This window comes from Lysobacter alkalisoli (genome assembly GCF_006547045.1).
In the GTDB taxonomy this organism is placed as follows: domain Bacteria; phylum Pseudomonadota; class Gammaproteobacteria; order Xanthomonadales; family Xanthomonadaceae; genus Marilutibacter; species Marilutibacter alkalisoli.
This window is the reverse complement of the sequence record NZ_CP041242.1, coordinates 1-56,124: the sequence shown is the minus strand read 5'-3', so window position 1 is coordinate 56,124 and position 56,124 is coordinate 1. Positions and strand designations below refer to the sequence as shown.

The 56,124-nt window shown below is 65.9% G+C and carries 54 protein-coding genes; 25 read left to right on the top strand and 29 right to left on the bottom strand.

From position 1 onward, the window contains the following. Positions 1 to 46 precede the first annotated feature (46 nt). The 4 genes from FKV23_RS00275 (at position 47) to FKV23_RS00260 (ending at position 4,618) form a co-directional block, all read left to right on the top strand. Positions 47 to 661, top strand: a complete 615-nt coding sequence (locus FKV23_RS00275; RefSeq protein WP_141622066.1) for a hypothetical protein — start codon at positions 47 to 49, stop codon at positions 659 to 661. 3 nt (positions 662 to 664) lie between these two features. Continuing rightward, a complete protein-coding gene (locus tag FKV23_RS00270; RefSeq protein ID WP_141622065.1) occupies positions 665 to 2,365 on the top strand; it encodes a M28 family metallopeptidase in 1,701 nt (566 codons plus the stop codon). 67 nt (positions 2,366 to 2,432) lie between these two features. After that, positions 2,433 to 3,449, top strand: coding sequence for a TIGR00266 family protein (locus FKV23_RS00265; protein ID WP_141622064.1), 1,017 nt, complete (start codon positions 2,433 to 2,435; stop codon positions 3,447 to 3,449). A gap of 134 nt (positions 3,450 to 3,583) precedes the next feature. After that, positions 3,584 to 4,618, top strand: coding sequence for a patatin-like phospholipase family protein (locus FKV23_RS00260; RefSeq protein ID WP_244244045.1), 1,035 nt, complete (start codon positions 3,584 to 3,586; stop codon positions 4,616 to 4,618). A gap of 8 nt (positions 4,619 to 4,626) precedes the next feature. Here FKV23_RS00260 and FKV23_RS00255 read toward each other — a convergent pair whose 3' ends face one another. From FKV23_RS00255 to FKV23_RS00240, 4 genes are all read right to left on the bottom strand, one after another. Next, positions 4,627 to 4,965, bottom strand: coding sequence for a hypothetical protein (locus tag FKV23_RS00255; RefSeq protein ID WP_141622062.1), 339 nt, complete (start codon positions 4,963 to 4,965; stop codon positions 4,627 to 4,629). A 111-nt stretch (positions 4,966 to 5,076) separates the two neighbouring features. Beyond that, positions 5,077 to 6,333, bottom strand: coding sequence for a S8 family peptidase (locus FKV23_RS00250; RefSeq protein WP_141622061.1), 1,257 nt, complete (start codon positions 6,331 to 6,333; stop codon positions 5,077 to 5,079). A gap of 50 nt (positions 6,334 to 6,383) precedes the next feature. Further along, positions 6,384 to 6,962: a hypothetical protein gene (locus FKV23_RS00245; RefSeq protein WP_141622060.1), complete on the bottom strand. Its 579-nt coding sequence runs from the start codon at positions 6,960 to 6,962 to the stop codon at positions 6,384 to 6,386. A gap of 354 nt (positions 6,963 to 7,316) precedes the next feature. Next, the gene (locus tag FKV23_RS00240) at positions 7,317 to 7,802 is read right to left on the bottom strand and encodes an Lrp/AsnC family transcriptional regulator (protein ID WP_141622059.1); all 486 of its coding nucleotides are present in this window, start codon (positions 7,800 to 7,802) and stop codon (positions 7,317 to 7,319) included. Between the two features lie 140 nt (positions 7,803 to 7,942). Between FKV23_RS00240 and phhA the strand changes: the two genes are divergently transcribed. From phhA to FKV23_RS00225, 3 genes are all read left to right on the top strand, one after another. Further along, positions 7,943 to 8,833 carry a phenylalanine 4-monooxygenase gene (gene phhA / locus FKV23_RS00235; RefSeq protein ID WP_141622058.1) on the top strand — a complete coding sequence of 297 codons (891 nt, stop codon included), beginning with the start codon at positions 7,943 to 7,945 and terminating at the stop codon, positions 8,831 to 8,833. A gap of 80 nt (positions 8,834 to 8,913) precedes the next feature. Continuing rightward, complete coding sequence (locus FKV23_RS00230) at positions 8,914 to 9,171, top strand: hypothetical protein (RefSeq protein ID WP_141622057.1); 258 nt, start codon at positions 8,914 to 8,916, stop codon at positions 9,169 to 9,171. 17 nt (positions 9,172 to 9,188) lie between these two features. Further along, on the top strand, positions 9,189 to 10,211 hold the full coding sequence (locus tag FKV23_RS00225; protein WP_208543203.1) for a hypothetical protein: 1,023 nt from the start codon (positions 9,189 to 9,191) through the stop codon (positions 10,209 to 10,211). Positions 10,212 to 10,315: 104 nt separating this feature from the next. On the opposite strand, the gene FKV23_RS00220 is transcribed toward FKV23_RS00225, so the two are convergent. From FKV23_RS00220 to FKV23_RS00205, 4 genes are all read right to left on the bottom strand, one after another. Beyond that, positions 10,316 to 11,761 (bottom strand): WD40 repeat domain-containing protein, encoded by a 1,446-nt coding sequence (locus FKV23_RS00220; RefSeq protein ID WP_141622056.1) that lies wholly within the window; start codon positions 11,759 to 11,761, stop codon positions 10,316 to 10,318. A gap of 152 nt (positions 11,762 to 11,913) precedes the next feature. After that, positions 11,914 to 12,375: a hypothetical protein gene (locus tag FKV23_RS00215; protein WP_141622055.1), complete on the bottom strand. Its 462-nt coding sequence runs from the start codon at positions 12,373 to 12,375 to the stop codon at positions 11,914 to 11,916. 227 nt (positions 12,376 to 12,602) lie between these two features. Beyond that, positions 12,603 to 13,052 (bottom strand): hypothetical protein, encoded by a 450-nt coding sequence (locus tag FKV23_RS00210; protein ID WP_141622054.1) that lies wholly within the window; start codon positions 13,050 to 13,052, stop codon positions 12,603 to 12,605. 135 nt (positions 13,053 to 13,187) lie between these two features. Further along, positions 13,188 to 14,144: a helix-turn-helix domain-containing protein gene (locus FKV23_RS00205; protein WP_167284838.1), complete on the bottom strand. Its 957-nt coding sequence runs from the start codon at positions 14,142 to 14,144 to the stop codon at positions 13,188 to 13,190. A 152-nt stretch (positions 14,145 to 14,296) separates the two neighbouring features. Between FKV23_RS00205 and FKV23_RS00200 the strand changes: the two genes are divergently transcribed. From FKV23_RS00200 to FKV23_RS00150, 10 genes are all read left to right on the top strand, one after another. Continuing rightward, positions 14,297 to 16,546 (top strand): TonB-dependent receptor, encoded by a 2,250-nt coding sequence (locus FKV23_RS00200; protein ID WP_141622052.1) that lies wholly within the window; start codon positions 14,297 to 14,299, stop codon positions 16,544 to 16,546. Positions 16,547 to 16,564: 18 nt separating this feature from the next. Continuing rightward, a complete protein-coding gene (locus tag FKV23_RS00195) occupies positions 16,565 to 17,440 on the top strand; it encodes an alpha/beta fold hydrolase (protein ID WP_141622051.1) in 876 nt (291 codons plus the stop codon). Between the two features lie 84 nt (positions 17,441 to 17,524). Next, positions 17,525 to 18,370: an extracellular medium-chain-length polyhydroxyalkanoate depolymerase gene (locus FKV23_RS00190; RefSeq protein WP_208543202.1), complete on the top strand. Its 846-nt coding sequence runs from the start codon at positions 17,525 to 17,527 to the stop codon at positions 18,368 to 18,370. Between the two features lie 106 nt (positions 18,371 to 18,476). Further along, positions 18,477 to 19,385 (top strand): sialidase family protein, encoded by a 909-nt coding sequence (locus tag FKV23_RS00185; RefSeq protein WP_141622050.1) that lies wholly within the window; start codon positions 18,477 to 18,479, stop codon positions 19,383 to 19,385. Between the two features lie 512 nt (positions 19,386 to 19,897). Next, positions 19,898 to 20,809 carry a WD40/YVTN/BNR-like repeat-containing protein gene (locus FKV23_RS00175; RefSeq protein ID WP_141622049.1) on the top strand — a complete coding sequence of 304 codons (912 nt, stop codon included), beginning with the start codon at positions 19,898 to 19,900 and terminating at the stop codon, positions 20,807 to 20,809. 126 nt (positions 20,810 to 20,935) lie between these two features. Further along, the gene (locus FKV23_RS00170; RefSeq protein WP_208543201.1) at positions 20,936 to 21,862 is read left to right on the top strand and encodes a hypothetical protein; all 927 of its coding nucleotides are present in this window, start codon (positions 20,936 to 20,938) and stop codon (positions 21,860 to 21,862) included. Between the two features lie 129 nt (positions 21,863 to 21,991). After that, positions 21,992 to 22,891, top strand: a complete 900-nt coding sequence (locus FKV23_RS00165; protein WP_141622048.1) for a beta propeller repeat protein — start codon at positions 21,992 to 21,994, stop codon at positions 22,889 to 22,891. A 232-nt stretch (positions 22,892 to 23,123) separates the two neighbouring features. After that, positions 23,124 to 23,531: a TonB C-terminal domain-containing protein gene (locus FKV23_RS00160; protein WP_141622047.1), complete on the top strand. Its 408-nt coding sequence runs from the start codon at positions 23,124 to 23,126 to the stop codon at positions 23,529 to 23,531. Positions 23,532 to 23,683: 152 nt separating this feature from the next. Next, the gene (locus FKV23_RS00155; RefSeq protein ID WP_141622046.1) at positions 23,684 to 24,580 is read left to right on the top strand and encodes a hypothetical protein; all 897 of its coding nucleotides are present in this window, start codon (positions 23,684 to 23,686) and stop codon (positions 24,578 to 24,580) included. A gap of 706 nt (positions 24,581 to 25,286) precedes the next feature. Beyond that, positions 25,287 to 26,885, top strand: a complete 1,599-nt coding sequence (locus tag FKV23_RS00150) for a DUF389 domain-containing protein (protein ID WP_141622045.1) — start codon at positions 25,287 to 25,289, stop codon at positions 26,883 to 26,885. Here FKV23_RS00150 and FKV23_RS00145 read toward each other — a convergent pair. Continuing rightward, positions 26,877 to 27,596: a DUF2306 domain-containing protein gene (locus FKV23_RS00145; RefSeq protein WP_167284835.1), complete on the bottom strand. Its 720-nt coding sequence runs from the start codon at positions 27,594 to 27,596 to the stop codon at positions 26,877 to 26,879. The genes FKV23_RS00150 and FKV23_RS00145 overlap by 9 nt on opposite strands. A 99-nt stretch (positions 27,597 to 27,695) precedes the next feature. Between FKV23_RS00145 and FKV23_RS00140 the strand changes: the two genes are divergently transcribed. Further along, positions 27,696 to 28,871, top strand: coding sequence for a sensor histidine kinase (locus FKV23_RS00140; RefSeq protein ID WP_407067633.1), 1,176 nt, complete (start codon positions 27,696 to 27,698; stop codon positions 28,869 to 28,871). Positions 28,872 to 28,875: 4 nt separating this feature from the next. Continuing rightward, a complete protein-coding gene (locus tag FKV23_RS00135; RefSeq protein WP_141622042.1) occupies positions 28,876 to 29,520 on the top strand; it encodes a response regulator transcription factor in 645 nt (214 codons plus the stop codon). 29 nt (positions 29,521 to 29,549) lie between these two features. Here the strand turns inward: FKV23_RS00135 and FKV23_RS00130 are convergent, their stop codons facing one another. From FKV23_RS00130 to FKV23_RS00110, 5 genes are all read right to left on the bottom strand, one after another. After that, complete coding sequence (locus FKV23_RS00130) at positions 29,550 to 30,635, bottom strand: serine hydrolase domain-containing protein (RefSeq protein ID WP_141622041.1); 1,086 nt, start codon at positions 30,633 to 30,635, stop codon at positions 29,550 to 29,552. Between the two features lie 31 nt (positions 30,636 to 30,666). Beyond that, the gene (locus tag FKV23_RS00125) at positions 30,667 to 31,137 is read right to left on the bottom strand and encodes a hypothetical protein (RefSeq protein WP_141622040.1); all 471 of its coding nucleotides are present in this window, start codon (positions 31,135 to 31,137) and stop codon (positions 30,667 to 30,669) included. Positions 31,138 to 31,212: 75 nt separating this feature from the next. Continuing rightward, positions 31,213 to 31,974 (bottom strand): LytR/AlgR family response regulator transcription factor, encoded by a 762-nt coding sequence (locus FKV23_RS00120; protein WP_141624947.1) that lies wholly within the window; start codon positions 31,972 to 31,974, stop codon positions 31,213 to 31,215. A gap of 10 nt (positions 31,975 to 31,984) precedes the next feature. Further along, the gene (locus FKV23_RS00115; RefSeq protein WP_141622039.1) at positions 31,985 to 33,280 is read right to left on the bottom strand and encodes a histidine kinase; all 1,296 of its coding nucleotides are present in this window, start codon (positions 33,278 to 33,280) and stop codon (positions 31,985 to 31,987) included. Positions 33,281 to 33,457: 177 nt separating this feature from the next. After that, positions 33,458 to 34,159, bottom strand: coding sequence for a helix-turn-helix transcriptional regulator (locus FKV23_RS00110; RefSeq protein ID WP_141622038.1), 702 nt, complete (start codon positions 34,157 to 34,159; stop codon positions 33,458 to 33,460). 515 nt (positions 34,160 to 34,674) lie between these two features. Here FKV23_RS00110 and FKV23_RS00105 point away from each other — a divergent pair. From FKV23_RS00105 to FKV23_RS00095, 3 genes are all read left to right on the top strand, one after another. After that, positions 34,675 to 34,989, top strand: coding sequence for a hypothetical protein (locus tag FKV23_RS00105; protein WP_141622037.1), 315 nt, complete (start codon positions 34,675 to 34,677; stop codon positions 34,987 to 34,989). Positions 34,990 to 35,100: 111 nt separating this feature from the next. Beyond that, complete coding sequence (locus FKV23_RS00100) at positions 35,101 to 36,129, top strand: class 1 fructose-bisphosphatase (protein ID WP_141622036.1); 1,029 nt, start codon at positions 35,101 to 35,103, stop codon at positions 36,127 to 36,129. 80 nt (positions 36,130 to 36,209) lie between these two features. Continuing rightward, positions 36,210 to 36,932: a 2OG-Fe(II) oxygenase gene (locus FKV23_RS00095; RefSeq protein WP_141622035.1), complete on the top strand. Its 723-nt coding sequence runs from the start codon at positions 36,210 to 36,212 to the stop codon at positions 36,930 to 36,932. A gap of 16 nt (positions 36,933 to 36,948) precedes the next feature. Here the strand turns inward: FKV23_RS00095 and FKV23_RS00090 are convergent, their stop codons facing one another. The 3 genes from FKV23_RS00090 to FKV23_RS00080 form a co-directional block, all read right to left on the bottom strand. Then, positions 36,949 to 37,389, bottom strand: coding sequence for a response regulator (locus tag FKV23_RS00090; protein ID WP_141622034.1), 441 nt, complete (start codon positions 37,387 to 37,389; stop codon positions 36,949 to 36,951). After that, a complete protein-coding gene (locus FKV23_RS00085) occupies positions 37,389 to 38,594 on the bottom strand; it encodes a sensor histidine kinase (RefSeq protein ID WP_167284833.1) in 1,206 nt (401 codons plus the stop codon). The genes FKV23_RS00090 and FKV23_RS00085 overlap by 1 nt, the downstream gene beginning before the upstream one ends. 63 nt (positions 38,595 to 38,657) lie before the next feature. Next, positions 38,658 to 39,758, bottom strand: coding sequence for a PA0069 family radical SAM protein (locus FKV23_RS00080; RefSeq protein WP_141622032.1), 1,101 nt, complete (start codon positions 39,756 to 39,758; stop codon positions 38,658 to 38,660). A gap of 73 nt (positions 39,759 to 39,831) precedes the next feature. On the opposite strand from FKV23_RS00080, the gene cls reads away from it, so the two are divergent. The 3 genes from cls (at position 39,832) to FKV23_RS00065 (ending at position 42,563) form a co-directional block, all read left to right on the top strand. Further along, positions 39,832 to 41,268 carry a cardiolipin synthase gene (cls, locus tag FKV23_RS00075; RefSeq protein WP_141622031.1) on the top strand — a complete coding sequence of 479 codons (1,437 nt, stop codon included), beginning with the start codon at positions 39,832 to 39,834 and terminating at the stop codon, positions 41,266 to 41,268. Positions 41,269 to 41,410: 142 nt separating this feature from the next. Continuing rightward, a complete protein-coding gene (locus FKV23_RS00070) occupies positions 41,411 to 41,671 on the top strand; it encodes a hypothetical protein (RefSeq protein WP_141624946.1) in 261 nt (86 codons plus the stop codon). A 124-nt stretch (positions 41,672 to 41,795) separates the two neighbouring features. After that, entirely contained in the window at positions 41,796 to 42,563 is a 768-nt protein-coding gene (locus FKV23_RS00065; protein WP_141622030.1) for a pyridoxine 5'-phosphate synthase, read from the top strand. 58 nt (positions 42,564 to 42,621) lie between these two features. Here FKV23_RS00065 and FKV23_RS00060 read toward each other — a convergent pair whose 3' ends face one another. From FKV23_RS00060 to dnaA, 12 genes are all read right to left on the bottom strand, one after another. Beyond that, positions 42,622 to 43,056: a biopolymer transporter ExbD gene (locus tag FKV23_RS00060; protein ID WP_141622029.1), complete on the bottom strand. Its 435-nt coding sequence runs from the start codon at positions 43,054 to 43,056 to the stop codon at positions 42,622 to 42,624. Positions 43,057 to 43,205: 149 nt separating this feature from the next. Continuing rightward, positions 43,206 to 43,616 carry an ExbD/TolR family protein gene (locus tag FKV23_RS00055; RefSeq protein ID WP_141622028.1) on the bottom strand — a complete coding sequence of 137 codons (411 nt, stop codon included), beginning with the start codon at positions 43,614 to 43,616 and terminating at the stop codon, positions 43,206 to 43,208. 12 nt (positions 43,617 to 43,628) lie between these two features. After that, positions 43,629 to 44,045, bottom strand: a complete 417-nt coding sequence (locus FKV23_RS00050; RefSeq protein ID WP_141622027.1) for an ExbD/TolR family protein — start codon at positions 44,043 to 44,045, stop codon at positions 43,629 to 43,631. A gap of 39 nt (positions 44,046 to 44,084) precedes the next feature. Further along, positions 44,085 to 44,837, bottom strand: coding sequence for a MotA/TolQ/ExbB proton channel family protein (locus FKV23_RS00045; protein ID WP_141622026.1), 753 nt, complete (start codon positions 44,835 to 44,837; stop codon positions 44,085 to 44,087). Positions 44,838 to 44,964: 127 nt separating this feature from the next. Next, the gene (locus FKV23_RS00040) at positions 44,965 to 45,639 is read right to left on the bottom strand and encodes an energy transducer TonB (protein WP_141622025.1); all 675 of its coding nucleotides are present in this window, start codon (positions 45,637 to 45,639) and stop codon (positions 44,965 to 44,967) included. A 155-nt stretch (positions 45,640 to 45,794) separates the two neighbouring features. Beyond that, complete coding sequence (locus tag FKV23_RS00035) at positions 45,795 to 46,970, bottom strand: tetratricopeptide repeat protein (RefSeq protein WP_141622024.1); 1,176 nt, start codon at positions 46,968 to 46,970, stop codon at positions 45,795 to 45,797. A gap of 189 nt (positions 46,971 to 47,159) precedes the next feature. Then, positions 47,160 to 47,981, bottom strand: coding sequence for a M48 family metallopeptidase (locus tag FKV23_RS00030; protein ID WP_141624945.1), 822 nt, complete (start codon positions 47,979 to 47,981; stop codon positions 47,160 to 47,162). Positions 47,982 to 48,105: 124 nt separating this feature from the next. Further along, a complete protein-coding gene (locus tag FKV23_RS00025) occupies positions 48,106 to 48,924 on the bottom strand; it encodes a CPBP family intramembrane glutamic endopeptidase (protein WP_141622023.1) in 819 nt (272 codons plus the stop codon). A gap of 19 nt (positions 48,925 to 48,943) precedes the next feature. Continuing rightward, entirely contained in the window at positions 48,944 to 51,445 is a 2,502-nt protein-coding gene (gene gyrB / locus FKV23_RS00020) for a DNA topoisomerase (ATP-hydrolyzing) subunit B (protein WP_141622022.1), read from the bottom strand. A gap of 145 nt (positions 51,446 to 51,590) precedes the next feature. Next, a complete protein-coding gene (gene recF, locus FKV23_RS00015; protein ID WP_141622021.1) occupies positions 51,591 to 52,721 on the bottom strand; it encodes a DNA replication/repair protein RecF in 1,131 nt (376 codons plus the stop codon). 554 nt (positions 52,722 to 53,275) lie between these two features. Further along, positions 53,276 to 54,376 carry a DNA polymerase III subunit beta gene (gene dnaN, locus FKV23_RS00010; RefSeq protein ID WP_141622020.1) on the bottom strand — a complete coding sequence of 367 codons (1,101 nt, stop codon included), beginning with the start codon at positions 54,374 to 54,376 and terminating at the stop codon, positions 53,276 to 53,278. Positions 54,377 to 54,656: 280 nt separating this feature from the next. Further along, positions 54,657 to 55,985 carry a chromosomal replication initiator protein DnaA gene (gene dnaA, locus FKV23_RS00005; RefSeq protein ID WP_141622019.1) on the bottom strand — a complete coding sequence of 443 codons (1,329 nt, stop codon included), beginning with the start codon at positions 55,983 to 55,985 and terminating at the stop codon, positions 54,657 to 54,659. Positions 55,986 to 56,124: the final 139 nt, after the last annotated feature.

Below are 56,124 nucleotides of genomic sequence, written 5' to 3'. Positions count from 1 at the left end.
CGGTCCATCGTCTTGCGTATAACGTCCCAATCACAGGGGGAAACCAATGAACCAGCAATCCAACGACGCCGCGCTCAGTGATGCCAACGTATACGCGCCGCCCGTCGCCGATGTGGCCGACCCGGTATCGGATGTCCGCAGCGACGAGTTCTACGTGGTCGGCCGGACCAAGTTCTTTCTGTTGTACTTCCTGACCCTGGGCCTGTATCAGCTGTACTGGTTCTACAGTCACTGGGCCAGTTTTCGACGGTCGCGTGGCATTTCGTTATGGCCGGTGCCACGTGCGATCTTCGCGATTTTCTTCACCCATTCGCTGACCGAAAAGATCGATGATCGCCTGAAGAAGGCAGGCTCGCGACTGGCATGGTCCCGTGGGGTCCTTGCCACCCTGCTCGTCGTACTGATGATCGCGAGCAACATCCTGGACCGGCTGTCATGGAAGGAAATCGGCTCACCGGCGACCGACTACCTGTCGCTGCTGGTCATGATTCCGATCAGCCTGGTGATGTGGCGCATCCAGGAAGCCGCCAATCACGCCTGTAGCGATCCGACCGGTGCATCGAACCAGCGCATCACCTGGGCCAATATCGTCTGGTTGGTGCTCGGTGGGTTGTTCTGGCTGCTGGTCATCGCCGGCCTGCTGTTGCCGGAGGAGATCTGACCTGTGTTTCCGCGCCCGTCATCCCGGCCGTCGGTCAGGCCCTTCGCAGCGGCACTGGCGCTTGCACTGCTGCTTCCGCTATTGCCCGCCTGCCAGCGCGATGCCGCTTCCGTCGCGCCCGAGCGCGAGCCCTGGGATGCCTCCGCCTCGGCAGGCATGCGCCGGATCGAGGCCGACGTGCGTTTCCTTGCCGACGACCTGCTCGAGGGCCGCGAGGCCGGCACCCGCGGCTTCGACCTCGCCGCGCTGTACGTGGCCCAGCGGATGCGCGCGACCGGGCTAGCGCCGGCCGGCGACAACGGTTACTACCAGCAGGTACCGATGCTGCAATCCACCCGCATCGCCGCGGGCAGCGAACTGGTGATCCGACGCGAAGGCGTCGACACCTCGTTGGCGTTCCGCGCGCAGTTCCTGCCGGCGCCGGATTTCAATGCCGAGGCGGCCGAGATCGAAGCGCCGATGGTCTTCGTCGGTCAGGGCGTGCATGCGCCTGAACTCGACCACGACGATTTTGCCGGTGTCGATCTGGACGGCAAGGTCGCGGTGCTGTTCGGCGGCGCGCCGGCGCACTTCGACAGCGACCGCCGCGCGTTTTATTCCTCCTATCCCGAAAAACAACGCGCGCTGGTCGAACGCGGCGCGGTCGGCGCGATCATAGTGCGTACCGACGAGGACGAGGCACGCTTCCCCTGGCAGCACCTAGCCGAGAACGCGGGCAAGCCGTCGATGCGCCTGCGCGGCGACGACGGCCAAGCGCTCGATACCTTCCCGCAGCTCCAGGTCGTGGCCATGGTCGGCACTGCCGCCGCGCCGCGGCTGCTCGACGCCGGCGGCCACAATGCCAAGGCACTGTTCGCCGATGCCGAAGCCGGCCGTCTGCGCGCGTTCGACCTGCCGGGCACGGTCCGGATGTCATCGCGCTCCAGGATCGCGCCGGTCCAATCGCGCAACGTGGTCGGCGTGCTGCCGGGCAGCGATCCGGCGCTGGCCGGCGAGCATGTGGTGTTCAGCGCCCACCTCGATCACATCGGCATCGGCGCTCCGGTCGATGGCGACTTCATCTACAACGGCGCACTCGACAACGCGCTCGGCGTGGCGATCATGCTGGAGGCGGGCAAGCGGCTAGCGCAGTCGGACAGCCCGCCGAAACGCTCGCTGCTGTTCGTCGCCACCACCGCCGAGGAGAAGGGCCTACTTGGCGCAGAATGGTTCGCGCAGCGACCGACCGTGCCGCGCGACTCGCTGATCGCCAACATCAACATGGACATGCCGGTACTGCTGGCGCCGACCACCGACGCAGTGCCGGTCGGCGTCGAGCATTCCAGCCTGCAGCCGCTGGTCGAGCAGGCCGCGGCCGAGGTTGGCGTCGAACTGTCGCCGGACCCGGTCCCGGAAGAGTCGATATTTGTGCGCAGCGACCAGTACGCCTTCATCCGCGCCGGCATCCCGGCGGTGTACCTGATCGGCGGCTACAAGGGCCGCGACGGCGTCGATGCCAGGGCCGCGAACGGTGCTTTCCTGCGCACGCACTATCACCGTCCCGGCGACGATGCGCACCAGCCGATCCGTTACGACGATGCCGCGCGGCTGGCCCGCCTCAATGCGGAGATCGGCCAACGCATCGCCGACGCAGCGGAACGGCCGCGCTGGAACGAGGGCGATTTCTTCGGCGAGCAGTTCGGCGACGCTGCCAGCGACCGATGACCTTTGGCCGATGCCCGATCATCGCGGATGACTACACTCGGGCCGTCCTTCCACAAGGGAATGTCCGATGAGCCAGTGGTATTTCGTTCCACCCGGCGGCGAGCGCGCCGGTCCACTCGACGCCGACGCCGCGCAGGCCTACGCCCGCCAGAATCCCACCGCGCAGTGCTGGCGCGACGGCCTGTCCGGCTGGCAGCCGGTCCGTGCCATGCCCGAGTTCGCTGAGGCCAGCGGCGCGACCCCGCGGCACATGCCGCCGGCACCGCCGCCGTCGAAGGGCCGCAGCGACGACATCGACTACCGTATCGTCGGCACCGACATGCAGTTCGTCGAGATCGAACTCGACCCGGGCGAGACCGCAGTCGCCGAGGCCGGTGCGCTGATGTACAAGGATGCCGCGGTCCGCATGGACACCGTGTTCGGCGACGGCTCGCACAGCGGCCAGGGTGGCGGCGTGTTCGACAAACTGCTGTCGGCCGGCAAGCGCGTGGTCACCGGCGAGAGCCTGTTCATCACCACCTTCACCCACGCCGGCAGCGGCAAGGCGCACGTGGCGTTCGCGGCGCCCTATCCCGGCACCGTGCTGGCGATGAAGCTCGACGAGCACGGCGGCCGGCTGATCTGCCAGAAGGACAGCTTTCTCGCCGGTGCGCGCGGCGTCTCGCTCGGCATCCACCTGCAGCGCAAGATCCTCACCGGCCTGTTCGGCGGCGAGGGGTTCATCATGCAGAAGCTCGAGGGCGATGGCTGGGTGTTCGTGCATGCCGGCGGCACCATCGTCGAGCGCGAGCTCAAGGCCGGCGAGCGCCTCGATGTCGACACCGGTTGCGTGGTCGCCTTCCATGACAGTGTGCAGATGAACATCACCCGGGTCGGCGGCATCAAGAGCATGCTGTTCGGCGGCGAGGGCATGTTCCTGGCCACACTGACCGGACCGGGCCGGGTCTGGCTGCAATCGCTGCCGTTCTCGCGCCTGGCCGGGCGGATGCTGGCGGCGGCCCCGCAGGGCGGTGGCCAGGACCGCGGCGAGGGCTCGGTGCTCGGCGGCATCGGCCGCCTGCTGGGCGGCGACAACCGGTTCTGAGCCACGGTCGAGGCCGTCTCCCGGTGCAGGGAGACGGCCTCGACATCGGTCGGCCACGGTTGGGGCTGGCGCCGGTATCCTGCGGCGTCATGACTTCCCTTCCCGCTCCGCCCATGCCCACCTCATCGCTCCGCATGCCCCTGTCGTTGACGCTGGGGTTGCTGCTGACCCTGTTGCTGGCCGCCTGCGGCGGCAACACCCGGCCGACCGCACCGCCGGCCGTGGTCGCGCCGCCACCGGCACCGTCCGAGATCCGCGTCGGCCTCGCCCTCGGCGGCGGCGCAGCCAAGGGCTTCGCCCACATCGGCGTGATCAAGATGCTGGAAGCCAATGGCATCCAGGTCGACACGGTCGCCGGCACCAGTGCCGGCAGCGTGGTCGGCGCGCTGTACGCGAGCGGGATGGATTCGTTCGAGATGCAGCGCAAGGCGGTCGCGCTGGACGAATCCTCGATCCGCGACGTCCGCCTGTTTTCCGGCGGACTGGTCAAGGGCCAGGCGCTGCAGGACTACGTCAACACCCAGGTCGGCGGCAAGCCGATCGACCGCTTCCCAAAACCCTTTGCCGCGGTGTCGACCCGGCTGGAGACCGGCGAGCGCGCGGTGTTCGTGCGCGGCAACACCGGCCAGGCGGTGCGTGCGTCAAGCAGCATTCCGGGCGTGTTCGAGCCGGTCGCGATCGGCGACAAGCACTATGTCGACGGCGGCATGGTAAGCCCGGTACCGGTCGATGCCGCGCGCCAGCTCGGCGCCGACTTCGTGATCGCGGTCGACATCTCAAACAAGGCCAGCGGCAGGAAGCCCGACGGCATGCTCGGCATCGTCAACCAGTCGATCGCGATCATGGGCCAGCGCGCGGGCGCCGAGGAACTGGGACGCGCCGACGTGGTGATCCGACCCGAGGTGCAGGACATCGGCCCGGCCGACTTCGAACAACGCAGCGCCGCCATCCTGGCCGGCGAGCGCGCCGCACTGGCGGCACTGCCGCAGATCCGCGCCAGGCTCGCCGAACTGTCGGTGGCCCGTGCCAGCGAGCAGCAGGAGAAATTCAAGCGCGAGCAACTCGAAGCCGCACGCCTGGCCTGCCTGCAGCAGGAGCCCGGCCGGATCACCCGCCTGCTGGGCCGCGCCCCCGACTGCGATGCGCTGGAGGTATCCGCGCGCAACTGAGGCCAGACTCAGCCGTCTTGCGCGGGGGCCTCCGTTTCCGTCGCCGCGCAATACTCATCGAACGCCTCGGCAGTGTTGTCGAGCCCGGCCTGCGCGGCCAGTTCCCACGGCCGCTCGCACTGCCCGCTGCGTTCGCACCAGGCGTAGCCGGCCGAGGGGATGCAGCCGTGGGCGTCGCGATCGCTGCCGGGCGCCGGTGTGGTCGTCGATTCCGGCGCCGGTGTTGGCGTCGGCGCCGGTTCTTCCTGCGGGCCGCTGCACGCGACCAGCCCGGCCATGAGCAGCACGGCCGCCAGCGCAGGCGCGCGCGCGCATGCCTGAGTACCGAAAGTGCGATACAGGATCATGGTTTCATTCTCCGTGTCCACGTCTGCGATTGAATGCCGTTGATCCGGGCCGGTTTCCCGGCCCGGGTTCTTGCCTGCGGTCAGGAATCTACGGATTTCCCGATCCGCGGTCTACTTGCCCTTGCACGCGTTCACGGCGAGATAGTCCACTGCCGCCTTGGCCTGCACCAGACCCCAGCCGTTCTTGTAGTCGTAACCGGGCTCGCCCAGATCCAGCGCAGAGCGCTTGAGCGCATCGCGGATGTGGTTGTTGCTGCATTGCGGGTAGTGGCTCCACACCAGCGCCGCCACCGCCGCCACGTGCGGCGTGGCCATCGAAGTGCCCGACATGTTGCCGTAACCGCCATTGGCGAGGGTCGACAGCACGTTGACGCCCGGTGCGGTCAGTTCCACCTGGCTGGTGTACTGCGAGAACGAAGCGCGCTGGAGGCTGCTGTCGAGCGCAGCGATCGACATCACCGCGTCGTAGGACGCCGGATAGGAGAACGTGGCGTAGTCGCCCTTCGGTTCGAAACCGCCCACCGAGCCGCCATTGCCCGCCGCGGCAATCAACAGGACTCCCTTGCGGTTGAGCTTGCTGACCATGCGGTCCTCGGCCTTGCTGGAGAAGTCGCCGCCCAGGCTCATGCTGATGACATTGGAGCCGGCATCGGCGCAGTCCTGCATGGCGCCGGCCAGGTCGGTGGCGTAGACGAAGCCACCCTGGGCATCGAACAGGCGCACGATGTGCAGGTCGAGCGAGCCATCCTCCACCACGCCGACCACGCCTTTGCCGTTGCCGCCCAGCGCGGCGATGGTGCCGGCCACGTGGGTGCCATGGTCGTGCAGGCCGCTGCCGTCACTGCCGTCCCAGGCACCGGCGCCGCGATCCTGGCCGTCCACGCCTGCGGTTTGCAGGTCCTCGTGACCAAGTGCGTAGCCGGTGTCGATGATGCAGACCTTGATGGCGCCGCCACCTGGCATGACCTCCTGCGCCTGCACCGCCTGGATGCCCCAGGGGATGGTTTCGCCATCCAGGGTGACATCGTCGTACGCGGCTTCGGCGGCCGGCACGTCCAACAGGCGGCGGACGACGTCGACCATCACGCCGTCCACTTCCGGCAATTGCGCTTGCAGGGTTCTCAGGTCAGGCAGGTTTCTCATGTCGACATTGACGGCGATCGAATCGCCCTCGTCGCTTTTCAGGACGCGCGCAATATCGATGCCGTGCGAGTACAGCACGCCGAGCACGCGGTCGGTGTCGGCGCCGGCCTTGAGGCTGACGACAAAACGCTGTTGGGTGTTGTTGATGTCCACCGCGGCCTGGGCCGCGCCCAGTGACAGGCTGGCGCCGATGGCCGCCGCCAAAAGAGCAGTCTTGATTTTCATGGGATCTCTCGAAGTTCGTTTGCGTAATGCTGAAGGGGTGAGCGAGGCGCTCAGCCTTCAGACCCGGCGTCGGTGTCGGCAGCACAGGCGTGTGTCTGGACGTTGCCGTTCATCACGCCGTGGTTGAAGTAGCCGTGATACGGGCCATCGACGAGCGAGATGTCCTTGATCAGGACTACGTTCTTGTCGAGGCCGCCGAGTGCGCCGTCGCGCTGGCTGTAGAACGAGGCCCGGAACTTGCCCGAGCCCGGCGCGGCCGGGTTGGTCGAGGTGTAGGCGCCGTACACGGACGGCCAGCCCTCCTCGATGCATTCGCTGTCATTGGGATCGAGGCTGCTCATGTCGTTGTCGGTCGAGCAGATACCCGCCTTGAGCAGCTCAGCGGTCAGCTTGACCCCGCCGACGTTCTCGAAGTCGATCGCGGTGCGGTCGGCGTACTTGATCCGCCCGCGCGCATTCTCGTTACCGTCGCAGGTGTCGGCGTTGATGTTCAACACCGCCTTGCCGGTGCCGCCGGCCGACGGCAGGGTGCCGCCGCCGGTGTACTTCGCATTGCCTTCCACCGTGCAGGCAGAAGTCCCCAGGGCCAGGGCCATGCACAGGCCCAGCAGCCGATATTGCTGTTTCATGAGTTGCGTCTCCCGAAGTTTCTGGAATCGGGGCTCCCTGTTCGACGCAGCTCGACATATGACCTGTCCTTGGCGACGCCAGCCCCAGTGTAGTGCCGGAGAGTTGCCGGCACCTGCTCATACGGGACTGCACCAGTCCCACAACTGTCAAGCTTCTCCCTGCAGAGAATCATTTATATCGGTTCAAGTACTTGCTCTTCCGTGATCGCTTCCACCACGACCCATGACTTCCGGCCTATCGAACGGCACCCTTACGTTGCGACGCAACACGATTTTGCGTAACTGGGTCTTGCGCACCGGGCCCGGCCACGCCTGCGTGCAACGACACTGATGCGGCCAATGATCGCAACTGGCTCAACCGTCCCCGAACTGCCCCAGCGGCAATCCGCGGAACGCCTTGACCGTGCGCAGCACGAAACTGGAATTGACGTCGGCTACGCCGGCCTGATTGAGCAGGCGGTCGAGCAGGAAGCGCGAGAAGTGCTCGAGGTCGCGCACCGCGATGTGCAGCAGGTAGTCCATGTCGCCGGTCAGGGCGTGGCAGGCGACCACCTCGTCCCACTGGTCGACGAAACCGCTGAAGGCCTCGATCGCCGGCCCGCCATGGTCGGCCAGCTGCACCCGCACAAAGGCCTGCAGGCCGATCCCGACCTGCTCGGGGTCGACCTCGGCGCGGTAGCCGGCGATCACCCGCTCGCGCTCCAGCCGCTGCACCCGGCGCAGGCAGGCCGAGGGCGACAGGTGGACCTTCTCGGCCAGCTCGGCATTGGTCAGGCGGCCCTCGCGCTGGAGCAGGGCGAGGATCAGCAGGTCGGTACGATCAAGGCTGGCTTCAGGCATTCTGGTGCACCCTTACGCTATTCAACGCAATAATCTTGCTCCTGATTGCTGCCTGCGCGCAACAAAGCAAGCCTGTTGCGCGGTTCCGGCGCTACAGTCATGAGATGGCCAACCGCGGCCCCATATCTGCCGGAGCACCCATGAACGCCACTCCCAACCGCGTCGAACATCAGATGACCGACAAGGGCTACGTGCCGGTCTACACCACCGCGGTGGTCGAGCAGCCCTGGGCCAGCTACAGCGCCACCGACCACGAGGTCTGGGCGACCCTGTTCGAGCGCCAGCAGCAGGTGCTGGTCGGGCGCGCCAGCGACGAATTCATTGCCTGCCAGCGGGCGATGCAGATGACTCCGGACCGGATCCCGAAGTTCGACGAGCTCAACAAGGTGCTGCGCAAGGCCACTGGCTGGGAGCTGATCGGCGTCGAGGGCCTGCTGCCGGAGCTGGATTTCTTCGATCACCTCGCCAATCGCCGCTTCCCGGTGACCTGGTGGATCCGCAAGCCCGAGCAACTCGACTACCTGGCCGAACCAGACCTGTTCCACGACCTGTTCGGCCACGTGCCGCTGCTGATGAACCCGGTGTTCGCCGACTACATGGCCGCCTACGGCCGCGGCGGGGTGAAGGCGCACGGCATCGGCCAGGACGCGCTGGTCAACCTGACCCGGCTGTACTGGTACACGGTCGAGTTCGGCCTGATCAAGCAGCCGGACGGCCTACGGATCTACGGCAGCGGCATCGTGTCGAGCAAGGGCGAGTCGATCCACTGCCTGGAAAGCGACGCGCCGAACCGGATCGGCTTCGACCTGGAGCGGGTGATGCGCACCCGCTACCGCATCGACAGCTACCAGAAGACCTACTTCGTGATCGACTCCTACGAGCAGCTGATGGAAGCGACCACGCCGGACTTCACCCCGATCTACGCGAAGCTGGCAAAGCAGGACTCGATCCCGGCAGGCAACGTGCTCGATACCGACACCGTGTTCAACCGCGGCACCGGCGAGGGCTGGCTGGCGGACGGGGACGTGTGAAGGGGCTCATCTGACGTCGACCTTCCGGGCCAGGCAATCCGGGACGGATCACGGCTCAACAAGCATATCTGCGGTCGTACGTGGTCGACAGCAACGGCTTCGACGACAACTGGTATTCGATCGAGCTGTTCAGCGGCACTCCCTACCTGGCGGGCAACAACCGTCTGGCCAAGGTCGAGAACGGCCGGATAGTGCCAGTGGATACCGGGCTCGGCCGCAAAGCGACGACACACCGGCTGCATGCCAGGGAAGGAACCCTGTGGTCGATCGGCGAAGAGGACATCCTCGCCTGCGACGGCAGAACCTGGACCCCGCTCGTCCACCCGGACAACCGTTGACAGGCTGGATCCCACCGATGGCAACCGCTTCGCGATTGGCCGGACAACATGCCGATCAGATCACCTTGTTTGCCAAGCCATGTCACCATGCCACGCATGACCATCAAGCACAGGACTGCTCGAAGATGAGTGGAATACCGGATACCGAGTTCATCGAAGGCGCCTTCATCCAGGAAGGCGTCAGTCCAGCCGAGGGCGTCATCATCACCGCCTGCACTGTCGGCGACGACTACGACGATCCCAGGAACAGGGTAGGCATTAGAAGGCAGGACATGTGGCTCGAGTTTGGGCTGTCTTCCGAAGCCATTCTCTCGGTTGACGCCGCCGATGACGGTTCCGCCTATGTCCTGGGCGAGAACGGCTCCGTCGTGCGCTTCGACTGGAAATCGCCGACAACTCAGGATGAACTCCGGGCCACCCGCAAGGTGTATCCAAACGCTGCCGTCGCCCATCTCGGACCTCTCCGGAGAATCCGCATCCTTGGTGACGATGTGATCTGCGCAGGGTCTGTCGGACAGGCCTACTGCTTGCTTGGCGACCGGTTCGAAACGCTGCCAAAGTTGAGCATCGCCGGCTGTGACGTCACGATCGAGGACATCGCGGGCAGCAGTCGAGACGACTTTATCGCCGTAACCTCCGATGGCTACGCCGCACATTTCGACGGCACCCGCTGGTCTGCCCTTGATTTACCCACAGACGAAGGTCTTGCCAGCATCTGCCGAGTTGACGATGGTCGCTATGCCATTGCAGGCGCAATGGGGACTGTACTGGTTGGCGACACCGATCGTTGGTCCGTCATACCGCCCTTGGATACGGAAAGAAGCTATTGGGGGATTGCCGCCCATGGCGAAGAAATCCATGTGTCGCATCTGGCCGGAGTCGACAAGGTCGTTGGACAAGCCTTGGTCGCATTGCATATAGAGGGCGCTGACGACCTTCAGTTCGCTGTGCTTCGCGGTGGACCGGATGGGGTGTGGTCATTTGCCGACAGAACGATCGGGCTGATTCGCAATGACCAATGGCAAACGATCATGAATTGATCCATGTCGGCGCACGCAGGCACTCTTGGAGCCCACCTCTGCGCAAACTTCGTGGCAGAACAGCCCGTACTGCCACGAATGGCACGATGATCTCTCCTGCCGTGTCACCAGACCATCGGCGCTTCGTCGATCAGGAACAGGTGCCGCTTGACGTCCTTCAGCCGTGAATTGGTGATCAGGTAGGGATCGGGACGTTCGACGTTCTTCTCGGTGATGAACATCGGCACCTCTTCGTCCGGTGCACGGAACTGCACCAGCTGGCCGCTGTAGCTGGCCACCAGCAGGGTCTTCCTGTCTTCGGACAGGTCCAGGTCGAGCACGCTGCCGCCGACGTGCAGGTAGCCGAACTGGTAGCCCTGGTGGCTCTTCATCCAGATGTAACCGTTCTGCGCGCCGATGAAGTAACCGACTTTGGATGGCAGCAGCGACGATGCCCAGTGACGGTCGTCGACGTAGTTCAGGGTGTCGTCGGCCTCGTAGCCCGACGCCTCGAACCCGGGGCTCAGGTTCGCGAGCGGCAGCGACAACGTGGCGCTCCTGGAAAAATGGCACGATGCCAGCGCGACCTCCGGTTGCGGAACGCCGTCGGCATCGGTGAGGAGATGATTGAACCGGGCCAGGCACGGATAGGAGGCGCGCGGTTCCACCGCCGCCATCTGCGTCCATGCGCCATCGACTTCGTGGAAGATCAGGTGCGACGAGTCCTGCTCGCCGGTGGCGATGTAGCGTCCATCCGCCGACACGTCGACGTGCGGGTATGAGAGGGACATGACGAAGCCGTCCTTCCCGTCCGGGTCGTCGTCGTCGAGCTGACGGGCATAGGCGTCCGCCTCGGGCACCAGCAACTGCGCGCCCTGTTCGCCGACGACGAAGATGCCGGCCGCGCTGGCCATGGCCACGCGCCGCCCATCCGGAAACACGACCAGCTGATGGATGCGCCAGCCCGCGCCGTCGAGCTCGCGCAATCCGTCGCGCACGTCGGGATGGGCCTGCGCGAACGCATTGCCGTAGCTGTCCGGATACGGCAGCGTGGCAACGACCTCACCGTCCCAGCCGTGCCGGACCTCGATGCGGTCAACGTGGGCGAACGCGAAGTAGCGCTTGTCGTGCGACCTGCCGAACAGGATCGCGCCTTCCAGCACGGAAGCGTCGTTGCCTTCCAGCACATGCACCCGCCGCGGTTCATGCGGCATGCCGATGGTGCAGGCAATGCGCCCATCGGGCAGAAAGGCGGCCTGGGATACGGCCCATACCTTGCCGTCCCAGTCCATCGGATCGTTGTCCGGTGGAAACAGTTCGCGCAACCGCGCATGCTCGCCGCGATGGTTCAAGGCCCTGATCTGCTCCAGTACGTATCCGGCCATGTCCTGACGGCTTTCGGCCGGTTCCGGCGTGGCCGGGCTCTGACGATCGATATAGATGCCGTCGAGCCAGTCGTTGAGTGCCTTCTTGTAGGCACGTCCTTCATCGATCCAGCGCTCGGAGGCGGCCTCGATCGAATCGAACACGGTGTCGGGGGAAGCGGCGTCGGGGGAATTGGGTTCGGTCATCTGCAGTCCTTTCTCGTTGTGGGGCGTTCCTGCCTCGGCACCGGCGATACCCGGCACGGCGGGACGGCGATTCTAGCGGCATGCCGTCCGTCCAGGCGACCGGGCGCGCGGACCTGGGTCCGGAAAGGTCATGCCCGCTCTCCGGGCGATGTTCAAAGTGCGAATATGTCCAGCGTCGCCCGCTCCTGCAGGAACCACCAGCCACACGATGTGCGGCGCAGCGACAGTTCGCCGGATGGCCCGGGAAGGTGGCCTCGGTGCCCCACCAGTTCTTGCCGGCCGGCGACAAGATCAAGGCCGGCTTCGCGCAGCACCGCGGCATCGGTCATGCTGGCGCGAAACAACGCTTCCAGGCGGTCCGGAGAAAGAGCTTGGCCGTAGTCGCCATCGTACTCAATGGCCCCGACCGCTGCCCGCGCGGAAAAAGCGGAAGCAATCCGCGCCAGAACGGAATCGATCCTTTCCAGGTCTTGCTCGCGATACAGCCTGCGGCAACAGCGCATCGGAATGCTCGCGAGGACGACACAGTGCGGCCCGGGCAATCGTGCTGCCGTCAACTCGAACGCAAACTGCCCGGAGGTGAAATCCAGATTCAGTCCATCGACCTCACCCATCCCCCCGCAGGACGTCACCAGGCGACCTTCCGCCACGGCTTGGCCACTGTTCATCGCCGAGGGCGAAATCGCCGCCCTCCACATCGACCCGGGTCAGGACCGGCCCGACGCTGTAGCCCCCGGCGCTCAACGCCTCCCAGAGCCGGGCAACAGCGTTTCGCAGGAAGCGCTCCCTGCACCCGAACAGGAACGTGTAGTCCTGGGATATGCCTGCGCCAGCCTGGCGTTCAGGCTCCCGGCTCGAACAGGCCGATGAACATCTTTGCATCCCACTCGAACGGCGGACAGGCGGCTACCCGGCTGACCACGGGCGAGGCCTTCAGGCCATGACTGTCGCTTCCGACTGCCTGCACCACGGTGCGGCAGTCGCGGTGCGGAGGAGGCATCGCTTCACTGCTCTCCACCAGCAGCACATGTGAATTGCCGACCGGCTGTATCCGCAGCGCACCATGCCTGTCGAGGTGGAACCGGCAGGGCCACTCCAGCAGCAGGTCGAGATAGCCGCCATCGGAAGCGAGCCGGCACCGGCCCTCATGCTCCTGCAGTTGCAGTGCGTGCTCGAAAAATTGCGCCCGCGTTGCATCGTCGGCGGGCGACTGCGCGCCGGCCGGGAGCGCGAAACACGCCAGACCGACAAGGCAGATGGATAGCAACCCCGGGTTCTTGTTGGCTTCCATGTCGGGTCCGGGCATCGAAGAGGGCTGTGGAAACCGGCGCCCGGCTTCCACGGGGGCACGCCGCATGCTAATGCCGGACATCGCGGGATGTCCATCGACCGGCATGCAGGTGGCGATTCCGACGGCGATGCCGCCCTAGACGGCCGTCCGTCGCAACTCGCCCGGAGTGATGCCATAGCGCTGCCGGAACGCACGACAGAAGCTGGACAGGGAACGGAAGCCGTTGCGATAGGCGATCTCCGACACCGGCAGCTGGGACAGCGCGGAACCGCCCAGCATCGCGTGCGCCTTTTCCAGCCGCAGCACGCGCAACCGCTCCATCGCCGACTGGCCGCTGTCATGGAACAGCTTGTACAGATAGCGTTCCGAAATACCGCAGCAGCGGGCGATCGTATCGGCGCACAGGTCTTCATCCGCGTAGCGGGCCGCGATGAACTCCAGCACCCGTCGTTTGTGCGCAGCCGCGAGCGAGCGGTCGTCGCAACAGGCACGCTCATCGCCCCGCAGCATCAGCGCGACCAGGTCGCACAGCTGCCCCGCCAGCAGGGCGGCCTCGTCGTCGCGCAGGTCCCGGGCGACGCGATTGACGTATCGCGCGTAGCGACCGAGCAGGTCCGCGCGCGGATCGCTGCCGTCGAGCGCGGCCGAGTACGCTTTCGGGAGGCTGGACACACGCTGCTGCAGCAGATGCGCGGGAATCTGCAGGTTGAAGGTCTCGTAGTTGCCCTGCGGATGGATCTCGGCGGCCACGGTGCCGTGCAGAAGATAGATGCTGCCCGGCGCGACCTCGATCTCCTGGCCGTCGATCCGGCTGCGCGAGGCGCCGGCCTGCGGCATCGCCAGCACATAGCTGGGCGCCTCTTCGCGCAAATGCCTTGGCGTCCGCCGCAGGTGCAGCCCGGACAGGGCGAAGTGGTTGTAGCGCAGCGGACCCAGCGGCTGGGTGCCAAGCCGTTCAAGGCGCCAGTCCGGCCGCGTCGCGCGCACGTCCAGTTCGCCCCAGTCCGGCCCGCGCATGGTGCGCCAGCCCGGCACCGGCCGCCGCCCTTGTCTTCCCGCTTCCAGCAGATACATCGCCGCATTCCCACTCACGACCAGGGGCCATCTTAGGTCCACCCTTGCCTGGCGCATGCTGCATTGCGCCATGACAGGTGCGGTTGCGGACAAGTGCCGGTACCGGCGCGGCGAAACGCGAAGGCCGCGCAACCGCTACAACTGGCGGGCAGAGCAATGAGGAGGGGAACATGCGGATCGGGGCACTGGCTATTGGCATCGGGGTGGGGATGGGAGCGGTGTTCGCCACGCCGTCGCAGGCACAGTCGGCGCAGGAAGCGGCCAGCGGACCCGCGGCGGATGCGAAGACGCTCGATTCGGTGACCGTGACCGCACGCAGGCGCGAGGAGTCGGCGCATCGCGTGCCGATCGCGGTGACCGCACTGGACGCCCTCGACCTGCGCGATCTGCAGGCCGACAGACTGGGCGGCCTGCAGGGCGCGGCGCCGAACGTGAACATCGTGCAGGGGCGCGGCAGCGCCTCGTCGGCCAACGTGTTCATCCGCGGCATCGGCCAGCCCGATGCGCTGCCGACATTCGATCCCGGCGTAGGCATGTACATCGACGATGTCTACTACTCGCGCATCCAGGGCGCGCTGTTCAATCTGTTCGATATCGAACGGATCGAGGTGCTCCGCGGGCCGCAGGGGACGCTGTACGGCAAGAACTCCACAGGCGGAGCGATCCGGGTCGTCACCCGCGAGCCGGGCGACTCGGTGACGGCCGAAGTCGAAGCCGCCGTCGGAGACCATGGCCGTGCCGAAGTGCGGGGCTACGCAGCCGCGCCGCTGGGTGCCAGCGCCTCGGCAAGCCTGGCGGTGATCGGCACCGACAACGACGGCTACGTGCGCGACAGCGATGGGCGCCGCTACAACGACGACGGCTCCGAGGCGGCCCGGCTGAAACTGGTGTTGCGTTCCGGCGATGCGTTCTCGGCCACGATCGGCGCCGACTATACCCGCCAGCGCAACGCGCCATCGCTCGGCAATCCGGAAGCACCGCTGTTCCAGACCGAACTGGCGACCGGCGCGCGCCGGCTGCTGCTGACGCCCCGCCCGGGCGACTACGACTTCGTCTCCGACACATCCTTGTCCCCGGGCAGCCGGCAGCGCCTGACCCATCAGGGCGTGGCCGCCACGCTGTCGTTCGATGGCGGCAGCGCGTGGCGACTGAAGAGCATCAGTGCCTACCGCGATCTGGACGCGGCGTATGCGATCGACATCGATGCTTCGCCTTTCCGTCTCGGCGACACCCTCGCCACGCTCGACCAGCACCAGTGGAGCCAGGAACTGCAGTTGCAGTACGACGCCGGCGGCCGCGTGCGCGCGGTCTACGGCCTCTACTACCTGCAGGAAAAGTTCAACGGCAGCCAGGACGTGACCAGCGATGACGTGCTGACCTTCATGGGCCTGCCGGTGCCGTACCGGACCGTCAGCGACGAGCGCCAGAGCAGCGACAGCGCCGCCGCGTTCGCCCAGGTCGACTGGGAGTTCGCACCGGCCTGGACCCTGTCGGCGGGCCTGCGCTACACCCGTGAGCGCAAGGACTATGCGCGCAACGTTGCGGCGATCACCGGACTGCCGCCGCTCAACAGCGAATTCTCCTTCCAGGCCGATGCGAGCTGGAGCGCATGGACACCGTCGCTGAGCCTGAGCCGGGCCTTCGGCGAGCACGTGACGGGCTACGTCTCGGCAAACCGCGGCTTCAAGTCCGGCGGCTTCAACGGGCGCGCCGGCAGCGACGCCGAAACCGCGCCGTTCGATCCCGAGTACGTCTGGACCTACGAACTGGGCCTGAAGGCGCAGTCGCGCAACGGCCGGTTGCGCGGCAACGTCACCGTTTTCCACAGCGACTATCGCGACTTCCAGGCACGGGTGGCGGATGTGACCGACCCGGCCTCTCCGACGCCGAGTTTCGTGTTTCCCGTGCTCAATGCCGCACGGATGTCCATCGACGGCGTCGAGTTCGAGGGCGTGGCCCTGTTCGGCCAGGGACTGCGGCTGAGCGCGCAGCTGGGCTGGATGGACGCGCGCTACGATCGCTTCGACGACCCGCGGGTGACGCTGGATCCGGCATTGGCGGGGTTGCACGATCACGTGCCGTTCTCGCCCCGCTGGACCGCACAACTGGCGTTGAGCCGGATCTTTTCGCTTGGCAACGGCAGCCGGTTCACCGTCGGCAGCGACGTGTCCTGGCGCGACGAAACCTGGCTGAGCGTCGACAACCGCGACGCGCTGCGGCAACCCGCCCATGCGGTGGTCGGCGCATTTGCGCGCTGGGATTCGCCGGACGAGCGCTGGCAGCTGCGCGCCGGTGTGCGCAACCTCACCGACAAGGTCTACAAGACCGATGCGCAGGAATTCTCCAGCGTGGCCAATGTCCAGACCGCCTACTACGGCTGGCCGCGTCATTACACGCTCGCCGTCAGCTACAGCTTCTGAATCCAACCTGGAGTATCCATGTCCGCCTCTGCCGTCCATGCTTCCGTCGGAAGCTGTTCCGAGACCTTCCATTCGACTGCCGATGGGCTGCGCCTGTATCGCCGCGAGTACGGCGCGGCCGACGCACCTGCGGTGCTCTGCCTGCCCGGCCTGACGCGCAACTGCCGCGACTTCGACACGCTGGCGCGGCGGTTGTCGGCCCGCTACCGGGTCATCGCGCCCGACCTGCGCGGTCGCGGGCGCTCCGACCACGACCCAAACTGGCACAACTACCAGCCGCAGATCTATGCCGCAGATCTGCTGCAACTGCTGGCGACGCTCGCACCCGGGCCAGTGGCGGTGATCGGCACTTCGCTGGGCGGCCTGGTCGGCATGCTGATGGCCGCCGCACAGCCCGGGCTGGTGCGCGGGTTGGTGCTCAACGATATCGGGCCGGAAGTCGCGCCGGAAGGCGTCCGGCGCATCCAGGGCTACGTCGGCCAGCAGACGCCGGCACGGGACTGGGAGGAGGCCATCGCACAGACACGGCAGATCTATGGCGCAGCCTACCCGGACTTCGACGACGCCCAGTGGGCCGATTTCGCGAGGCTCGGCTATCGCGAGGATGCCGATGGAGTGCCACGCGCCGATTACGATCCCGAGATCCGCCGCGCCGCGCAGGCCGTCACCGCAGCACCGGACCTGTGGCCGCTGTTCGCGGCGCTGGCACCCGTGCCGATGCTGGTGCTGCGCGGCGCGCATTCGGACATCCTGGCGCCGGCGACGCTGCAGCGAATGCAGGAATCCCACCCGGATCTGCGCAGTGCGGTGATTCCCGGCCGCGGCCATGCGCCGACACTGGACGAACCCGAGAGCGTGACGGCGATCGAACGGTTCCTGGCCGGGCTCGACTGAGCATTCCCGTCTCGCGCGATGCGGCAAGCCCGAAGGACGGCGCCGCCGCATCGGCCGCGAGGCCGTCAAAGCAAGAGGTCCGCCATGCAGCGCTCTTTTGCCACCTGCTGTCTGTTCCTTGTGGCGCTTCTCGCCCTGCTCGGCACCGGCACCGCCCGGGCCGACTCGAGGTGCAGCGAACGAAGCGCGACACGGCTCCTGCCCGCCAGGATCAGCTGCAGCCACCAGACCACCTGGATCCCCTCCGGACCGCTGAGCGTCCGCCGGGTGATCTACCAGACGCCCCTGGGCACACCGCCTGCCCAGGGCTGGCCGGTGGTGCTGATCTACCAGGGCTCGTTCTTTCCGCTGAACGACTTCACCTACTACAGCGGCACGCCTTTCGGCGGCTTCCACGAGGGCAAGCTCGTACAGACGCTGCTGGACAACGGCTATGCGGTGATCGCTCCAAGCGCGCCGGCCGACCTGTTCTGGCAAACCAACATCCCCGGCCTTGCGCAAGCCTATGAGCTGAGCACCGACTACCGGTTCATCGGCAATGTGCTGCAGGCGATCCGCCAGGGGCATTTCGGCTGGCTCGATCCCAACCGCCAGTACGCCACCGGCATCTCCAGCGGCGGCTACAACAGCAGCCGGATGGCCGTGTCCTTCCCGGGCCAGTTCAAGGCGCTGGCCATCCAGTCGGGTTCCTACGCCACCTGCAGCGGCCCGGCGTGTCGGGTGCCGGAGCTGCCGGCCGACCATCCGCCGACCACGTTCCTGCACGGTTTCATCGATGTCGTGGTGCCCTGGTGGAGCATGGATCTGTACTACGACCGCCTGCTCCACCAGGGCATCGAAACCACCCGGTACACCGAACCCCTTGGCGGCCATGAGTGGTTCGCTGCCTCGCCCGCGCACATCCTCGCCTGGTTCGACGCCCATCCTTGAGCCTGGGCAGAAGACTGTCGATCAGGAGATCGAGGCCATCAAAGGCATCACCTCCAACGCCAACTCTGCCGCTTGATTTTCAGTTTCCAAGAACGATAGTTGTCCCATGTCTAACGAATACTCCTTCCTTTCCGGCTTCATGCAAAGTCATAACGTGGGGCGGGTCATTGCTCAGGTGGACTATCTGAAGGAGAACGGTTCAACCGCATCAATATTGCTGAAATGGGATCGTTCTGCAAATCACTGGTTCTCCTTCGACCTAGAATGGCATGCCACACGCATCTGTTTCGTCGAAGTCCCAGAACCTATGGTGCTTGCTACCGGCCCAGACGGCATCGTGTCAGTCAGTACAATGGCTGGCTCGACCGAGGAAGAGATTGACGATTCCTTGGATGGCCCGGCCCGACGTGGTCCCATTCGAGATCTCCAACTCATCGCAGGCATGCCCTATGCGACCGGTATGGGACGCCAGGTATACCGGCGCGAAGGTGCGAACAACTGGACGCGTCAGGATCAAGGTGTTGTTCTGCCTAGAGGCAAGATCGAGCTCTGCGGTTTCAACTCTATTGATGGCCTGAACGAGAGCAACCTCTATGCCGTCGGCTTCAACGGCGAGGTGTGGCAACGTAAGGATGGCCAATGGCTGAACCATGAGAGCCCGACCAACCTAGTACTTCACCGAATCAAAGTCGTACGCGAAGACTTGGCGTATGCCTGCGGCCAGATGGGCACTCTGCTACGCAGCAATGGCTCACACTGGGAGGCCATCAAGCACGACGCCGTCACGGATGATCTCTGGGGCATGGAGTGGTTCAACAATGAACTCTACCTAGCCTGCGACAGCGGCCTGTTCCGCCTCGACGGTAATGACGACCTGATCGCGGTCGACATGAAACTTCCCAGCAAAGCTAGCTGCCGTCATCTACATGCGAACGATGGTGTTCTCTGGTCTTGCGGCCCGAAGAATGTCGTCTGGACCGAGGACGGCCAGACCTGGACCGAAGTGACACCATGATCTCGACCCTAGCAGACGCATTCTGAGGTTCGTCCCCATCATTCTTGAACAACACGCCGAAGAAGCCGGCTTCCTCGCCATCCTGCGTGACTACTCCCTGCGCGCGCCGCATTACGACCTGGACGACCTCGGCACACTCGACGACCGCCTCGACGCCCATCTCGACGGCCTGCGCATCGCGGGCTCCAGCGGTTTGGAAATCCTGCTCGCCCAGCTTGGCCCGCATGCCATCGGCGAGATGTTCGCCAGTGTGGTGCTGGCCTTCGAGTCGGGTCCGGTACCATGTCGCACGGCCGGACCGCTTGTGCGGAGGCAGTGCATTGTTGTCTCTGTATACCGGGACCAATTGCAGCCGATCGCACCGCACGTATCGGGATGGCAGTCCTGGCAGGTCTCGTCCCCACGTCCACGCTCATGGCCTTCGCACTGCGTACCCAATAGGACCGGCGTCTACGCCGGTCTATGGCCTCTATGCATGCCGCCTCTATCGGGCGGCATTCCGGGATCCGAAAATGGCAAAAAGTACCGCCCTGTATTTCACCGACGTCATCGCGATTGGACCGCGCGAGGCCCTGTTCGCCGGGCACCTCTACCTGGAGGGGGCCGAGCCAACCGTTACCCGGGTAATGATGCTCGATGAAGAAGATTGGTTTCATGTCTACGACATCCCCGAAGTCGTGTGCAGCGGCTTGCAGAGAGCCGCGCGGCCAGGCCAGAAGAAGGGAGATTTCTGCTTCCTGGGGCGGTCCGGCCTGCTACGTGAGCATCCTTCGGGCCTGGCGCACCGGGATGCCCACCTTGACATCGACACTCCCTACCTGATGGGAATGAGCGAGATAAAGGGCGAGCTCTACGCCTGCGGCACGCAGAATCAGGTGCTGCGCACAAGCAAAGGTGTCTGGCAGCGGATCGACCAGGGGATCTACACCCCGCTCGGCGATGAAGTGACAGCCTGTCTGAACGCGATAGCCGGTTTCTCGCCTCACGATCTCTATGCCGTCGGCGATACTGGGGCCATCTGGCATTGGGACGGCCAGGCATGGCGCGAATCGCCAGGGCCAACCTGCCTGCCGCTCTACTGTGTGCACTGCGCCACCGACGGCACGGTGTATATCGGAGGGGCGGGTGGCGTGCTGTTGAAGGGCAACACGGAAACGGGATGGACCGATATCGGTAACGCCGATCTGTGCTCGGAAGTCCTGGAGGATATGGCGGAGTTCGATGGAAAGCTCTACGTGACCGCCACCGATCAACTGCTCGAGTACGATGGCATCCGGTTGCGGGAAACCAAGGTGCCAGTGAAGGGCAAGAAGGCCTACTACGCCATCGACGCCAAGGCCGACGTCATGTGGGTGGTGGGCGATGAATCCGTACTCAGCTTCGATGGCGGCGCATGGCGCCGACACGTCTGCCCGGAAAACTGACTCGCCCGCGACGACTGGCCCTGCCGTCGGCCAGGGTTCAAATGAGGCACCGATGAGCCCGATGGAGATCCGCGCACTCCGTGCCGATGGCGTTACCCCAATATTTCCTCAAGAGAGCAAGAACGCATGGATGGCCATGACCCTCGCTTCAACGGAACCGGCATCGCAACCGGAGCCGTCCGCTATTCCGACCTTGGCTACCTGATCGCCATCCATGATGCCGCCGCCGAAGGCCATTCGGGCTCGGTGCTTTTCACGCTCGATCGGGGTACCTGGGGAGCCGGTGCCGTGGACTGGACGGCCTGTTCGGGCACGGTCTGCCATGTGCCGGCCGAACGCTATCTGGCGCTGGGAACGGACGGTTCGGTGCGCGCCAGCGGCGGCGGTGTGGTGAAGGAAGAAGCACCGATCGCCAGCTGCGGCGTCGACCCGCGCGAGCGTGGTCCGCTTCGCGAAATCCGCGGCATCGCGCAGGGCCGCGCCTATGCGGTGGGCGCCGGTCGCCAGGCCTACCTGCGGGAGGGCGACGGGCAGTGGCGCTGCATCGACCCATCCGCGCAGCACGGGGGCGTTCCCGTCGTCGATGCCAGCTTCGAATCGATAGACGGCTTCAGCGAGCAGGAGATCTACGCGGTTGGCTGGGAAGGCGAGATCTGGCAGTACGACGGCGATCGCTTCATCCAGCGGACCAGCCCGACCGACCTCGCGCTGCACAAGGTGCGCTGCGCACCGGATGGCCACGCCTATGCATGCGGGCAGTCGGGAACCCTGCTGCGGGGGCGGCATGACCGATGGGAGATCATCGGGCACGACAGCACCCGCGAGGATCTCTGGGGAATGGAGTGCTTCGGCGGCCATCTTTACGTCTCGTCCACCCGCTTCGTCTACCGCCTGGAGCATGGACGGCTGCAGCCGGTCGATTTCGGCGACGACACGCCCGGGACCTGCCACCACCTGAGCGCTGCCGACGGGCTCCTGTGGTCGATCGGCGCCAAGGACCTGATGGCGTTCGACGGGGAGGGGGGGAAGCGGGTGCTGCATATCGGTCGATGACCGTCGCCCGGCCTGTCGTGCCGGCGCTTGCGGCAATCCATGCCGACATGTTCGGGCGGGCGGCGGCGCGGGGACAGAAGCGGCGCCCAGAGACGCGCGATGTTGCGATGATGTTCAAGGAGCGGGGAGATGGGCGGGAAGTTTTCGGATATCGGTACTTACACTGCGGGCGGCATCTTCTCCGGGGGGCAGGGCGCACTGGCCATTTCCATTGATGAAATGAATGCCCGTGACGTGCCCAACACCATCTTCATCAGCTGGAATGGGACAACCCTCAAGCCGCTTGGACGCAAGCTCGTCCATACGAAGTTTCTCGGAATGGATCCAGAGCGAGGCGGCATCGTGGCGGTGGGGGAGTACGGCGACTGCATTGCGATTTCCGCTTCCGGCACCCTCACGCAAGAGTCGATTTCCTCATCGGGAAGCGAGCCCGCCACCCGGGGCCCATTGAGAAGCGGAACCTGTGTCGGGGGCGCCATCGTCGTCGTCGGCATGGACAGGCAGGTCTACCTGCGTCGCCCCGGCGGCACGTGGTCGACCCTGGAGGCAGGGCTGTCTCCAGACCGGGAGGCAGGTGCCGGCTACGAAGCAGTGACCGCCTTTTCTCCCCGGGAAATGTATGCGGCAGGATGGGGCGGGGAACTGGTCGCTTTCGACGGCCGCCAGTGGCGCAGCGTGGCCAGTCCCACCGACCGGATCATCGTTTCGCTGGCGGTTGGCGCCGATGGGCAGGTTTACGGTTGTGGACGGAACGGACTGATCGTCCGCGGAAGGCATGACGAGTGGGAAGTCCTCGACAAGGATGTTGCCGATGACTTCTGGTCCGTCGCCTGGTTCCAGGAAGCGCTTTACCTGTCTTCCGCACGTGGCATCTACAAGCTGCACGGGGATTCGATCGTTCCTGTGGACGTTTCAGTCACAGCGGCTGAAACCTTCCATGCACTCTCCTCATCGGCGAATGCCCTGTGGTCAATCGGCCCCAAGGATGTAATCGCATTCGACGGAAGTTCATGGACGAGGATCGACTAGCCGGTCTGCCGAAGCTCCCTATGAACTCCATCATGCACGATGCCCCCATCGGTCCGAATGAGCTTTCATTTCCGGACGTGAACCCGATACCGTACGACCCCATGATCGCTCCCGATTCCTTCCAGTATCCGTACCATCGCTCCCGGCCGGCACGGCAGATCGGCCATTGTCAGCCATCTCTCCAGGTGCCGGCTTTTGTTTTCCGGCAGTTCCCAAGCGAGCGGAGCGTCTTATGAAAGCGATGTCTGGCCGGACTGCCGGCGACACAGGAAAGTCGGGAAAGATCCGGGAGCGTGCCGCATTGCTGGTGGCCCTGTCGCTCTGCCTGTCGGCACAGGCTCAATCGCCTGCCCGGGACGAGGCTGCGCTGGTGCGCGCCTACTCCCGGGCGCTTCATGATGCCGTCCATACGCACTGGCAGCCACCGGACGGCGCGGACGTGACCGGGGTCTGTGCGCTGGTGGTAAGGCAGCTGCCAGGCGGTGATGTGCTCGATGTGCAACCGCACCCGACCTGTGAATACGACGAGGCGGGCCAGGCGTCGGTAGTGGATGCCGTATTCCAGGCCAGTCCGTTGCCTTATCGAGGATACGAGACGGTATTCAGCCGCGAGTTGCGGCTGATGTTCCAGACGGAATGACTGCGGCGGGTCAGCCATCGATCCGATGAAGGCGACTGCGGGAACGCCCAGCACCATCATCCTGAAACACCGGGGCGGTGAACTCATCCGCATCGAGGCCAACTACAGAAACCGGTAGTAAGCCACATACCCATAATGTCAATGGAGTGAGCATGAGCATTGAACTGGGATCGACCCATACATTCGTGACCGGAGCGGTCCGTCACCGCAAGCTGGGCTACTTTGCCAGTCAGGATGATCAGGTCGACAGAAATATCGCCCACAGTCATTTCTACGGCTTCAACAAGGGGCAGCTCGGTTATGTGGAGATCCAGCCCTGGCTCACTGTATCCATGACGATAACCAAACACCCGCTCGAGCAAATGCTGGCCCTTTCTCCGGCGGGTCAGATAAAGCTCTTCGGTAGCGGCCAGCAAAGCCTCGAGACCATCAGCACGCCTCAGGGCTCCCCGGGCGTCCGTGGAGCGATGCGCAAGGTTCGCACCATTGCCGGGCGGACCTACGCAGTAGGCATGAATCGTCAAGTCTATCGTCGAGATGGAGAAAATCAGTGGATCTGCCTGGATCAGGCGATACGTCCAGGCGCGGGCGAGGTAAAGGGTTTCGAAACCATCGACGGCTACGGCGACGATGAGATCTACACCGCCGGCTGGGGTGGCGAACTCTGGCAGTTCGATGGAAAGCACTGGCAAGAACTGCGCAGCCCGACCCACCAATTGCTGACAAGCCTGCTCTGTGCCGAAGACGGATTCGTCTATGCCGCGGGGCGGCGGGGCCTGTTGCTGAAGGGACGTCGCGAGGCCTGGCAGGTTGTCGAACAGGACCTCGCGGAAGACATATGGGATATGGCCTGGTTCGACGGCCGGCTGCACGTATCGACAAGCCAAGGAATCTACGTGCTCCAGGGCGAGCAACTGGTTCCTGTCGATTTTGGAAGTGAACGCCCAACGAGCTTCCATCATCTCAGTCAGGCAGATGGCGTCCTCTGGTCGATCGGGGCAAAGGATATCTTTGCCTTCGATGGCCATGACTGGAGCAGGCTGGCCTGATCGCAACGGTGCTCGAGCAGCACGCGGAGGAAGCCGTCTTTCTTGCCGGTCTACGCCACCAGGCCGTACAGGCTCCCCACTAGGACTCCAACCACCCGACCACCTTGGACAACCGCATCGAAGCCCGTCTGGACGGCCTGCGTATCGCAGGATACGCCCCCCGGCGATGCGGCATCAGGCGGGAACCCGTATCCAATCGAGAAGGAAGTTGAACCATGGGCGCACCCCGGAATTTCGCCTGGAGTTTCATCGACGTCGCCGTTCTCAGTGAGGATCGTGTCTACCTGACTGCCGCACATGACGGCTCTTCCAGCAAGAACATCCCGGCAAGCTCCGTGCTTCGGTGGAATGGAAAATGGGCCAGCAGGTCGTTCGGGATCGCGGCCGTCAGCCTGTGCGTGGTCACCCATCCGGAAAGATACGGTGCTGACACTGGGTCATGACGGCAAGGTGGTCCGCTGGGGTTCCAGGGACTTCTCGGAAATGCATATCGACCCATCCAGCGATGGCCCCGGAGTCCGCGGGGGAATGCGTGAAATCCGGGCCATCGCGATGGAGAAACATGGAAGTAGGTGTCCTACAGATAGGGTTTCCGCTCTGTGGCGCACTCGTCGAAACCCCGATGGCACACACTTCCGCGTGACTGCCATCCCATTCTTCACGCCTGCCGGGTAAGCTTTGCGCTTCTCCACACGGACGTCCACGCTTGCCGAACCTGTCCAGTCCCCAAGCTCTCTGGCACTGGCTGCACCAGTGGCGCAGCAACCACCTGAAGGTCGACCGCATCGCGGTGCTCGAACACGTGGCCGAGGCCGGATCGCTCGGCCCGCGCTACACCTTCATGACGGTGATGTCCTGCGGCATCGCCATGCTCGGCCTGCTGCAGAACTCGGTGGCGGTGATCATCGGCGCGATGCTGATCTCGCCGCTGATGGGACCGATCGTCGAGCTCGGCATGTCGCTGGCCACGTTCGACTTCCGCAACATGCGCGCGGCGCTGAAGACACTCACGGTCGGGATGGCCGTGGCGCTGCTGACCGCGATCCTGATCGTGTCGGTGTCGCCGCTGCGCGAGCCGACCCCGGAGATCCTCGCCCGCACCGAGCCGACCCTGTTCGATCTGCTGGTGGCGGTGTTCTCCGGACTGGCCGGCGCCTACGCGACGATCACCCGCAAGGGCGAGACCATCGTCGGTGTCGCGATCGCGACTGCGCTGATGCCTCCGTTGGCGGTGACCGGCTTCGGCATCGCGATCGGCAACGGCAGCATCGCGGGTGGGGCGGCGTTCCTGTTCATGACCAACCTGCTCGCGATCGCGCTGAGCGTAACGATGATGGCGCGCTGGTACGGTTTCGGCGCGACCGATTCGCCCAAGCAGACCGCCTGGCAGGCGAGCCTGATCGTCGGCACGTTCGTGCTGCTGTCGATCCCGCTCGGGCTCGCCCTGCGCGAGATCGCCGCACGCGGCCTGGTCGAGCGCAGCGTGCGCACCACGCTCGACGCTGCGGCACGTGAAAGCAAGGGCCAGGTCACCTCGCTGCGGGTCGAGCGGCGCGACCGCGCCCTGCACGTGGACGCGGTGCTGCTGACCCCGCAACATCGACCGCAGCTGGGCCAGGCGCTGGAACGTCTGCTGGAAACCGAGCTCGGCCAGCCGGTGGTGGTGGAGCTGCGCGAGGTGCTGACCGCCGACGACGTCACCCTGGCCCGCGACCAGGCGTCGCTGGCACAACTGCGCGACAGCGTGCAGCGGCTGCAATCGGCCGCGCGACAGGATGCCGAGGCACGTACTGCCAGCGAACGGGCGCTGGTCGAACTGCACGAACGTGCAGTATCGCAGCTGGGCGCGTTCGAAGTACTGCAAGGCGGTCAGCAGGCCCGTTGGCGGCTGAAGTCCGAAGCCGGGCTGGACTTGGCCGCGGCCCGACAGATGGAATCGGCACTGGTCGGAGCCGGCACCGCTCCGCAGGTGGACGTGATTCCGGCGCTGCAGCCGCTGCCGGCGATCGGTTTCGCCGACGACAGCGCCGAGCTGGATGCTGCCGGACGCGAAGCTGTGCAGGACATCGCCTGGGCCCTGCAGCGCTGGCAGCTGCACTCGGTCGTCGTGACCGGCCATGCCGGGGGTGACGCCGACCTCGCCCTGGCCCGTGCCGAGGCCGTCGCGGAGGCCCTGCGCGAGGCCGGTGTCAGGGTCGATGCGGCCACTGGCGCCGACCGCAGCGCCACCCATGCCCTGATTGCACGCGAAGGCGGTGACGCGGTCCGTTCTGCACGGGTGCAGGTCGTGACGTCCTCACGCTGATCGCTGCAGCGAGTCCATCGCGCGCCCGGTCGGGCGCGCCGGGCCCGGCTTCCAGCGCCGGTCCAGCCACAGCTTGGCCAGCACCGCGACCAGCAACGGCCCGAACCAGGCCAGGTACTGCAGCGAGCTGCCGCCCAGCGAGGGCAACAGGCGCGGCAGGCCGATGCCGAGGAAGGCGATATGGGTGGCGATGCCGTTGCCGAGCATCGAAGTGTAATGCTCGGTCCGCCACCAGCCCGGCCGTGCCGCCATTTTCTCGCGTCGAATGCGCTTGAGCAGCGTGTCGATGCCGGCCACCAGCCCGATCGACGAGAATCCCATCAATAGAGGCGAGTTCACCCGCACGCCGAGTGCCAGTACCGCCGCACCGGTCAGCAGCGACAGCACGCCCAGCACCACGAACACCGGCCCGGTGTAGCGGACCACATCGTGCTTGTCGCGGACCGCGCGCCAGGCCGACCACACTGCGGTGCTGGTGATCACGACCAGATAGGCGAGGAAGGCCGCGGTGACCGGCTGACCACGCTGGTACTGGACCACGCACATCGGCAGTGCGGTGGCGATCACGCAGACCATTGCCAGCAGGTAGGCTCGACCAACGAGGCGATGCGGCTGGCTGCCCTTGCGCAGCAATGCCGCCGACCAGAACGTGAGCAGCGCCACTGTGCCGGCCGCGACGTGGGTGGCGAAAAGCAGGCCATAGGCATTCATTGCGATGACTCCTGTGCATGCAAGGCCGGACATCGACCCGCAAGCACAGCCTGCGGTCATCGCCGACACGGACGCAGTGCCTGCGGTCATCACATCGACATGCCGGAAGTCACTTTCGAATCACCGGCATTGCATGGGCACGTCCGTGGGGCGCAGCATGGCGACATGACCCAGCGCCTGCGCCCATTGCTGCAACCGTTGAACCTGGCCGCGATCGTGACCGTGGCCACGGTCGGCATGGCCATCCAGCTCGACTCCGTCACCGCGGTCGGCACCGTCTGGGGATTGCTGGGCTTGTTCATCGCCGCCCTGCTGGCGCTCGACGTGCTTCCGGCAGCGTCGTGGTCGCGCGCGGTGCTGTATCTGGTGCAAAGCGCATGCGCATTCGCGGTGATCGCGCTGGCGCCGCGCACAGGGGTCGCGCCGATACTGCTCGTGATCCTGGTTGCAGAGTTGGTGATGGACTACCCGCTGCGCGTGGTCCTGCCGCTGGCCTTGCTGTTCAACCTCATTCTCTATGCGCTGTTGGCATCCGCCGGGCGCGACCCGGTCTGGCTGCAGGTCGTGCTGTACATGGGGTTCCAGGCGTTCGCCATGCTGACCACCTGGTACGCGCGCACGGCCGAGGAAGCGCGCGACCGTCTCGCCGCGGTCAATGCCGACCTGCTCGCCACCCGCAGCCTGCTCGCCGACAGCGTGCGCGACCGCGAACGCCTGCGGGTCGCGCGTGAACTGCACGACGTGGCCGGCCACAAGCTGACCGCGTTGACCCTCAATCTGCGCGTGCTGGCCGCCGACCTGCCGCCGCGCCACGAGTTGCAGCAGGCCGAGCAACTGGCGGGTGAGCTGCTCGGCGACATCCGCCGCATCGTCCACGCGGTCCGCGACGAGCGTGGTTTCGACCTTGCGACTGCATTGCGTGCACTGGCCGCGCCGCTGCCGCGCCCGCAACTCGACCTGCGCATCACCCCGGACGTGCACGTCGCCGATCCCGACACCGCCGAGACCCTGCTGCGGCTGGTCCAGGAAGCGCTGACCAACACCGCGCGCCACACCAGCGCCGATCGCGTCCGGGTTTCGCTGGCGATGGTGGACGGCGACATCCGCGTCGACATCGAGGACGACGGCCACCTGAGAGGTCCACTGCGCGAGGGCAGCGGCCTGACCGGGATGCGCGAACGTGTGCAGGCACGTGGCGGCCGGATCGAGTTCGGGTCGTCATCGGCAAGCGCGTTGCGGATCGAGGCATGGTTGCCGGCGGCGGAGCAGGGATGAGGTCATGACCGCCGGATCACAGGCCCCCCGTATCGCCCTCGCCGACGACCAGGCGATCGTCCGTGCCGGCTTGCGTGCCCTGCTGGAGCGCCAGGGCATCAAGGTCGCGTTCGAAGCCGACGATGGCCGGCAACTGCTCGAGCGGCTGGCCGCGACGCCGGTCGACGTCGTGCTCAGCGACATCCGCATGCCGGTGCTGGACGGCATCGCTACGGTCCGCGAGCTGCGCGCGCACGGCGACACCACCCCGGTATTGCTGCTGACCACCTTCGACGACAGCGAGCTGCCGCTGCTCGCCGCCGAAGCCGGCGCGCAGGGCTTCCTGCTCAAGGACGCGACCCCGCCGGAACTCTACGACGCGATCGTGCGCGTGGCCGCCGGCGAAACCCTGCTGCAGCCGGTCAACACCGCGCCGGTGCGGTCACGCTATCAGTACCACGACGACAGCCCGCCGAGCGAACGCTTCAGCCAGCGCGAGGTCGCGGTCCTGCGCCTGATCGCCGGCGGCTATTCGAACCGCGAGATCGCGCGGGCGATGTTCCTTGCCGAAGGCACGGTCAAGAACTACGTATCGGCCATCCTAGACAAGCTCGACACCCGCGACCGCACCCGTGCGGTGCTGAAGGCGATCACGCTGCGGGTGATCTGAGCACCCGCGGACTGGTCTCGCGCTGCAGGTCACTGCACCGGGGTCGCAACCATGTCGCGGATCATGGCATCCAGCTTCTGGATGTCCGCAGGGTGTCCTTCAGGCTTGAGCTGGCTCGAGACCAGGTACCCAAGAATGGAGTTTCCGTTGTCCCGGCGCGTCACCAGGACGAGGTCGTGATCGCGGTCGATCAGCAGGTACTGGCCACCCCAGCCATCGGCCAGCACCGCATTGAGTTCCGAGTTCAGCCACCACGAATAGCCGAAGCCGTCATAGAACGGACTGTCGGGAACCGAGTACGGCGTGGTGCTGCGATCCAGCCATTGCTTCGAGACGATCCGTTCGCGACCCCACAGGCCGTCCTGTTGCACAAGCACCCCCAGACGCGCCAGGTCACGCGCGCTCATGTGGATTCGGTAGGTCCTGAAGTCGGAGTCCGAGCCCCTGCTGTCGTACAGGACATGGCTTGCATGGAAATCCTGCATTCCCAGTGGCACCGCCAGCCACGAGTCCAGCGCTTCGCCGATCGGGATTCCGGCCTGCTGTTCGAAGATGGCACCAAGAACGTTGAAGTCCCAGTTGTTGTAGAAGTAGTGCTCGCCGGGCAGGAACTGCCCGCGTCGGGGGCGGCCGTCTTTGTTCTCCACGGTTTCGGCCCCGGAATGGAGGTAGACCCCCGAGCGCGACTGCAACAGCTGTTCGATCGTGGCCAGCTTCTCGGTCTCGGTCAACGGGATCGCGCCCTCGTCGATGCCCAGTTCGGCAAGCGTCGCATCCAGATCGATCAGTCCGCGATCCCAGGCGATCCCGAACAGCAGGCTGAGGACGCTCTTGCGGACAGACGCCAGACTCATGGGGAGATCGACCGCTCCATGGCTCAGCAGCACCTTCCCGTCCCGGACCGCGATGAACGCCTCGATCCCGTCCGCTTCCTTTTCGATCCAGGTCACCAGTCGCCCGGCATGCTCCGCCGTCATGGGAGCCGAGGCCACAGGAACGGGATTGGATGCAATCGCCTGCCGGTCGACAAAGGGCCGGCACCCCCACACCAGCACGATCAACGCCACCATCGACAGAACGGCCGCAAAAACTTTGAGGAAACGTCGTTTGCTCACCGAGTCCGGCTCCTGAAGTTCCGATATCCGGTCACATCGCGGATGAAACCGCTCTTGCGAGTTGCAGGCAGGCGGCGGTCATCGGCTCCGCCCGCTCGCTGGCACAATGGCGGAAGTCCAGCGGCAGGCCGTCGACCTCGCGCTGCTCGCCCACCGCGAGACTGAACCTTGCATGCGCCTCGGCATCGGGCCTGCAGCGCAGCACGCTGCTGCCCAACGTCGTCGCCACGCTCCCGCAGGCACCGCCGAACACTGCGTAGTGGCAGTGGCCGCTGTCGCTGGACAGGCATTCGAAACGGGCGCTGGCCGGCATCAGCCGGGCACGGCTGTGGAAGGCATCGCGGCCATCGACCTGGGTCCGAACGACGTGGCTGCTGCCCGGACCGTCGACACAGCCGGCCAACGCACTCCCGACCACAACGGCCAGCACGACGGACCGGACGATCGACAACATGCCGTTGGCGGACTGCCTGCGGGCGGGACGGGGGTGGGCGGGGCGCATGGGAATCCTTCCTTCCCGGCAATGGATGCCGGTGTGCTTGCGGAGCTTCGACGTGGATCAGGACCTGGCGACGGGCTACATGTGACGGAAAAGGGTCATGAACGGCGCACTGACCGGGAGGGTCTCCTCGCGATTGCGCAGGCGCAGGGTGCCGCGCCCACTGTCGTCGCGGACAATCGCGGCGATCGCGCGCAGGTTGACGATGGTCGAACGGTGGACCTGCTTGAACACGGTCGGGTCGAGCACTTCGAGCAGGTCGCGGATCGGCTTGCGGATCAGCGCCTCGCCCTCGGCAGTGACGACCACGGTGTACTTGTGGTCGGCGCGGAAGTAGATGACATCGTCGACCAGGATCAGCCGGGTCTCGCGGCCGGCGCTGGCGGTGATCCAGGTCAGCGGTTCGGCCGGCGCCAGCGCAACGCCCTTCATGCGCGCGGCGAGCGCATCGAGCAGGGCGGCATCGAGCCCGGGACCGGGCGGTGACTGCAGCCGCCGCACGGTCGCGTCCAGCCGTTCCGGATCGACCGGCTTGAGCAGGTAGTCGACCGCACCGTGCTCGAAGGCCTCGACCGCGTACTGGTCGTAGGCGGTGATGAAGACGATGCGGGTGGCCGGACTGGCTTCGATGGCGGCGGCGGCCACATCCATGCCGGTCAGGCCGGGCATGCGGATATCGAGGAAGGCCACGCCCGGACGATGCTGTTCGATCGCTTCCAGCGCGCCGGCACCGTCGTCGCACTCGGCGACGATCTCCAGCTCCGGCCATGCCCGTTGCAGCAGCTCGACCAGCGACTGCCGCAGCAGGGCCTCGTCCTCGGCCACGATCGCCGTGGGCATCGGGCGCAGATCAGCCATGGCGGCGCTCCTCATTGCCAGGGCCCTCGCCTGGCGGCGTCGCCAGCGGCAGGGTGATCGTGGCCGCGACGCCACGCGGGAAGTTGGCTACCACCGACAGCTGCGCCGCTTCGCCATAGGTCAGCCGCAGGCGCTCGCGCACGTTCTTCAGGCCAATGCCGGTGCCGGTGGTCTGGCGGCTGCCATCGTCGATGCCGAAGCCGATGCCGTCGTCGGCCACGGTCATCGCCAGTTTCGATTCGCTCGCACGCGCCAGCAGCCATACGGTGCCGCCGCCGGGCTTGGGCTCCAGGCCGTGCTTGATCGCGTTCTCGACCAGGGTCTGCAGCATCATCGGCGGCATCGGCAGCCCCAGCAGGTCGTCGGGCACGTCCAGCTGCACCTGCAGGCGCGGGCCCATGCGCAGCCTGAGGATCTCCAGGTAAGCGCGCGAACGCTCCAGCTCATCGCCGACGGTCGACATCGATTCGTCGGTGCGCGGCAGCGAGCGACGCAGGTACTCGATCAGATGGCCGAGCATCAGGTCGGCGCGCGGCGGGTCGTGCCGGGTCAGCACCTGCGCGCTGGCGAGGGTGTTGTACAGGAAGTGCGGTTCGACCTGCGCATGCAGCAGGCTCAACTTGGCCACGGTCAACTCCTTCTCGGTCGCAGTCTGTTTGGCCGCCGCCCGTTCGCTGCGGCGGCGCTCGGAGACGCGACGGGTGATGGCGCGGGTGATCGCCTCGATGTTCTCGAGATTGGCGCCGTCATCGACCCGGAACCAGTCGTTCCAGGCATCGCTTTCAGGCTCGCAGACCACCGTCGCGCTGCTGGTGCCGTCGCCCGGCACCAGGGTGGCGAGGATGCGGTGACGGGTGCTGCGGAACAGGCGGTTGAGGGTGTTGCCCAGACGCGAGGTCCAGTCGCCGCCGGCACCATCGGGTTGCGGCCGCGGCGCGCGTGCACGCACCTGCAGGCTGTCGCGCAGGCTTTCGACGCTTTCGACATCGGGCAGCTCCCGGATCGCCGCTTCCAAGACCTCGAAGGCCTCGTCGGCATCGAGCGGTATCTCGATCTGCCGGCGCTGGCGGTTGGCGACGGTGCTGGTATCGACATTGCCGGCGATCATCCGTACCCGGCGCAGGTGCGAGAACCCCAGCGAAACCACGAACGCGGCGGCAATCAGGAACAGGACGAAGAACGGCAGGATGTCCGGCAGCGGCAGCGAGTCCCAGGCCATCGCCACGACGACGAACAGCACGGCCCAGGCCAGCAGGCGGCGAGCGATGAAGGCGTAGGGGAAGCTCATGGGCGGGGTGGCGGGGTGGCGTGGGCTTGGGATCGGAACGGAGTCGAGCATAGCTCCGCGGCCGCGGCACGGAAGGGCCATTGCGACGAAGCAGGGGACGACGCGACGAAACCATGGATGCGCGGAGTGGACCCGGGGTTGCATCGCCCGGCAAGGATGGAGATGCGCGGAGGAGGATCAGTCCGGCCGCCGCTCGCGGTCGACGCCCATCGCGTCGAGATAGGCCTGCAGGCCGCGCAGCGGGTCGCCGTCGTCGAAGCGCTCGCCACTGTCGCGGTATTCGACGATGCGGTCGGGACGGAAGTTGCGGAAGTCGCCGCGCAACCGGCACCACGCACCCAGCGTCCAGCTTCCGCCCCAGAACATCAGGCACAGTGGCTCGATCTCGCGCGCACTGTCGCGGCCAGCCTCATCGCGGTAGTCGATGCACAGCACCCGGCACTCGATCACCGCCGCATGCAGGGCGTCGATCCGGCCACTGGTTTCCATTCGTTTCACTTCCGGCGCGAAGATCCGCGAGCGGTCGCTGCGCGCACGCAGCTCGGGCGGCAGCACCGCCTCGATCTTGAGCAGCGCGGTAGTCGCGCCGCGGCCGAGCCGCCCGCCACCGAATGCACGCACGAAGCGCGATCCGACCACCAGGGCTTCGAGCTCGTCGGGCGTGAACATCAGCGGTGGAATGTCCGAGCCCTTGCGCAGCAGGTAGCCGACCCCGGCCTCGCCCTCGATCGGCACCCCGGAACGCTGCAGGTCGGCCACGTCGCGATAGACCGTGCGCGGCGAGACCTCCAGCGTTTCGGCGAGCTGTTGTGCGGTGATGGCACGGCGGCGTCCACGCAGGGCATGGATCAACAGGAACAGGCGGTCGGCGCGGCGCATGCGGCATCTTCGCAGGCAGATGCGGCCGGCTCAATCGCGGCGCGGTGGATGATGTGGTGGTGCATCTGCCAACGGCCGAAGCAGAAATAAAAGTCCCGGCGGCCGTCGTCGATGACGGCAGGTGCGGGACCGGGAGTTGGACCGGGCTGGTTCACGACGGCGTCCTCATGTTCGGGCGATGTGAGGCGACAGACGCAGCAGGCGCTAGCGTCCGGTTCAGGTGCACGGGTATAGCCTGCGCCGCCACTGTTGCCAGCCTGATGGCAGCAGTCCCTGCAGACACTCTCTGACAGGTTGTTGAAGAGCGCGCAGCGTGCGCGTTCCAGGACATGGCTGCACGTGCATGACACGTGCACACCGCCTTGATCGCGGTGAACCGCAGGCGAATGTCATCCCCGGTTCGCGATCGCCTGCGCATGTCTGTCATGCCATCGCCGCAGACTGCCCGCGCCGGCCCGCCAGGCCGCGCGGCATCCGTCTCACTCCATGCAACCGCAAACGGACAGCATCAGGTCATGAACGACACCATCGAACTGCAACGACTGCGCGAGGCCCACGCCCGCACCGAAGCCACGTTCTCCCAGGTTCGGTGCCGTGCCGGCCGCGGCGCAGATCCCGATTTCGAACGCCGGCTCGACCACCACCAACGCACCCTGCGCGGCCTGCTCGACGACGACGCGGACCTCGCCAGTGCCGCGATCTCCGCCGCCAAGCGCGCCATGACCGCCGCCGACCCGGCCGCGCCGCTGATGATGCTGGAGATGGCGCGGGAGGCCCTGGCTCATGCCATCCGGCGCAAGTTTTCCGGCGTGAACCGGCACGCGGCGTAGCCCTCGTCCCGGACCCGACGGCAACGCTGTCTGCGCAAACACCACGAAAGCCCTGCTTTCAAGCGTCCCATCGGCGACAATGGCGCTCTTTCCCGCCACCGTTCCGTCGCCATGTCGCAAGCCAGCACCGTCTCCCTCACGCGTTACCTGCTCGAAGAGCAACGCGCCGGCCACATCAACGCCGATCTGCGCCTGCTGATCGAGGTCGTCGCCCGCGCCTGCAAGAGCATCTCGATCGCCGTCGGCAAGGGCGCGCTGGGTGGCGTGCTCGGCGATGCCGGCAGCGACGGCGAGGCCAGCATCAACATCCAGGGCGAGGCGCAGAAGAAGCTCGACGTGCTCAGCAACGAGATCCTGCTCGAGGCCAACGCCTGGGGCGGCCACCTGGCCGGGCTGGCCTCGGAGGAGATGGACCACTCGCTGCCGATCCCGGACGTGCATCCGCGCGGCAACTACCTGCTGCTGTTCGATCCCCTCGATGGCAGCTCCAACATCGACGTCAACATCTCGGTCGGCACCATCTTCTCGGTGCTGCGCTGCCCCGAGGGCGTGACCACCCCGGGCGACGAACATTACCTGCAGCCCGGCACCGCCCAGCTCGCCGCCGGCTACTGCACCTACGGGCCGAGCACGATGCTGGTGCTGACGATCGGGCATGGCACCCACGCCTTCACCCTCGATCGCGAGATCGGCAGCTTCGTGCTGACCCAGCGCGACATGAAGATCCCGGAGGAGACCAGGGAATTCGCGGTCAACATGTCCAACCAGCGCTTCTGGGAGCCGCCGATGCAGCGTTATGTCGGCGACCTGCTGGCCGGCCGGGAAGGGCCCCGCGGCAAGGATTTCAACATGCGCTGGGTCGCCAGCATGGTCGCCGACGTGCACCGCATCCTGACCCGCGGCGGCATCTTCAGCTATCCGCTCGACAGCAAGTGCGCGGGGAAAGGCGGGAAATTGCGCCTGATGTACGAGGCCAACCCGATGGCATTCCTGGTCGAACAGGCCGGCGGCGCCGCCAGCACCGGGCGGCAGCGGATGATGGAGGTGCCGCCGACCGGGCTGCACCAGCGGGTGCCGGTGTTCCTCGGCTCGAAGGCCGAGGTCGAGGCCGCGGTGCGCTACCACGTCGAGGCCGACTGACGGGTCGAACCCGCCGCATTTGACCGCCGGCAGCCTGGCCATGCGAGGATGCCGATCAGTCCCGTTTACATCTACGTCCCATGTCCGACACCCCCGACTTCATCGAGGTCTACCCCGACGCGTTGAGCCGCGCCCAGTGCGACGCGCTGATCGAACGTTTCAAGAGCAGCGGCGCCGACGGCCCCGGCCTGGTCGGTGGCGGCCACCGGCCGGAACTGAAGGACAGCCGGGACATCACCCTCGGCGGCAAGCCGGAGTGGCGCGACGCCGAGGCGATGCTCAACACCGCCGTGTTCAGGGGCCTGATGGCCTACCTGCGGCGCTACCCGTACACCCTGATCGCACCGCTGATGCTGGAGGTGGCCGGCGAGGATGGCGGTCGCCACCGGCTCACCGCCGAGCGCCTGCAGGCAATGAGCGACGAGGCCCTGGCCGGAGTAATGCAGACGGTGATGCGGCCGGGCTCGATCAACCTGCAGCGCTATACCGGTGGGCGCGGCGGCTACCCGTACTGGCATTGCGAGCTGTTCCCGCGCGACCCCGGCGGCGAAACCCTGCATCGCCACCTGCTGTGGACGATCTACCTCAACGACGGCTTCAGCGAAGGCGAGACCGAGTTCCTGCACCAGCAGCGCAAGATCGCGCCGAAGGCAGGCAGCCTGCTGATCGCGCCAGCCGCGTTCACCCATACCCACCGCGGCAACCGCCCGCAGGGCGGCGACAAGTTCATCGCGACGAGCTGGGTGCTGTTCCAGCGCGCCGAAGCGCTGTTCGGCGGCGGCCGCGGCGCACGCGGCGGCTGAAGAACACGAGTCCGTTTCAGGATTCGCGGCCCTGCGGCTGATTCAGCACCAGCCAGTACAGGCCGACCTGTTTGACCGCCCAGACGAACTGTTCGAAATCGACCGGCTTCTGGATGTAGCTGTTGACGCCAAGCGCATAGCTGCTGTCGACATCCAGCGGTTCGGCGCTGGTGGTCAGCACCACCACCGGCAGGTTGCGGGTGGTCTCGTTCTCGCGGATCGCGGTAAGCACCTCGCGGCCGTCGACCCGCGGCAGATTGAGGTCGAGCAGCACGATCGAGGGCAGTTCGCCGGGGTCGCGGTCGGCATGGGCGCCGCGCGCGAACAGGTAGTCGAGGGCTTCGACGCCGTCCTTCGCTACAACCAATCGGTTGGCGACATTCGCCTCCTCGAATGCGAGCCGGGCCAGCTCGGCGTCGTCCGGGTTGTCCTCGACCAGCAGAATCACTTTCTCCATCAATCCACATCTCCGTGAATGGCTTTTGTCGCCGTGTCCGCGGCGACACGGGGCGCGCCCGTGGCACGGCGGGCCGTCACCGCCGACGCCTGCTCGCGGGGCAGGCGCACCACGAAGCAACTGCCCACACCCGGGGTCGAGTCGGCCTGCAGCAGGCCGCCGTGGCGTTCGGCCACCCGCCGCGCGATCGCCAGGCCGAGGCCGTGGCCGCCGCCCTGTTCGGGGCCATGCAGGCGCTGGAACGGCTCATAGAGTTTGTGCGCATAACGCATGTCGAAACCGCTGCCGTTGTCGCGGATCTCGACTTTCAGCATCCCGCCTTCGGCTTCGCCGCTGATCTGGACCAGGGCATCGGGTCGGTCCCGGGTGAACTTCCAGGCATTGTCGATCAGTTCGTCGAGCATCGCCTTGAGCAGGCGCTCGTCGCCCTCGACTTCCAGTCCGGGCTGGATCCGCACCTGCACCACCCGTGCCGGGTCGGTGTCCTGATGCTCGGCCCAGGTCCAGTCGGCGAGCAGGCTCAGATCGACCGGACCCAACCGCATCTCGGCGCGGGTTGCCTGCGACAACCGCCCCAGTGCCGCCAGCAGGCCCGACATCCGCGCGGCGGCGGAACGGATGCGCTCGAGGTGGTCGCTGGAAACATCGTCGAGCTGGCCTTCGAGGTTGCGGGCCAGGCGTTCGGAAAAGCCCTCGATCGCACGCAGCGGCGCGCGCAGGTCGTGGGTGACCGCGTCGGCAAACAGTTGCAGCTGCCGGTGCGACACCTCCAGTTCGGCACCGCGGTGCTCGACACTGGCACGCAGGCTGGCCTCGCGCGCGACCTCGTCGGCGATGTCATGGATCTGGGCCAGCAGGCACAACGGCTGCCCCTCGCGATCGCGCAGTACCGCGACATTGAGGTGGGCATGCAGTACCGAACCATCGCTGCAGATGTAGCGCCTGCGCTGGTCGAGCATGTTGTCGGGATGGCGCATCAACTCCTGCACGAACTCGACGCAGGCCTCGACCTCGTCGGGGTGGACGATATCGAGGTAGCGGCGCCCGATCAGTTCGCTGCTGTCATAACCGAGCATCCGGCAGAACGCCGGATTGACCTCCTGCATGACCCCATCCATGTCGGCCAGCGCCATGCCGATACCCGACGCCGCCATTACCAGGCGGAGGGCGTCATCACCTGGGAGGCGCGCAAGGATGGAGGACATTACGACACACTCGTTACCTAGTGCTCGAAGTGTAACTACCGGCCGTGATGGCATAGTGCAGGATCAGAACAGCTCCCCCTGCGGTGTCGGGCGCCGCGGCGGCACGAAATGGCGGGTTTCCAGTGCTGGCAGTCGACCGTAGCCGAGACGACGGTGGGCGCGGGCGAATCGCTGCGCTACCAGTTCGGCGAAGGGCCCGGTTCCGCGCATGCGGGTGCCGAACGCGCTGTCGTAATCCTTGCCGCCGCGCATTTGCCGGATCAGGCTCATCACGTGCGCGGCTCGGTCGGGGTAGTGCAGCTCCAGCCATTCGCGCCAGATCTGCTTGAGTTCGTGTGGCAGCCGCAGCAGGACATGCCCGGCCGCATGCGCGCCCGCTTCGTGCGCGGCCTCCAGGATCGCTTCGATCTCGCCGTCATTGATCATCGGGATCACCGGTGCGGCCAGTATCCCGACCGGCACCCCCGCCGCGTGCAGCTCGCGCACCATTTTCAGTCGCGTATGCGGTGCCGACGCGCGCGGTTCCATCCGTGCCGCGAGCCGGTTGTCCAGGGTGGTGATCGATACGTACACGGTGACCAGCCGCTCACGTGCCATCGCCGCAAGCAGATCGAGATCGCGCAGGATCGTCGCGCCCTTGGTCACGAAGCTGACCGGGTGCCGACATTCGGCCAACACCTCCAGGCACTGGCGGGTGATCCGGTAGCGGCGCTCGATCGGCTGGTAGGCATCGGTGTTGATGCCCAGCGCGATCGGCGCACAGCGGTAGCCCGGTTTCGACAGCTCGTGCCGGAGCCGTTCGGCGGCGTTGCCCTTGGCGAACAACCGGGTTTCGAAGTCCAGTCCCGGCGACAGGTCAAGGTAGGCGTGCGAGGGCCGGGCGAAGCAATAGACGCAGCCGTGCTCGCAGCCGCGGTACGGGTTGACCGACTGGCTGAAGCCGATGTCGGGCGAGTCGTTGCGACTGATGATGGTCCGAGCGCGCTCCTCCTGCACACGGGTGGCGGGGTGGGGTTGGTCGGCGAGTTCGGCACCGAGCGAGCCCCAGCCGTCGTCCTCGCCTTCGACCCGGGTCACCGCGTAGCGTCCGTCCACGTATGAGGCCGCACCGCGCCCCTTCACGCGGTGTGGAGACGGGGCAATGGCTTTGCGGGCATCATCCATGCTGTCCAGCCTACCCCCAACCTGTCGCAACCGGCGCGACGCCGGTCGAACCGATCCGGATACCCGCCCTTCCATGCCCGACACCCTGACCGATCTCTGGCACGCCCTGGCCTCGATCCCGAACCTGGCGCTCTACCTCGGTATCGGTTGGGCGGTGTATCTGGCCGGGATCGGCAGTTGGATCATCCTGCAAAAGCGCGAACCGGCGGCCACCCTCAGCTGGCTGTTGTCTCTCGCGGCGTTGCCCTATGTCGGATTTTTCATCTACTACTTTTTCGGGCCACAGAAGATCCGCAGGCAGAGACTGCGGCGACGTCGCAGCCGGGATTCGCTGCCGCCTCCCCCCATGGGCCTGCTGCCGGACCCGGAGGCGATCGAACTTGCCTGCCTGGTGCAGGCGCTGACCGGTCTGCCTCAAACCACCGCCACCCGCGCCGAACTGTTGATCGATGGCGGCGCCAAGTACGAAGCCCTGCTGGATGCGGTCGCGACCGCGCAGAAGGACATTCATCTTGAGTACTACATCTTTTCTCCCGACCGTACCGGTACGGCGCTGCGCGATGCGCTGGTCGAACGTGCGCGCGCCGGCGTGACGGTGCGGCTGCTGCTCGACGCAGTCGGTTCCGGCCAGACCCCGCGCCGGTTCCTGCAGCCGCTGGTCGATGCCGGCGGCGAGGTCGCCTGGTTCCACCCGATGCGACTGCGCTGGTTCTGGAAACGACCGTGGCTGAACCTGCGTACCCACCGCAAGATCGTGGTGATCGACAGCCGCATCGCCTTTACCGGTGGTATCAACGTCACCGACGAGGAGAACGAACGCCTGCGCGCGGATGCCTATCGCGACCTTCACCTGCGGCTGGAGGGCAATGTCGTGCTGGCGCTGCAGCTGATTTTCATCGAGGACTGGGCCTATGCGACTGGTGGACCGCCGCTGCACCTGCCGTCTTCGGCACGCGTCGCAGGCAGCATTGCCGCGCAAGTGATCGTTTCCGGCCCCGACTCGGCCTCGGAAGCGATTCATCGCGCGCATGTCAGCGCCATTCACGGCGCCCAACGGCGCGTCTGGCTGGTCACCCCATACTTCGTGCCCGGCGAGGCCGCGCGCATGGCGCTGACCTCGGCCGCGCTCGGCGGACTCGACGTCCGACTGCTGGTGCCCCTGCTCAGCGACAGCCGGCTGGTGACCTGGGCGGCACGCTCGTACTTCGACGAACTGTTGCTCGCCGGCGTGCGCATCTTCGAATACGGTCCACGCATGCTGCACACCAAAGCGCTGCTCTGCGACGACGATCTGGCCCTGCTCGGCAGCGCCAATTTCGACCATCGAAGCTTCCGGCTCAATTTCGAGGTCTCGGTGCTGTTCCGCGACCAGACACTGGTTTCCGAACTGGCCAGCTTGCTCGAAGCCGAATGCCGCGACAGCGTCGAAGTCCCGCATGATCGCGTCCGACCGCTGTGGACCGCTCGCCTGCCCGAAGCGCTGGCTCGGCTGGTCTCGCCGCTGTTGTGAACGGCGTCTGCCTGGCATGTGGTATCGGCCCGTGCACGGGCCGCGCCCGACCAGCGGACGCCTGCCCGGCGTGACCGGAGCGATCAGCGTCTCCAGCACGGTTACACTCGCGGTGCCGTCCCCCGATGGAATCATCATCATGATGCCCTGGCTGCTCCTGCTACTTGCCCTGGCCTCGCTCGCCCTCGCCTTCAAGGCCTCCACGCCCGGCGTGCTCGCCCTGTGGCTGCTGGTCGCGCTGGGGCTGTTGGTCGCCTGGATACTGGGCCTGCTCTCGCAACGTGTCGGCAACGCCAGCCGCGATGCCTCGTACATCCTCGACCCGGACGAACTGCGGCGCATGCGCGAGCAGGCCGAGGCGCGCAAACTGGCTTCGCAGAACACGCCTGAATCTGAGCACTGACACGCTGCAGGCCTCGGTAGCGGTGCCCCAGACCGGATCCGGCCAGGCTTGCGAAGCTGCTTCTTCGGGGGTTCGCTTCGGTCACTGAGTGGCTTCCCTTCGGCGGGCTTAGTAAGCTCCCGCGATGACTGTGCTCAGCGTCAACGTCAACAAGATCGCGGTGCTGCGAAATTCGCGCGGCGGCGCCGAACCGGACGTGGTTCGCGCCGCGCGCACCTGCCTCGATGCCGGCGCCCACGGCATCACCGTGCATCCGCGCCCGGACGCCCGCCATATTCGCGCCGACGACGTCCTCGCCCTGGCCGCGCTGACCCGCGAATACGGGGTCGAGTTCAACCTCGAAGGCAATCCGTTCGCTCCGCCGCGGCCCGGCTATCCGGGCTTCCTCGCCCTATGCGAACAGGTGCGTCCGGCCCAGGCCACCCTGGTGCCCGACAGCGATGCCCAGCTGACCTCCGACCACGGCTTCGATTTCGCGCGTGACGCCGACGCGCTGAGCCCGCTGGTCGCCTCTCTCAAGGCGCTGGGATGCCGGATCAGTCTGTTCGCCGACGCCCACCTCGATCCCGGGCGGTGCAGCATCGCCCGTGCCGCCGACTGTGGTGCGGATCGGGTCGAACTCTATACCGGTCCCTATGCCGAATCCTTTGCCTGCCCCGATGGCGCCGCGATGCTGCAACGATTCGCCGCGGCCGCCGCGCGGGCACGCGCTGCAGGGCTGGGCGTCAATGCCGGGCACGATCTGAGCCAGGACAACCTTGGCGCCTTCCTGGCGGCCGTGCCGGAGGTGATGGAAGTCTCTATCGGCCACGCGTTGATCGGCGAGGCCCTGTACGAGGGCCTCGCCACCACGGTGCGTCGTTACCTCGACATCATTGCCGGCACCCGCTGATACCTGCCCGCTGATACCCGAGCCGGTCCCGCCAGCACACCGACGCGCCGCTGGAAGATCAAGGGCCGTGGGCGATCTCGCTGATGCCGGTCGCACGTGCCGCCGCCAGCGCATTGGCGAACGACTGGTAGTCGGCCTCGCCACTGGCGCCGACGATCAGCAGCGGCTGCTTGCCTGCGGCCATCGCGCTGTTGATCCGCCCTGCCAGCGCCGCATCAAGGTCGCCGCTGGACATGACGACCCCATCCAGGCGGAACAGGCCCCAGCCCTGCGCGACCAGCTCGATCCGCTCGACCGGCGGCGGAGTTCCCACCTGTTCGACCGCCTGCGGCAGGCGTGCCTCCAGGGTTTGCATGGCCATAGGCGCCGTGACCATGAAGATGACCAGCAGCACCAGCATGACGTCGACCAGGGGAGTGATGTTGATGTCGGCAAGCGCGGCGTTGCCGCGGGTGGCATCGAAAGGACTGCGGGACTGCGTGGAGACGGCCATTGCAACCTCCTGTCATGGGGCCCCATGCCCGTATTCGACCTTACGCCCGCAACCGCCATTGCGGCAACCACCGCGAACAAAAAAACGCCGCCCCGGAGGGCGGCGTTCAATTGAAACATCACGACGGTAGGCGTCGATCGACTTCTACGTCACTTGTCGACGAAGCCGATTTTCTCCATATGCGCGTTCTTGGCCGCGGTCAGGACCTTGGCCAGGGTGCCATAGGCGGCATCCCCACTGGCATCGATCTCCAGGGTCGGCTGGTTGGTCGGGTCCTTCTGGACCTCGGCCAGCATCCGGCTCTGCAGTTCCGACATCGCTGCCGGTGAATCGTTCCAGTAGACCATGCCGCTGGTATCGATCCGCAGCCGGATCGGCGGCGGCGGATCGCTCTTGACCTGCGGCGGGTTCACGCTGCGCTGCGGCAGACTGATGTCGACCGGATAGCTGGCGATCGGTGCGGTCACCATGAAGATGATCAGCAGCACCAGCATCACGTCCACCAGGGGCGTGACGTTGATGTCGGCCATCGCACCCTTGCCACCACTAGCAAATGCCATTGCTGTTCTCCCTTAATTGCCGCGATCGGGGGTGGTGACGAAGCCGACCTTGCGCATGCCCTGGGCCTGCGCGGTCTTCACCACGTCATTGACGATGCGGTAGCGGGTGGTTTCGTCGGCACGCACGTTGACCTGCGGCTGAGGCGTCTTCTGCGCCTCGACCGAGAAGCGGCTTTCGAGCATGTCCGCGGTGACTTCCTCGTCGTTCCAGAACAACGTGCCGTCATCGAGCACGGCCACCGTGATCGGCGGAGTCGGCAGCGGTTCCTGCTTCTCTTCCAGGTTGGCCTTGGGCAACTCCACCTTGACTTTGTGCGTCATCAGGGGTGCGGTGATCATGAAGATGATGAGCAGCACCAGCATCACGTCCACCAGGGGAGTGACGTTGATGTCGGACATCGCACCGCCGCCGCCAGAACTGAAAGCCATGTTCGAACTCCAAAAATCGCGTGAGTGACGACGGTACCGTTAGCGCTTGCTGCCCGCCTCGCCGACGCGTGCGCCGGTGGCGAAGAAGTCGTGCAGGTCGTGCGCGAAGGTATCGAACTTGTTGTTCGTTACCCGGTTCATGCGGGTGAAGAAGTTGTAGCCCAGCACCGCCGGGATCGCGACGAACAGACCGATCGCGGTCATGATCAGGGCCTCGCCGACCGGGCCGGCGACGGCGTCGATCGAAGCGCTGCCGGTCATGCCGATGCGGATCAGGGCGTGGTAGATGCCCCACACGGTGCCGAGCAGGCCCACGAACGGCGCGGTCGCACCGACCGAGGCGAGCAGGGTCAGACCCGACTCCAGACCCATGCTTTCGCGGGTCACGGCCTGGCGCAGGGCGCGGTCGACGAACTCGGAGCGGTTCAGCGACTCGACCAGACGCGAACCTTCATGGCGCTGGTGGTGCGAAGCAGCCTGGGCAGCGTCGAGCGCGATCTTCGAGAACGGCTCGCTCTTGGGCTGCTCTTCCATGAAGCGGATCGCGTCTTGCGCGTTCGGGGTCTCCCAGAACGTGCTGATCACACGGTCCGTGCTCGCGCGCAGGCGCATGTTGCGGACGTAGTTGTAGATCATCCAGTAGATCGACATGACCGACATGACAACCAGAGTAATGAACACAACCCAGGCGGCCAGATCGAAGCTCTGGATCATGTGGCTGAAGCTCATCTGCTGGAGGGCTTCGGCGTTGGAGCCTCCGGCAGTGGCAGCGGTGGTGGTTTCCTGCAGCATGACGCTTACCTTTGAATGTCGTGGAAGGAACGAACTGTTGAAAACGAATCGTTACGGAAATGTGGAGCGTTTCTGTAAAGCGGGTTCTATGAAACGTATTGCCTGACTACCCGTCCTGCCGGCCCGATCAGCGCGGCGGGACGAAATCGACCGGGACACGCACCTTGCTGGCCACGGCCACGCCGCTGCGCATTTCCGGATTGAACCGCCACTTGCGTGCGGCGTCCATCGCCGCGCGGTCCAGGTTGCGGTTGCGGCTTGACTTCTCGACCGAGACATCAAGCACGTTGCCCTGCGCGTCGATGCTGATGATCAGCACCACGGTGCCACCGACGCCCTGACGCGCCTCGGTCGGCGGGTAGCGCGGCGGGTTCAACGCACGCGAGGAGGGGTCGACGCTGGAACCGATGCTCGTCGCCGGCGGTGGCGGCGAAGGCGGTGCCGGCGGCGGGGCCTGCGTGTCGACCGGACTCGGATCGTCGAACACCACCGGCGGATCCTCGGGCGGCGGCGGCAGCGGGCTCGGCTGCGGCGGCGCGATCTTCGGCGGCGGCTTCAGTTCCTTGGGCGGCTCCGGCGGCGGCGGCGGCGGTGGCGGCGGCGGCGGTGGCGGCTTGATGATGTTGACGAGGGTGACCTCTTCCTTCTCCTGCTTCGCCGGAGGCGGTGCCATCGGGGCCAGCAGCAGCAACAGGACTGCAACATGCACCGTGATGGCCATGGTCTGACCGGCAATCCGGGCCCAGTTCAGGCCTTCGTCGCGGTCGTCTTTGTGAACGTGATTTTCGAGGTCTTGCGTCATGCGCCGTCAGCTCGGGGAGATGTTTCCGCAACGTCTGACGCCGCGGGCGTTGATTACCTGGTCCAGGCAGCCGCATTCGCGACGCCCGAACCTCCTAGGTTATACCAAATAGGGCATTGGTTTCCAAGCGGAAGCCCTCAATTTTGCCCTGTCTGTCAGCCGCCCGGCAAGGCGGTGATCTGCCGGGCTTCCTCCGGGCGCTTGACGCCCTTGGACAAGGCCTGGCGTGCGGCTTCCTTCGCTTCCGGGATGCGATCCTCCTGCCACAGGATCTTGGCCAGGTTCAGATAAGTCTCTCCGCCCTCGTCCATCGGCGCGGCCTTCTGGTAGGCCGCGATGGCGGGGGCGATCTGATCGGAGAAGTAGTACGCCTGCGCCAGCGCGTGGTTGTTCTGGAAGTTGTTCTCGAGGATGCCCTGGTCGAGACCGTCCTTGATCACGCGAGCCGCTTCTGCTTCCTTGCCATCCATGTTGAGGTAGGAGGCATAGAGCTGACGGTAGTCGCGATCCTCGGTCAGCTGCCCGGCCGCCCGCAGCTTTTCCAGCACCTCGGCGGCCTTGCCGAAGTTCTCGCCCTGCAGATAGGTCGCGGCAAGATTCATCTGCGAGCGCTTGTCGTCGGGAGTGTTGGCGGCGACCTTCTCGGCCAGGGCTTCGGCCTTGTCGGTCTGCCCGGTCTCGAAGTAGGTTGCCATCAGCAGCTGCTGCCAATCGTTGCGCGGCTCGTCGGTTGAGGCGATCGCCTGCTCGAGCACGGCCGCGGCCTCGGCGTAGCGATCCAGCCGGTACAGCGCATTGCCCTTGATCACCAGCTGTTCGGGCTTGGCGCTCTTGGTTTCGGCGAACAGGCGATCGAGGGTGGCGACCGACTTGTCGTACTGCTCTTCCTGCAACTGCAGCTGTGCCAGCATGTACATCGCGCCGTAATGGCCGTTGTTGTCCAGGCCGTTGTATTCGATCGCCTTCTCCAGATAGCGCATCGTGGTGTCGAAGTCGTCTTCGTTGTAGGCGCTCTGTGCGGCGATCTGCGCGGCGAACGCGCGGTCGTACTCGTTGGCCTTTTCGTCGGCCATGATCTCTTCCGCCATCACGATGGCTTCAGCGTACTTGTCGCCCTCGTAGGCCTTGATCATCTTCTGCAGCCGGGAGGACATCTTCGCCGAAGCCCGGGTGCCGGGTTCCTGGCGGCTCGCCTCCGGGTACTCGGCCACGGACGTGCTGGCCTGACCTCGCCGCTGCGCATTGGCGTCGGTGGAAACGCTGCCAAGGGCGAGCGCCACGCCCATCGCGGCGGCAAGCAGGGTGAGATGGCGGGGAGAAGATGCGTTCATCGAATCACCTTTCTGATTTCTGCGGCCCGTGGGGCCGGAGTCGGCAGGCCGAGACCTGCAGGGGGCGCCACGCTACCAGAAACGGATAGCCGAGGCATACAGGGTTGACCTTGTTGCAGAATCGTTGCAGGGGCAACGATTCTGCCGGGTGGAAATGGGGTCACGGTGATCCGTCGCCGTGATGGTGAGTCATCCGCAATGGGGTTGGCGCCCGGCGGCCCGGGCCTGCTGGTACGTCGGCATCAGGCTGTCGGCGCGCCTGCCAAGCTCCTGGATACGGGTCGAGGCGCTGGGGTGGGTCGACAGCCACTGCGGCGGCTGGCTGCCACCGGCGGTCTGCATGTTTCTCCACAGGTCGATCGCCTGGTGCGGGTCGTACCCGGCCCGGGCCATCAACCGCTGACCGACGACGTCGGCCTCGGTTTCCTGGGTCCGGTTGTTCGGCAGCAGCAGACCGGCCTGGGCCGCGACGCCGCCGGCCTGGGTGGCGGTATTGGCCGCGGCATCGCCGTACCGGGCGCCGACCAGTGCGCCAAGCACGCCCAGTCCGGCCTGGGCGCCCATTTGCCGGGTCACCCGTTCATTGTGGTGTTGGGAAATCACATGGCCGATCTCATGGGCGAGCACTGCAGCAAGCTGGTCCTGGTTCCTGGCAACCTTGAAGATGCCGGTATGTACGCCGACCTTGCCGCCGGGCAGGGCAAAGGCATTGGGGGAGTCATCGTCGAACAGGGCGACCTCCCAGCCCGCCTGCTGCCCTTGTGGCAATTCGCGGGTCAGCGAGTCGACCACGCAGCGTACATAACGGGTCCGGGCGGCGTCGGTGCTGACCTTGTTCTTCTGCTTGGCCTGCTGGAATGCCTGGGCACCCAGTTGCTGCAGTTGGGCATCGGACATGCCGCCGACCACCTGGGTACGCCCGGTGGGTGAGGTGGTGGTGGCGCAGGCAGCCAGCAGGACAGCGATGGCCAGGCCCGCCAGGGCGGCCTTGGCCGGCGTGGAGCGATTCATGCTGCTGTGGCCGGCCGGAATCATGGGTTTGGTCTTCATGCGGGCCTCCCCTCTGGAACAGAGTCGTTGTAGTCGATCGCGGATTAACGTTGCGTAATTGCAGCCACCGGCCCGGCAAGACCGTTCAGCCATGCCCGGACAGCAGCAGGGCACAGGCGAAGGCATTGTTGAGGGCATGTGCGCCGATCGCCGCCCAAAGGGTGCCGGTACGGCGGTAGACCCAGGCAAAGGTCGCGCCCATCGCCCCGTAGACCAGCCACAGCTGCAGCATCGCCGGCCAGGGATTGGTACTCATTCCCGGCAGCTCGTGGACAAGGGCGAAGGCGGCGCTGCTCAGCAGCAGGCCCAACCCGGGCCGCCCGGCCCGCCACAGGCGCCCGAACAACACCCGCCGGAACAGCAGTTCCTCGTAAAGCGGGGCCAGCAGCACGGTAAAGGCGATCAGGAACAACGGGCTTTCGTCGAAGGCCTTCTCGACCAGGGCGACGTTGGTCGGGACCGGCGTACTGCCCAGGCGATCGCCGATCCAGCCAATGCCGTAGCTCAGGGCCAGCACGGCCAAGCTGGTGATCAACATCCAGCCCCAGGTCGCCGGCCGGGCGAGCGCCGCGTGCGAGGCCGCGCGTTCGGCCCGCGTGGCGCGGGCACGCAGGAAGTAGAACAGCACGGCTGTCGGCAGCATCGCCAACAGGGTGATCCAGACCAGGACGATGCCGTCCGGAGGTGGTACCTGTTTGACCAGTTCGGCAAACCGGTCCAGGTCGCCAGCAGCGGCGGACAGTGCGCTCCAGACCACCCATGCCGCCCCCAGCAGGGCACTGAGCACGATCGCCGTCGCCAGCACGGCGATCAGGTCGATGACGAAACCGAGCACCGCCGGCCCGAGTGGGCGAACCGGCAACGGCGGCGGCATGGTGGGCGCGGTCGCGCCCTGCGTATCCATGCGGAACCCGGAACCGGACTCAGATGTCGAGGTTGGCCACCTTCAGCGCGTTGTCCTCGATGAAGGCGCGGCGCGGATCGACCACGTCGCCCATCAGGGTACTGAAGATCTGGTCGGCGGCGACCGCGTCCTCGATCCGCACCTGCAACAGGCGGCGGGTCTCAGGATTGACCGTGGTTTCCCACAACTGCTCGGGGTTCATCTCGCCCAGGCCCTTGAAGCGCTGGATCTGGCGACCCTTCTTGGCCTCGTCCATCAGCCAGGCCTGGGCCTGGGCGAAGCTGGCTATCGGCTGTTCGCGATTGCCGCGGATGATCTTCGCGCCTTCGCGGATCAGGCCATGCAAGTGGTCGGCAGCCTCGCGCAAGGGGCGCAGTTCGCCGCCTTCGAATGCAGCCAACGGCAGTACCTGGGTCAGGGTCTGACCCATGTGGCTGCGTTCGATGATCAGGGCGGCGGGATGGCCATCGGTGGCCGCCTGCATGTCCAGGGAATAGCGCGGCTGGCCGAGACCGGTGCGGTTGAGACGGGCAGCCAGTGCGTCGAGCTCGGCACGCTCGTCGGTGTTCTCGGTCAGATGGGCGCTGTCGAGGGGGGTGAAGTCGATCAGCGCTTCCAGCACGCGCGGGTCGAAACGATGACCGTTGCGGGCGATCACCTCGCGGGCCGAGGCGTAGACGAGCAGCAATTTCTCCAACGCCGATCCGGTGATCGGCGGTTCGCCCTCGGCCGGCATCAGGCTGGCGTTCTCGACCGCGTGGTTGGCGAGGTAGGCGTCGAGCGCCGCGTCGTCCTTCAGGTACAGCTCGGTCTTGCCCTGCTTGATCTTGTACAACGGCGGCAGGCCGATGTAGATGTGGCCGCGCTCGATCAGCTCCGGCATCTGCCGGTAGAAGAAGGTCAGCAGCAGGGTACGGATGTGGCTGCCGTCGACGTCGGCGTCGGTCATCAGAATGATGCGGTGGTAGCGCAGCTTGTCCGGGTTGTATTCGTCCTTGCCGATACCGGTGCCCAGGGCGGTGATCAGGGTGCCGACCTCGGCCGAACCCAGCATGCGGTCGAAGCGTGCGCGCTCGACGTTGAGAATCTTGCCCTTGAGCGGCAGGATCGCCTGGGTACGGCGGTTGCGTCCCTGCTTGGCCGAGCCGCCGGCGGAGTCGCCCTCGACGATGAACAGCTCGGACAGGGCCGGATCCTTTTCCTGACAGTCGGCCAGCTTGCCTGGCAGGCCGGCGATGTCGAGCGCGCCCTTGCGCCGGGTCAGGTCGCGGGCCTTGCGCGCGGCCTCGCGGGCACGCGCGGCATCGACCACCTTTTCGCAGATGGCGCGGGCCTCCTGGGGGTGTTCCTGGAGGAACTCCTCCAAACGTGCACCGAACGTGCTCTCAACGACCGGCCTGACGTCCGAACTGACCAGTTTTTCCTTGGTCTGCGACGAAAAGCTCGGATCCGGCACCTTGACCGACAGCACCGCGATCATGCCTTCACGCATGTCGTCGCCCGACAAGTTGACCTTGGCCTGTTTGGCGATCCCGTTCTGTTCGATGTAATTGGACAGGGTGCGGGTAAGGGCGGCGCGGAAGCCGATCAGGTGGGTGCCGCCGTCCTTCTGCGGGATGTTGTTGGTGAAGCAGAACATCGTTTCCTGGTAGGCGTCGGTCCACTGGATCGCGACGTCGACCGTGATGTCGTTCATCTCACCTGTAACTGAGATGACATTCGGGTGCAGCGGGGTCTTGAGCTGGGCCAGATGTTCGACGAAAGAGCGGATGCCGCCCTCGTACTGGAATACGTCGCGCTTGCCCTCGCCCCCGCTCTGGGACGCACGCTCGTCGACGAGGGTGATCTTGACCCCCGAGTTCAGGAACGACAACTCGCGCAGGCGTTTGGCGAGAATGTCGTAGTGGAATTCGGTGTCGGTGAAGATATCCGCCGCCGGCTTGAAGCGCAGGGTGGTGCCGCGCTTGTCGGTCGCCTCCAGCTGCTTGAGCGGATACAGCGGCTCGCCGAGCGCGTATTCCTGCTGGTAGTGGTGGCCATCGCGCCAGATGTCCAGCCACAGGTGCTCGGACAGGGCATTGACCACCGAGACGCCAACGCCATGCAGGCCGCCGGAAACCTTGTAGCTGTTGTCGTCGAACTTGCCGCCGGCATGGAGGACGGTGAGGATGACTTCCGCCGCCGAGCGGCCTTCTTCCTTGTGGATGTCGACCGGCACGCCGCGGCCGTTGTCCGACACCGAGACCGAACCGTCGTCGTGGATGATGACGATGATGTCGTCGGCATGGCCGGCCAGGGCCTCGTCGACCGAGTTATCGACCACCTCGAACACCATGTGGTGCAGGCCGGTGCCATCGTGGACGTCGCCAATGTACATGCCCGGGCGCTTGCGCACGGCTTCCAGGCCACGCAGCACGGTGATGCGGCTGGAATCGTAGGCTTGCTGGGGGGCCTGATCGGCGGATGAGGTGGCGGGGTCCTGGACGGACTCGGACTTGGGGTCGTGCTCGGATGGGGTCATTGCGGCGACAGGCTCCGGCGACGCCGCCACAGGGGCGTGGAAGCGTCTGGACGCATTGATCTAAGGATAGTGGCCGAGTATAGCAGCCGGGAGCGGTCGGCCGGCCGTCACGCAGCATTCGGGGCAGGCCTTTGATACCGGCCCTTCAGCTACCTGCGACGGGGTCTGGAAATCCTGATGCAGCCGCCTCGACTCGGCCATGTTCCACGTGGAACACCGTGGTGGATGCCGCGACATCGTGCAATCCCGGCGGTGGCTCGGTGCCGGTGATAAAGACCTGAGCCTGGCTGTCGACCAGCTGTTCCAGCACCCGCGCCTGGTGTTGTCGGTCCAGCTCGGAACCCAGATCGTCCAGGGCGATCACCGGCCAATGCCCGCGGGCCGCGGCATGATGGCCGGCCTGGGTCAGGGTGGCCGCCAGTGCGGTCAACTTGGCCTGGCCACGAGACAGGGCCTCGCGGCCCGGCAGGTGGGGGAACAGGATCCGCCAATCGGCCCGGTGCGGCCCGACCGAGGTGTGCCCGCTTTGCAGGTCGCGGTCACGGGCCAGCAGCAACGCGTCGGCCAGTGGCAGGGTTTCGCGGCGCCAGCCTGGCTGATATTCCATCGAGACCTCGCCCAAAGCCGGTGCGAGGCCTGCCAGCAAGGGCGTCAGGCGGGTCTGTAACGCCTCAAGATAAAGCTGCCGGCGACGGCTGATCGGCTCACCCGCTTCAGCCAGCTCCCACTCCCACGCGTCGAGGCCATCGCCGACCCGGCCGCTCTTGAGCAGGGCGTTGCGCTGCTTGAGGGCGCGGGAGTAGCGTCGCCACAGCGGCAGGAAATCGTGTTCCACGTGGAACAGGCCCCAATCGAGGTAGCGCCGACGGGTTTCGGCAGCCCCCGTCACCAGGGCATGACTGCCCGGTTCGAAACTGACCACCGCCAGAGCCGCACAGAGATCCCCCAACTGGTTGACGTCCTGGCCATCGAGCCGTCCGCTCCAGTCCTGTCCGCTATGGCGCAGCCCGGCCTTGTGCATGCGATTGCCTGGCACGACGGCATGCGGTTCCTGCCATTCGACAAACACCTCCAGCGCGTCGGCGCCGGCCTGCAACAAGCCATCGCGGACCCGGCCCCGGAAGCTGCGGCCGTATGCCATCAGGTGCATGGCTTCGAGCAAGGAAGTCTTGCCGGCTCCGTTCTCGCCGGTGATCAAATTGATGCCGGGGGCCGGTGCCAGGCTGACCTCATCGAAACGGCGGAAACGGCGGAGGTCGAGGCGGGTGATCTGCATCGGGGAAGCTTAAAGGGCAGGGGGCGCTACTGGGTATCGCCGAAGGCAAGGATCTTCCGTTCGGGAACGGGCAGGCTCTACGAAATGCACGGAGGGGGTTTGCGGCACGCACCGGTAGCCCTATTCGCGATGCGTTCCGCCTCGTTCGGGGGATTCGTCACCGATTCGCCCGACCGCGCAGTCCACATCGTGTGCCGGCCCAGTCACACAATCCGATGGGCCGCAGAACCCGCAACCACTGCTTGCTGGCACATTGGCGATGTCAGGAAAGACGGAAACTCAAAACAGGCCCATTCACGAGGCCTGCAGACGGCGAAAGAGGGCAATAGACGCTGAACACCTCGACCGGACTTGAGAGTAGCGACATCGTCAAACGGACTGAGCCGTCTTTCACTGCCCGGCGATACCTTCCGGCCAGATCTCTCTACCGCGCCAACAAGGCGAACAAAACAAACGCCCGGCCGAAGCCGGGCGTCTTGATGTTCCACGTGGAACAGGACTGGAAGTGTCCCGGCACGGGGGCCGCTTCTGCATGGAAGCCTGCGAACGAAGACTCACAACCGCAACGGCATCACCACATGGCGGCTTCGCTCATTGCTGGCCTCACGCACCAGCGCGGATGAGTTGGCATCGCGCAGGGCGAGAATCACCTGGTCATCGCGCAGTGCAGTCAGCGCATCAAGCAGGTAGTTGACGTTGAAGCCGACCGCGAGGTCGTCCACCTTGGTCTCGGCTTCGACTTCTTCCTGTGCCTCTTCCTGCTCCGGGTTGTGGGCACTGATCTTGAGCTGACCGGGCGAAACTTCGATACGGACGCCACGGTACTTCTCGTTCGACAGGATCGCGGCGCGTTGCAGCGAAGCACGCAGAACCTCGCGGTCGATCCGGACCTCGCGATCGGCACCAATCGGGATCACCGCTTCATAGTCCGGGAAGCGGCCATCAATCAGTTTGCTGGTGAAGGTCACATCGTCGCGCTTGATCCGGATATGGCCGCGGCCCATCTCGATCTCGACCTCGCGGTCGCCGCCTTCGAGCAGGCGCTGCAGTTCGGTGACACCCTTGCGTGGGACGATGATCTGGCGCTTGGTTCCGTTGCCACCGTCCAGTTCGGCCTCGCACAGGGCCAGGCGGTGGCCGTCGGTCGCCACGCAGCGCAGGCTGCCTTCGCGCAGATCGAACAACAAGCCGTTGAGGTAATAGCGCACGTCCTGCTGGGCCATCGCGAACGCGGTGCGCTCGATCAGTTCCTTCAGCGAGGCCTCCGGGACCCGGACCCGCTCGGTCGCCTCGACCTCATCGATGGCCGGAAAGTCGTTGGCCGGCAGGCTGGCGAGGGTAAAGCGCGAACGCCCGGCCTGGACCGCGATCTTTTCCGCGCTCTGGCTGACCGTGACCGAACTGCCGTCGGGCAGTGCACGGACGATGTCGAACAGCTTTCGCGCCGGAATGGTGGTCTCGCCATCCTCGCTGCCGTCGACCGCGATACGCGACACCATTTCGACTTCGAGGTCGGTACCGGTCAGCGACAGCTGCCCATCCTTGACCTGTACCAGCAGATTGGCCAGCACCGGCAGGGTCTGACGTCGTTCGACCACGTTGACGACCTGCGCCAACGGCTTAAGAAAAACTTCGCGCTGCAGGCTGAAACGCATGCTCAACCGCTCCCCTATGCCCAAGACAAAAGATTGGATAAATCAAAATCGTGGTGGTGGTGGTGTCGCCGAAACCCCGGGAAAACCACCCTAACATCTTGTTCTAAAACAAAAATTCTTCCTGCTGAACTGCTGTGGAACCGGGCTGACAAACGGGTACAAGCTGTGGACAAGTTTTGCCTCCTGATCGCGCGTCCGGGTTGTCCACAACTTATACGCATGCGGTCCAGAGTATTCCCTTGCCCGTTCAGTTTGTACCGGTGCTGCTCACTTTCCAGGCCTATTCGCTGAGCTTGCGGATCAGCTTGTCCCAGTCTTCCCGCAGTTTGCCGTCCGTCTCCATCAGGGTGCGGATCTGCCGGCAGGCATGCAGCACCGTGGTGTGGTCGCGGCCGGCGAAGGCGTCGCCGATTTCCGGCAGGCTGTGCTCGGTCAGCTCCTTGGTCAACGCCATGGCCATCTGGCGCGGCCGGGCCAGCGAGCGGGTCCGCCGTTTCGACAACAAATCCTTGATTTGCAGGCCGTAGTAGTCTGCCACGGTCTTCTGGATGTTGGGGATGCCGATGGCCTGCTGCTGCGCGCGCAGCAGATCGCGCAACGTCTCCTGAGCGAACTCGACGGTGATCGCGCGCCCGGTGAAGTTGGCTCGCGCGGTCAGGGTGTTGAGCGCGCCCTCGAGGTCGCGCACGTTGCTGCGCATCTTCTTGGCCAGCAGGAAGGCTACGTCCTCGGGAATCTGCACGCCGCGTTCGGTGGCCTTGCTCAGCACGATCTGGGCCCGGGTCTCGAAGTCCGGCGGCTCGATCGCCACGCTCAGCCCCCAGGCCAGACGCGACTTCAGACGCGGCTCCAGGCCCTCGACCTCGCGCGGGTAGCGGTCGCAGGTCAGGATGATCTGCTGCTTGCCGTCGAACAGCGCATTGAAGGTGTGGAAGAACTCCTCCTGGGTGCGGTCCTTGCCGGCGAAGAACTGGATGTCGTCGATCAGCAGTGCATCGACCTGCTGGAACTGGCGCTTGAACGCGTCCATGGTCTTGTCCTGCAATGACTTCATCATCGCGCTGAAGAACTGCTCGCTGCGCAGGTACAGCACCCGGAAGCCGGGTTTGTTGGTGCGCATCGCGTTGCCGGCGGCGAACATCAGGTGGGTCTTGCCCAGACCGGTGCCGCCATACAGCAGCAACGGGTTGTGGGCGCGATCGCCGGGTTTGAGTGCGGCCTGCCAGGCGGCGGCGCGGCCAAGCTGGTTGCTGCGCCCTTCGACGAAGTTGTCGAAGGTGTAGTGGTTGTCGAGGTGGCCGTTGAACGGAGCGGCACTGACGGCCGGGGGTGCGGCCACGACGGGCCGGTTGATCGTCAGCGGCGCCGGCTCGCGCGGTAGCGAACCGACCTCGAGGCTGACCTCGGCGCTGCCGGCAAAGTGGCCGAGCAATTCGCGGATGCGTGCGAGGTAGCGTTCGCGAACGTGTTCGACGACGAAAGCATTGGGTGCGTAGAGCACGGTGACCTGGTCGCGGCGGGAAGCCTGCAGCGGTTTGAGCCAGGTGTGGACGTCCTCGGGCGGGAATTCGGCTTCGAGGCGTTCGAGGCAGCGGGGCCAGGCGTCCATAGAATCTGCGTGTGTATTCCTGTGATGCGGCGCAGGCGATGCGACGCAAGTGGTTCAAAGCAAACCGTTCAGAGCAAGTTGCCCGAAAGAGGGCGCCCTGCGCGATGCGAATGGGCATCGCGCGCACGGAGCGGCGGGG

What these genes read in the sequence shown, in the direction of transcription:
- FKV23_RS00275 (WP_141622066.1), top strand. Translation starts at nt 47, where the DNA reads ATGAACCAGCAATCCAACGACGCCGCGCTCAGTGATGCCAACGTATAC.
- FKV23_RS00265 (WP_141622064.1), top strand. Translation starts at nt 2,433, where the DNA reads ATGAGCCAGTGGTATTTCGTTCCACCCGGCGGCGAGCGCGCCGGTCCA.
- FKV23_RS00260 (WP_244244045.1), top strand. Translation starts at nt 3,584, where the DNA reads ATGCCCCTGTCGTTGACGCTGGGGTTGCTGCTGACCCTGTTGCTGGCC.
- FKV23_RS00255 (WP_141622062.1), bottom strand. Translation starts at nt 4,965, where the DNA reads ATGATCCTGTATCGCACTTTCGGTACTCAGGCATGCGCGCGCGCGCCT.
- FKV23_RS00250 (WP_141622061.1), bottom strand. Translation starts at nt 6,333, where the DNA reads ATGAAAATCAAGACTGCTCTTTTGGCGGCGGCCATCGGCGCCAGCCTG.
- FKV23_RS00245 (WP_141622060.1), bottom strand. Translation starts at nt 6,962, where the DNA reads ATGAAACAGCAATATCGGCTGCTGGGCCTGTGCATGGCCCTGGCCCTG.
- FKV23_RS00240 (WP_141622059.1), bottom strand. Translation starts at nt 7,802, where the DNA reads ATGCCTGAAGCCAGCCTTGATCGTACCGACCTGCTGATCCTCGCCCTG.
- phhA (WP_141622058.1), top strand. Translation starts at nt 7,943, where the DNA reads ATGAACGCCACTCCCAACCGCGTCGAACATCAGATGACCGACAAGGGC.
- FKV23_RS00225 (WP_208543203.1), top strand. Translation starts at nt 9,189, where the DNA reads ATGGCAACCGCTTCGCGATTGGCCGGACAACATGCCGATCAGATCACC.
- FKV23_RS00220 (WP_141622056.1), bottom strand. Translation starts at nt 11,761, where the DNA reads ATGACCGAACCCAATTCCCCCGACGCCGCTTCCCCCGACACCGTGTTC.
- FKV23_RS00215 (WP_141622055.1), bottom strand. Translation starts at nt 12,375, where the DNA reads ATGGGTGAGGTCGATGGACTGAATCTGGATTTCACCTCCGGGCAGTTT.
- FKV23_RS00210 (WP_141622054.1), bottom strand. Translation starts at nt 13,052, where the DNA reads ATGGAAGCCAACAAGAACCCGGGGTTGCTATCCATCTGCCTTGTCGGT.
- FKV23_RS00200 (WP_141622052.1), top strand. Translation starts at nt 14,297, where the DNA reads ATGCGGATCGGGGCACTGGCTATTGGCATCGGGGTGGGGATGGGAGCG.
- FKV23_RS00195 (WP_141622051.1), top strand. Translation starts at nt 16,565, where the DNA reads ATGTCCGCCTCTGCCGTCCATGCTTCCGTCGGAAGCTGTTCCGAGACC.
- FKV23_RS00190 (WP_208543202.1), top strand. Translation starts at nt 17,525, where the DNA reads ATGCAGCGCTCTTTTGCCACCTGCTGTCTGTTCCTTGTGGCGCTTCTC.
- FKV23_RS00185 (WP_141622050.1), top strand. Translation starts at nt 18,477, where the DNA reads ATGTCTAACGAATACTCCTTCCTTTCCGGCTTCATGCAAAGTCATAAC.
- FKV23_RS00175 (WP_141622049.1), top strand. Translation starts at nt 19,898, where the DNA reads ATGGCAAAAAGTACCGCCCTGTATTTCACCGACGTCATCGCGATTGGA.
- FKV23_RS00170 (WP_208543201.1), top strand. Translation starts at nt 20,936, where the DNA reads ATGGATGGCCATGACCCTCGCTTCAACGGAACCGGCATCGCAACCGGA.
- FKV23_RS00165 (WP_141622048.1), top strand. Translation starts at nt 21,992, where the DNA reads ATGGGCGGGAAGTTTTCGGATATCGGTACTTACACTGCGGGCGGCATC.
- FKV23_RS00160 (WP_141622047.1), top strand. Translation starts at nt 23,124, where the DNA reads ATGAAAGCGATGTCTGGCCGGACTGCCGGCGACACAGGAAAGTCGGGA.
- FKV23_RS00155 (WP_141622046.1), top strand. Translation starts at nt 23,684, where the DNA reads ATGAGCATTGAACTGGGATCGACCCATACATTCGTGACCGGAGCGGTC.
- FKV23_RS00145 (WP_167284835.1), bottom strand. Translation starts at nt 27,596, where the DNA reads ATGAATGCCTATGGCCTGCTTTTCGCCACCCACGTCGCGGCCGGCACA.
- FKV23_RS00140 (WP_407067633.1), top strand. Translation starts at nt 27,696, where the DNA reads ATGCCGGAAGTCACTTTCGAATCACCGGCATTGCATGGGCACGTCCGT.
- FKV23_RS00135 (WP_141622042.1), top strand. Translation starts at nt 28,876, where the DNA reads ATGACCGCCGGATCACAGGCCCCCCGTATCGCCCTCGCCGACGACCAG.
- FKV23_RS00125 (WP_141622040.1), bottom strand. Translation starts at nt 31,137, where the DNA reads ATGCGCCCCGCCCACCCCCGTCCCGCCCGCAGGCAGTCCGCCAACGGC.
- FKV23_RS00120 (WP_141624947.1), bottom strand. Translation starts at nt 31,974, where the DNA reads ATGCCCACGGCGATCGTGGCCGAGGACGAGGCCCTGCTGCGGCAGTCG.
- FKV23_RS00115 (WP_141622039.1), bottom strand. Translation starts at nt 33,280, where the DNA reads ATGAGCTTCCCCTACGCCTTCATCGCTCGCCGCCTGCTGGCCTGGGCC.
- FKV23_RS00110 (WP_141622038.1), bottom strand. Translation starts at nt 34,159, where the DNA reads ATGCGCCGCGCCGACCGCCTGTTCCTGTTGATCCATGCCCTGCGTGGA.
- FKV23_RS00105 (WP_141622037.1), top strand. Translation starts at nt 34,675, where the DNA reads ATGAACGACACCATCGAACTGCAACGACTGCGCGAGGCCCACGCCCGC.
- FKV23_RS00100 (WP_141622036.1), top strand. Translation starts at nt 35,101, where the DNA reads ATGTCGCAAGCCAGCACCGTCTCCCTCACGCGTTACCTGCTCGAAGAG.
- FKV23_RS00095 (WP_141622035.1), top strand. Translation starts at nt 36,210, where the DNA reads ATGTCCGACACCCCCGACTTCATCGAGGTCTACCCCGACGCGTTGAGC.
- FKV23_RS00090 (WP_141622034.1), bottom strand. Translation starts at nt 37,389, where the DNA reads ATGGAGAAAGTGATTCTGCTGGTCGAGGACAACCCGGACGACGCCGAG.
- FKV23_RS00085 (WP_167284833.1), bottom strand. Translation starts at nt 38,594, where the DNA reads ATGTCCTCCATCCTTGCGCGCCTCCCAGGTGATGACGCCCTCCGCCTG.
- FKV23_RS00080 (WP_141622032.1), bottom strand. Translation starts at nt 39,758, where the DNA reads ATGGATGATGCCCGCAAAGCCATTGCCCCGTCTCCACACCGCGTGAAG.
- cls (WP_141622031.1), top strand. Translation starts at nt 39,832, where the DNA reads ATGCCCGACACCCTGACCGATCTCTGGCACGCCCTGGCCTCGATCCCG.
- FKV23_RS00070 (WP_141624946.1), top strand. Translation starts at nt 41,411, where the DNA reads ATGCCCTGGCTGCTCCTGCTACTTGCCCTGGCCTCGCTCGCCCTCGCC.
- FKV23_RS00065 (WP_141622030.1), top strand. Translation starts at nt 41,796, where the DNA reads ATGACTGTGCTCAGCGTCAACGTCAACAAGATCGCGGTGCTGCGAAAT.
- FKV23_RS00060 (WP_141622029.1), bottom strand. Translation starts at nt 43,056, where the DNA reads ATGGCCGTCTCCACGCAGTCCCGCAGTCCTTTCGATGCCACCCGCGGC.
- FKV23_RS00055 (WP_141622028.1), bottom strand. Translation starts at nt 43,616, where the DNA reads ATGGCATTTGCTAGTGGTGGCAAGGGTGCGATGGCCGACATCAACGTC.
- FKV23_RS00050 (WP_141622027.1), bottom strand. Translation starts at nt 44,045, where the DNA reads ATGGCTTTCAGTTCTGGCGGCGGCGGTGCGATGTCCGACATCAACGTC.
- FKV23_RS00045 (WP_141622026.1), bottom strand. Translation starts at nt 44,837, where the DNA reads ATGCTGCAGGAAACCACCACCGCTGCCACTGCCGGAGGCTCCAACGCC.
- FKV23_RS00040 (WP_141622025.1), bottom strand. Translation starts at nt 45,639, where the DNA reads ATGACGCAAGACCTCGAAAATCACGTTCACAAAGACGACCGCGACGAA.
- FKV23_RS00035 (WP_141622024.1), bottom strand. Translation starts at nt 46,970, where the DNA reads ATGAACGCATCTTCTCCCCGCCATCTCACCCTGCTTGCCGCCGCGATG.
- FKV23_RS00030 (WP_141624945.1), bottom strand. Translation starts at nt 47,981, where the DNA reads ATGAATCGCTCCACGCCGGCCAAGGCCGCCCTGGCGGGCCTGGCCATC.
- FKV23_RS00025 (WP_141622023.1), bottom strand. Translation starts at nt 48,924, where the DNA reads ATGGATACGCAGGGCGCGACCGCGCCCACCATGCCGCCGCCGTTGCCG.
- gyrB (WP_141622022.1), bottom strand. Translation starts at nt 51,445, where the DNA reads ATGACCCCATCCGAGCACGACCCCAAGTCCGAGTCCGTCCAGGACCCC.
- recF (WP_141622021.1), bottom strand. Translation starts at nt 52,721, where the DNA reads ATGCAGATCACCCGCCTCGACCTCCGCCGTTTCCGCCGTTTCGATGAG.
- dnaN (WP_141622020.1), bottom strand. Translation starts at nt 54,376, where the DNA reads ATGCGTTTCAGCCTGCAGCGCGAAGTTTTTCTTAAGCCGTTGGCGCAG.
- dnaA (WP_141622019.1), bottom strand. Translation starts at nt 55,985, where the DNA reads ATGGACGCCTGGCCCCGCTGCCTCGAACGCCTCGAAGCCGAATTCCCG.